This is a genomic window from Siminovitchia sp. FSL H7-0308, from assembly GCF_037980985.1.
Classification (GTDB): Bacteria; Bacillota; Bacilli; order Bacillales; family Bacillaceae_C; genus Siminovitchia; species Siminovitchia thermophila.
Map to the genome: position 1 here is coordinate 4,498,375 of NZ_CP150282.1, position 57,671 is coordinate 4,556,045.

Here is a 57,671-nt window from a genome sequence, read left to right on the forward strand (position 1 = left end):
GTAAAACAGCTTTATCCGAGCATGGAACGGCTAAGATATACGAATTCGGGGACAGAAGCTACTTTGCTCGCAATCCGTTTAGCATATGCTTATACCGGAAAAAATAAAATCGCCAAATTTGAAGGACATTACCATGGCGGTTATGACCAAGTACTCGTTAGTGTCAATCCTCCTGTACATGAGGCCGGGTCGGAAAGGCACCCACATCCGGTAGCCGAATCAAAAGGAGTCGACCCGTACCATGAAAAGCATACGATCATATTGCCATTTAATGATTTGGATGCGACTTATGACATTTTGAAAAAAAATCAACACGATCTCGCGGCAGTGATCATTGAACCTGTTCAAGGAGGGTTTATCCCAGCTACCCAAAGCTTCATGGACGGATTGAAAAAAATGACAGAAGAGATGGGCATACTTCTTATATTTGATGAAGTGAAAACCTGCTTCAGAATGGGGCTCGGGGGAGCGCAAGCCTACTACCAAATTACCCCTGACTTAACAACGCTCGGAAAAGCGGTTGGCGGTGGATATCCGATCGGGATAACCGGAGGAAGAAGAGATATTATGGAATTAAGCGCACCAACGGCGTCCGCAGATGTGTTTGACGTTAGCAAAAGCCGGCATTCCAGCGCCAAAGATGTATTATTTCACAGCGGCACTTATAACGGGCATCCGGCCATATTGGCCGCGGGATTAGCCACGATCCAAGTGTTGGAAAGGGAAATCTGGCATATTCAAGATATGGCGGCCAAATTGAAAGCGGGTATTGCAAAATTGTTTTCTGAACGAGGCGTTGGGATGCAGGTATTGGGGCTGGGTTCCATCTTTAATATTATTATTACGGAACAAGAGAGCATATCCAACTATCGCGACCTTCAAAAAGCGGACTTTGCCTTGAGAAGAGAGCTTGATTTCTTGCTTTTAGCCGAAGGGATTTATACAAAGCCTTTGAATCGCTATAGCATATCGGCCGCACATGGAGAAAAAGAAATCAGTAGGACATTGGAGGCTTTTGAAGGGGCGTTAGGGAAGCTTTGCTAGCCAGGGCCGAGAAAACGAAAAGAGAGAAGGGATGTGAACTGCCCCCTTTAAGTATTCAGGTTTTATTTTTTTACCTGTCTACTTACAGGGGAGCATATCAATGTGTTTTCCCGTTCTCTCTTTTTAAAGTCCCAGCTCAGGGAGCCATCGGCTAAGGTCGCAAATGAATAAGCAGCCTCCCCGCCACTTACTTGCCCCTGTTGCTTGAGGGCTATCGTATCGTGTCTTATGTGTTTCGCTCAGCTTTACGCTTTGGGTTGCTGCTGGGTAATGCAGTGAATATTGCCTCCGCCAAGAGAGACTTCACGTGTATTCACTGTAACGACCTTTCGATCCGGGTACATCTGTTTAAAAATATTTACCGCCTCTTCATCTTTCGGATCATCAAACGCCGGCAATACCACCCCGCCATTGCATAAATAGCAATTAATGTAAGTTGCAATAAATGTTGTATCGGCTGAGCGGTCATAAGCATCGGCGGCGAAATCAATTTCATTGCTTTCTGCTTTTGTAATGGTAATTTGCCGCGGCAGCGGAATTTTATAGATTTTCAGTTTTCGCCCTTTGGCGTCCACTTCCTCCTCAAGTTGTTTATAGGTTTTTTGAAGTACTTCATATTGCGGGTGTGCAGGATCATCGGTCCAACTGATGGCAACTTCTCCGGGCCGCACATAAAATAGTACTTCATCTACGTGTCCGTCGGTTTCGTCACCAACAAGACCTTCTTTGATCCAAATGATTTTTTCAATATTTAAATACTCTTTGAGTTTTTCCTCGACTTCTTCTTTTGACATACGTGGATTCCGGTTCGGGTTTAAAACGCATTGCTCTGTTGTAATGAGCGTACCTTCCCCGTCTACATGGATGGCGCCGCCTTCTAGTATGAAGTCTTTTGCGTCATAGCGATCAATTTGTTCAATTTCTAATACTTTCCTTTTTACAAGTTGATCTTGATCCCAGGGGAAGTACAGTCCTTCTTCCAAACCTCCCCAGGCATTGAATCCCCAATCCACGCCTCGCACTTCACCTTTGTCATTTTTGACAAAAGTGGGTCCTATATCACGCATCCAAGCATCATTAGATGATATTTCGACGACCCGTATTTGCTCGTCCAAAAGAGCGCGGGCATTTTCGAACTGTTCCGCTCTAACACACACCGTAACCGGTTCGAATTGTGAAATCGCTTTCGCCACCTCTGCAAAAGCTCGTTGTGCTGGCTTGGCTCCAGCTCTCCAAGTATCTGTTCTGACTGGCCAAAGCATCCATGTTCTTTCATGTTCCTCAAACTCGCCAGGCATTCTAAATCCATCTGTTCTGGGTGTACTGTTTATCGTACGTGCCATTACTATCCCCTCCATTTATGTTCACTGATATTATCATGCAACTTTTATGCCACTCGGGAAATTATCACTGTTTTGCTAAGCGCGATCTTGCCTATGCGGTTCCGGCAAGGTCGCTTCTCAGCTTTTTGAATAACCTCTTGCTTCATGGAGTTTTATGTCATGAGGAAAAAGGTTGCTTTTGAGGAGCAGCGTGCAAGGCCGCCTGGGGAGCCATGTTCTTGAAACATCTTACCGCAACGTACCTTCCCAATGGCGCCGTCTGCTCTACGTTATCCGGACAGTTACAATCCATATTTTTTTAACCGTCTTAAGTAGGAGGATTGCGTCAATCCCAAAGACTGAGCCGCCTTTCTCGTGGAAGGATATTTCATTTTCGCTTCTTCAATTAGTCTTTTCTCGATTTTTTCCAAATAATCTGGAAGGCTTTGATTATTTAATTTTCGGATCGAATGGTCCATGAACTCTTCATATAAAATTTTATCCGGCAGGTCGGATACCGTGATCGTGTCACCTTTTGCCGTTACAATTAAACGCTCAATCATATTTTCCAGCTCGCGGATATTTCCGGGCCAGCTATAATTTTGAAGGTATTCAAGCACCCCTTTGTCCAAGGATGATGTTTTCATATATGTATCATTAAATCGTTTTAAGTAATGATAAACCAATGGCGGGATGTCCTCTTTTCGTTCCCGAAGCGCCGGTATTTGGATGGAAATGACATTCAACCGGTAATACAAATCTTCACGGAATCGCTTTTCCTTAACCATTTTTGGCAGGTCCTGGTTGGTGGCTGCGATGATCCGGATATCGACTTTTTTTAGCTCCGTGCCGCCGACGGGGATAAACGATTTATCTTGAACCAATTGAAGTAACTTCGGCTGCAGGGACAAGGGGAGTTCTGCAATTTCATCCAAAAACAATGTCCCGCCATCCGCTTTTTCAACAAGCCCTTTTTTTCCGCTATGGCTTGCTCCGGTAAAAGCCCCTTTTTTATAGCCGAAAAGTTCTGATTCCAAAAGGTTTTCCGGAATGGCTCCACAGTTGATTTGGACAAAATTTTTATCTTTTCGCGTGCTATGTTTATGGATTTCACCGGCAATCAAGCTTTTGCCCACACCGGATTCACCCGTTAATAAAATGGTTGCGTCCACAGTGGCCACCCTATGCACCAAATCCAGCAATTCCTCGTTGCTCTTGCTGTTTCCGATGATGAGTTGGCTCGTTTTGTCCCGATGCTGATTTTTCTTCATCTCCTGAAGCTCTTCCCAATACTTTCGCATTAGGGCTTCCGCTTTTTCCAGCTTTAACGAGTTCTTCACCGTTTCGGTAATATCTTTTACTTGAACGAGAATGTACTCGGCATCGTCTTCTGTAATTTTTACAAGATAACCAGTCGCCAAAAACTGCCGGTCTTTGGAAGTTTGGACTTTTGTCACAGCTTCTTTTTGTTCCAATACGATTTTCGTTACGGAGGGAGTGAAAAAACCGTTGTTTTCCAAGTCATTGACATGTCTGCCTATGATTTTTGAACGGGGCGCGCCCATTTGTCTTGTACTTGTATCATTGCACCATAGTGCCACGCCATTTTTGTCAGCTATAAATATACCATCTTTTAAGTGATTGAATACGCGATGAAAATGTCGATCATTAAAAAAGTACTTTTTCATAAAAGCGCCTCCTGAATTCATCGAAAATTGATTCGCTTACGCATCGTTTTTATTCACTATCGGTGCAAATCTATTATATATGACTGGCTTTCTTAAAAAAAGGATTTATTTTTAAAGGGATTCCTTTTGGCACGCTTTTTGCATTGATAAATGTAAGTGAGGAGGATGCGTATGGAAAAGACATTATTGAAAGTGAACAGAGAGCGTTTGCTTGAAACAATAAAAATAAGCTCTTCCATCGGCTCATCCGCACATGGCGGTTTGCACCGTTTGGCACTGTCGGAAGCTGATAAGAACATGCGCGACATTTTTGTTGACTGGTTAAAAGCGGAAGGTCTTGCAGTAAGAATAGACGATTTTGGAAACATATATGGAAGAAGAAAAGGAAAAAAGGATAACGGTCCATCCGTTGCCATCGGATCCCACTTGGACACACAGCCTTGCGGCGGAAAATATGATGGCATCTTAGGTGTTTTAACCGCCTTGGAAGTGATTCGTGTTCTAAATGAAAACGATATCGAAACGGAATATCCTGTTGAAATTATTAATTTTACGAATGAAGAAGGAGCGCGTTTTGCGCCTCCGATGCTTGGTTCCGGCGGAATTACCGGGAATTTTACAAAAGACTTTATTTACCACATTAAAGACGATGAAGGAATTTCGTTTGAACAGGCTTTAAAAGATATTGGTTATATGGGAGATTCCGAGAATCGGTTAAAAAACATCAAAAATTTTATTGAACTGCATATTGAACAGGGCCCAATTTTACATGAACAAGAAAAAACAATTGGTGTTGTGCAGGGAATACAGGGCAATGACTGGTACACGGTGAAGGTAGCGGGAAAGACGAACCATGCGGGTCCGACTCCGATGGAAAACAGGCAGGACGCACTTGTGGCTGCTTCGAAAATGATTGTAAAGGTGAACGAGATTGCAAATGACATCAAAGGCTTAAAAACAACCGTCGGAAAAATGGATGTGACCCCTAACGTCACGAATGTTATTCCCGGCGAGGTAGTTTTTACGATTGATATTCGCCATGAGGACAACGAATTGAGGTCCCATGCTTTCGAAAGATTAAAAGAGCAACTCAGTGCCATTGCGTTAATAAGTAAAGTGGAGTTAACGATTACAACCGATTGGAATTCAGAGACGACCTTATTTGCGCCGGTTGTCAAAGATGCCGTCAAAGAGGCGGTAACTGAATTAGGTTATTCATCCATGGAACTGTTCAGCGGCCCGGGCCACGATGCGAAATATATGGCAGAAGTGGCGGATACAGGCATGATTTTTGTCCCCAGTGTTGACGGAATCAGCCATAATGAGCAGGAGCTGACATTGGATGATGATATTGAAAAAGGGGCAAATGTCCTTTTATATGTTGTTCAGAAGCTGGCAGGCACTAAGAAATAAAGAAAATTTAAAATAAGGAGAGATTTTACATGAGCCAACAAACTGAAACATTATTTAATGAGTTGTCATCACTTGACAAAAAGCACATTCTTCATCCGTCCACCAATCCAAAGTTGCAGTCAGAAACCGGTCCGAAATTGATTTTTACAAGTGGCGAGGGCATCTACTTAAAAGACATGCGAGGCAAAACATACATTGACGGGGTTTCCATGCTGTGGAACGTGAACCTGGGCCATGGTGTGAAGGAATTGGCCGAAGCATCATATGAACAAATGATAAAAGCCGCCTACACTACCACTTTCTACGGTTATTCGAATGAAGCGTCCGTGCGCTTGGCCGAAAAGATTGCCGAAGTTTCGCCCGGCGACTTAAATACGATTTTCTATACTTCCGGCGGCTCTGAGTCCAATGATACTGCATTTAAATTGTCACGATTTTACTGGGATTTAAAAGGCAAAAAAGACAAGAAAATCATTATTTCTTTGAAAAGAGGCTATCACGGTGTTACGGTTGCGACGCAAAGAGCGACTGGCATCGAGGCTTACCGTGAATTTTCCGGATCAAAGGACCCTAATATTGTAAACGCGAAGCCGCATTTGACTGAATGTGAGCTCGGAGATAAGAGTCATCCTGAATATGAAGGTTCCATCAGAAGCATCATTGAAAAAGAGGGCGCTGATAAAATTGCGGCTGTCATCGTAGAGCCGATTCAAGGTGCCGGAGGAGTCCACGTGCCGCCTGAAGGTTATTTACAAGCTGTTCGCAAGCTTTGTGACGAATTCAATATTCATATGATTGCTGACGAAGTCATCTGCGGATTCGGAAGAACAGGAAAAATGTTCGGTGTGGACCATTGGGACGTCGTTCCTGACTTCATGTCGATCGCAAAAGGGATGACAAGCGGATATGCGCAACTTGGTGGAGTGCTCATGACAGAAGAAATCAGAGACGCATTCAACACATTCGACGGAATGCTCGCGCATGGATTTACGTACAGCGGACATCCTACAGCATGTGCTGTCGGGTTGAAAAACATCGAAATTCTCGAACGGGACGGCCTGATTGAAAACGCAAGAGTCATGGGAGATGAGTTGAAAAAAGGGCTCGACTATTTGGAAGACAAATATGCATTTGTCGGAAACACGAGATCTAGAGGTCTTCTTGCCGGATTCGATTTGATGGAAGATCCAGAAGCGGGAAAACCGTTTGCCGGATCGATCAAAGCTGCCGCGACTGTTGTGGAAGAGTCCTATAAACGTGAACTGTTAATCAGACCATTTGATTTCACGCCTGGCATGAACATCGTGGCGATTGCACCGCCGCTCATCGTACAAAAAGACGAAGTGGAAAAGATCATTGCCATTGTCGATGATGCAATCGGCGCCTTCGCAAAAACGATTTAAGAAGAAAAGCGTAAGCGCTCGACCAGCGACGTACGGACTGGAGAGCCTCAGACGAGATAAAGGAAACACGGCGACGAAGGAGCCGATGTTGACTTATCGTAGGAGGAGGCTCGAAGTCAGCTAGTCGCTGAGCGCTGAAGCTGGACAAAAAGAAAAGCGTAAGCGCTCGACTAGCGATGTACTAGAATCATTGCTGGACCAACCAGCCACTTTTTCCAAGTGAGGGGATGAAAATGATGAAAACTGGTGAAACTTTGAAACTTCATCCAAAAGTTAGAGATTTTTTAAAGGAAGAAAAGAAGAAACTATTTATCGATGGCGGCTGGCATGAATCGGCGGATGGCCAAACGTTTGAAACAATTAACCCTGCAACAGGGGAAGTGTTGGCTCACGTCCATGAAGCCCGTGAAAAAGATATTGATAGAGCGGTTGAGGCTGCTGTAAAAGCATTCGAAGAAGGAAGCTGGTCGAAAATCAGCGCATCGGATCGTTCTAAATTGATGCATAAATTGGCTGATTTAATGGAAAGGGATTTTGAAATCCTCGCCCAGTTGGACACATTGGATAATGGTAAACCGATTCAGGAGATGAGAAACGCCGATTTGCCTGGAGCGATTGATCAGCTCAGGTATTTTGCGGGCTGGGCGACGAAAATGACCGGTCAAACGATTCCGGTTTCCAAATCATTTTTTAATTATACCCGCCATGAGCCAGTGGGTGTGGTCGGCCAGATTATTCCGTGGAATTTTCCGATTATGATGGCATTGTGGAAAATTGCTCCGGCGCTTGCGACGGGTTGTACGATCATCTTGAAACCGGCGGAACAGACGCCGCTATCGGCGCTTTATTTGGGCAAACTTATTGAGGAAGCGGAATTTCCAAAGGGCGTTATCAATATCGTTCCTGGATTTGGAAAGTCAGCAGGCGATGCGCTGGTTAAGCATCCAAAGGTGAACAAGATTGCTTTCACTGGCTCTACCGGTGTTGGCAAGGCGATTATGAAAGAGGCCGCGAACACAATGAAGCGTGTAACACTTGAGCTTGGCGGCAAATCGCCGAACATCATCTTGCCTGATGCCGATTTGGATAAAGCGATCCCTGGGGTATTCAGCGGAATTATGGCCAATCAGGGGGAGGTATGCTGTGCCGGTTCAAGAGCATACATTCCTGAGCATATGTACGATGAGGTCATGGCAAGGCTTGCCGATTATGCTAAAAATGTAAAGTTGGGAAATGGTTTGTCAGAAGATACAGAAATGGGTCCGCTTGTTTCTAAAAGGCAGCAAGACATCGTCACTTCTTATATTCAAAAAGGCATTGAAGAAGGGGCCAATCTTTTGGCCGGCGGAGAAACATTCGATAAAGGCTATTTCGTTGCCCCGACTGTTTTTTCTCAAGTTGAAGAGCATATGACAATTGCGCAGGAAGAAATTTTTGGGCCTGTCGTCGCTTGTATGCCATATAAAACAATTGATGAAGTGATTGAACGGGCGAATAACAGCCCTTACGGACTTGGAGCGGGATTGTGGACGGAAAACCTGAAAAATGCCCACGTTGTAGCCGATAAATTAAAGGCAGGGTCGGTTTGGGTCAACTGCTACAATCTTACAAACGCGGCCGTTCCGTTTGGAGGTTATAAGCAGTCTGGTATTGGACGTGAAATGGGCTCTTATGCGCTAGAAAATTATACAGAAGTGAAAAGTGTGTGGATTAACTTAGAATAACGGGATTTGGCCTGGCAACTTTCGCCAGGCAAGACTCCCGTGCCAAAAGCGGGGAATTGCCCACATCGTGAAAACGCATTCGCGTCGTGTCGCCCTTCTCTAGACATAAAACTTGCGAGGTATGAAACTTGTATGGAACAAACCAATCAAATTGAAAGAAAACTAAAGTTAATGCATGTTGTTGCCATAGGACTTGCGTACATGTCACCAATGGCGGTGTTTGATACATTCGGCATCGCTTCCGATATATCCTCCGGCCATGTGCCAGCCGCCTATATCGTTGTATTTGTTGCCATTTTGTTCACGGCGCTCAGTTATGGAAAGCTTGTCAGGCAATTTCCCAGCGCGGGCTCTGTCTATACGTATACGAGAAATGTGATCAATCCTTATTTGGGTGTTATTGTTGGTTGGGTCACATTTATTGCCTATATAGCGCTTCCGATGATTAATGCTTTGCTTGCTGATATTTATTTATCAGCCGGATTTCCGGAAGTTCCAGGTTGGCTTTGGGTTGTTGGCCTGATCGCTATCATCACCTTCTTAAATATTTTCGGTGTAAAAATTGCTGCTTCGGTCAATATGCTTCTTGTTATTTTCCAGGCGTTGGTTGGGGTGATCTTTGCGTACCTTACGATTCGTTCAATCGTGAAAGGGCCGGAGAGTTTTATCCCGATCGGTGACATTTTCCCTTCCGGGGGTGAGGTGCCAGAATTATTTGGGGCGGCAGCATTATTGGCTCTCTCGTTTATCGGGTTTGATGCAATCACAACCTTGTCGGAAGATACAATAAATCCGAAAAAGACCATTCCGAAAGCGATTCTTCTCGTAGCTGGAATTGGCGGCGTTTTCTTTTTCACTGTCACTTATTTTATGCAGTCTCTGTTTCCTGACGTTTCCATTTTTAAGGATATTGAAGGAGCTTCCCCAGAAATTGCCGTGATCATTGGTGGAAATTTATTTTTGTCCTTTTTCTTGTCGGGAGCATTGTTCTCTGTCTTTGCTTCGGGTTTAGCCGCACAGCTTAGTGCATCAAGACTTCTTTATGCGATGGGAAGGGACGGGGTGCTTCCGAAGCGCTTTTTTGGATACTTGCATCCGAAATTTAATTCTCCTGTGGCTAACATTCTGCTTATCGGAGTTTTGTCTACTTCGGCCATTTTCCTTAGCTTAGAAGCGGCTACTTCTCTGATCAATGTCGGGGCGTTTACGGCGTTTTCATTCGTGAACCTTTGTGTGATCATTTCTTTTTTCAAACACAAAGGTCCTCGTTCATTTGGTTTTACTGTAAGTAGTCTTCTTTTTCCACTCATCGGCTTGGCATTTGTTGTTTACCTATGGATCAGTCTTGATATCTTTTCCATTATAGCAGGCCTTATATGGGCGCTGTTGGGAACCATTTACTTAGCGTTTACGACGAATTTCTTTAAAAAGGAGCCTCCTCAGATTGCTTTTGATGAATTGGAAGCCTAGTTCTCTCTCATGACTTGTCTATGATAGCTGGGTGATAATGGGGAAAGCTGAACAGTAGCGGGAAGCAAAAAATGAACAGGTATTCGTGAAGGAACTTTCAATATAAAGGTAGAGTAAAGTTGTATATGAACGGCCCGATGCATAAAACGGTTTTTTGAATGTGGCGCTTTTTATAAATCAAGCCTGAGTCCAAAATAGGGGTTCAGGCTTATTTTCGGTTGCGTCTGCCAAAAATCATGCAAAAAAGAAAAGGTTATGCAATGGTGAATACAACAGCTTCATTTTGCTGATGTAAACGTTGCTAATTAGCGTTCACAAGCTTGGCATAAAAATTGCAATCAAATATGATAGCGCTTTATCCATCAGGAGGTTACTAAATGAAGACATATAATGAAGAAAAATCAACAGTAAAAACACCCACTTTATTTGTTGCGCTTATTCCCATTGCATTCATGATAATAGCCCTGTTTGTCGGGATATTTATTTACGAGGCCGATCCGCATATTCCCCTTTTGCTTAGTGCGGGTGTCGCTTCCATCGTCGCTTTGGGGCTCGGTTATAAGTGGAAGGATATTGAAAATGGCATGCTTGATGCTGTCAGAATGGCTCTTCAAGCTATTGTGATCTTAATGGTTATCGGAGCCATTATCGGGTCATGGATTGCTGGCGGTATTGTTCCCACGATGATTTATTACGGTCTTGATATTTTGGCTCCGGGTTATTTTCTTGTTGCCGCTTGCGCCATTTCCTGTATTGTATCCATTGCATCAGGCAATGCTTGGACTGCCGCCGGGACGATTGGAATCGCCATTATGGGAATCGGCCACGGTCTCGGAATGAATCCGGCAATGGTCGCGGGAGCAGTCATCTCAGGTGTATATTTTGGCGATAAAATTTCCCCGTTATCCGAAACAACGAATTTGGCTCCGGGGATTGTCGGAGCGGAGCTATTTGAACATATTAGGCATATGCTTTATACGACTGTACCGGCTCTTGTCATTTCACTCATTATTTATGCGGTTATGGGCTTGAAATTTGCCGGAAAGGGTTCCAAGATTTCCGAGGTTGGTCTTCTTCAATCCCAACTCGCGGACATATTCACGATTTCCCCGTGGTTATTGCTCGGACCGGTATTCATTATTTTTATGATGATCATGAAAATCCCTGCTTTGCCTGGATTGACGATAGGCGCGCTGATCGGAACATTTTGTGCCATAGTTGTCCAAAAGGTGCCTGTAGGCGATGCCATCGGCATTTTGTATTACGGCTATTCTATTGAAACGAATATCAAAGTAGTAGACACTCTTCTCAATAACGGCGGTATTGAATCTGTTTTGTATACGGTTTCACTTATCATTATTGCGATGTGTTTCGGAGGTGTCCTTGAAAAAACAAAGATATTCGAAACAATTGTTCATAGTTTACTAAAATTGGCGAAGAAAACGGGAAGTTTAATTGCGACAACTGTCGCAACATGTATTTCCGCCAATATTGTCGGATGTGATCAATACTTGTCAATCATCGTGCCGGGGCGCATGTATGCAGCAGAATATGAGAAAAGGGGATTGAAATCCAAAAATTTATCGAGGACACTTGAAGATGCGGGAACAATGACTTCTCCGCTCGTTCCTTGGAATACGTGTGGCGCTTTTATGGCAACGACATTAGGAGTCGCGACATTGAGTTATTTGCCATTTGCGTTTTTATGTTTGCTTAGTCCGCTTATTGCCATCCTATATGGAATGATCGGATTCAAAATTGAATATAAAGATGAGGTTGCAGCAAAGAAAGCTCTTAAAAGTAAAGCAAATGCCGCAGGCTAAAAACGATCATGCCGGAAAGAAGCGACTTTTTCGGCATGTTGGCACAAGAAGAAATGAAAGCGATTACGAAAAGTCGGCTAGATAAACGTATAATAGAAAAAGCGATAGGAGAGACGGAAATGGAAGAGATGATTGTAAGTCCCTGCGAAGGCATGTTAAAAAAGATTCAGATTCACCAAGAAGATGACTTGCAGCGGTGTTCAACCATTTTTCAAATCAAAAAAACAGATGGCAGTATATATGAACTAATCAAGTCCTATCGGGGAAAGTTATTGTCGGTTGAGGTGAAGGAAGGAGATGAAATCCTGAAAGGAATGGTGCTCGCGTATGTGGAAGAGCTTGCCATTGATATGTAAATGGCCCGTTGGTTAAATTTTCAAATAACATTAAAAGGGGGCAGGTTTTGGATGAGAAAAAAGCTTGGCATGTTAATGATTGTGGCTATACTTGCGTTGTTTATTGCCACTGGATGCGGGGGAGGAAGTACGGGGGGAAAAGAAGAGAATGTCGTCAATGTTTTAAATTGGTCCGAATATTTGCCTGAAAACCTCATTCAGCAATTTGAAGAAGAAACAGGGATTAAAGTGAACTACAGCACGATTTCTTCCAATGAAGAGCTGTTAGCGAAATTAAATGTCGGAAATGCCACCTATGATTTGGCAGTGCCATCCACGTATTTTATTGAAGTATTAATCAATGAAGGAAAACTGGAGAAGATAAATAAGGAAAATATTCCAAATTTAAAAAACATTGATGAAAAGTTTTTGGGGTGGGATTTTGACCCAAATGACGATTACTCGGTTCCGTATATGTGGGGAACGGAAGTGATTGCCTATAACGAAGATTTGGTAGATATTGAGATTGATGAATATAAAGACTTGTTTGATCCGTCGTTAAAAGACAGCCTTGTCGTATTGGATGACCCGCGTACGATGCTTGGCGCCATGCTTGAAATGCTTGGATATTCCACAAATAGCACCAGTGAAGAGGAAATCATGAAAGCCGGGGAGGAATTAAGAAAATTAATGCCAAATATAAAGGCATTTGACAGTGACAGCCCGAAAAACTTGCTCGTCAGTGGCGAAGTAAAAGCGGGTATCGTGTATGGAGCAGAAGCGGCTTTGGCCATGAGGGAAAACCCGAGCATTAAAGCCGTTATTCCCAAAGATTTCTTAAGCTTATGGCAAGACAACTTTGTTATTCCCAAAGATGCCCCCAATAAAGAAAATGCGGAAAAATTCATTGACTTCATACTTCGTCCGGAAATAAGCAAAGAAATCACGATGGACTACCCGTACCATAACCCGAACAAAGCTGCCTTGGAATTATTGCCGGAAGATGTCCGAAAAGAGTTGGAGTTATCCGATGAAGACTATGAAAGGGGCCTCCACGCAGTAGATGTGGGGCAAGCCATTCAATACTATGACAGGGCATGGTCGGAAGTAAAACAATAAAATGAAATGATCGATTCATACTGTTGAAGGAGTGGAACCATGAGTGATCTATCATTATGGCATGCGACAGCAAACAAACATCCAAAAAGACCTTCACTGGAAGGAGAGAAAACATGTGATGTTGTCATTATCGGCGGCGGCTTTACCGGGCTTTCCGTCGCATATCATTTACAGCAAAGAAATGTAAAAACGATCGTATTGGAAGCTCAGTCTGTTGGCTGGGGCGCAAGTGGAAGAAATGGCGGGGAAGTACTAATCGGTTATGTGGAGCCGATGAGCGCGCTTGCCAAAAAGTATGGCAGAGAGACTGCCAAACAGATGTTTCAAATGTCGATGGATTGCGTGGATGTAATTGCAAATATTATAGAAAAAGAAAATATCCAATGTGATTTTTTCAGAAACGGCAATATGTTGACAGCTTACAAGCCGTCCCATTTGGATTCGCTAAAAAAAGAACAGGAATTTTTGTATGATGAATATCATTTTGAAACAAAAGTGATCGAAAAGGAAGACATGCATACGGAAATGGAGTCAACCTATTACCATGGCGCACACATCGACGATAAAAGCGCGATTTTCCACCCGTTAAATTACTGTCTTGGATTGGCGGACGCTGTGGAAAAATATGGCGGAACCATTTATGAAAACTCCGAGGCTATGAAAATAGAACATCCGTCAAAAGACGAGGTGGTCGTCAAAACGCGCAATGGCTCTGTCAAAGCGAAGCACATTGGTATTTTTGTCAATGCCTATACGACAGACCTGCATAAGCTGATCAAAAGGGCCATTGTACCCGTAGAAAGTATCGTACTGGCAACAGAAAGGCTGCCGGAAGAGCTGTGCAAGCGGCTGATTGTCAATAATCGGGCGGCCTGTGATACGAAAAATTTGCTGTATTATTATCGCTTATCGGCTGATCACCGGATGGTCTTTGGCGGTTCCGGCCGCACAACGAGCAAACGTGATGCGAAACGCCTGTTTATTCATTTGCAAAAAGGAATGACAGAGGTATTTCCCGCATTAAAAGACGCGAAAGTGGAGTATACATGGAGCGGAAAAGTAGGATTTACGATTGAAAAAATACCTTACATCGGGCAACTCGATGACGGTACTCATTTTGCTTTCGGGTATGCCGGACACGGAGCGGCCATGTCCACCTTACTCGGGAAAATAGTTGCTGCAAATATTGTAAATGAAGGAGATAAAAACAACCCTTTGGACCGTTCAAACTTAAAGCCGATTCCTTTTCACAGCCATAATGCAAAAGGTCTCGGCATTATGAAATATTACTTTAAAATAAAGGATTACATTTCATAATTGTGTGAGAAAGGAAGACTGTCATGATCAAACAATTGGATTTAGAAGGAACACCAAGAGAAATAGGGGAAAAACATGGGCGTGAAGGGAAAGAACAAATCCAAATCAGCTTGGGCACTTATGAAAAATTGTTTTACGGATACCATCGTATCGGTTGGAAAGAAGCGAGAGAGCGGGCGCTTGTCCATCTAAAAGCGATTGAAGATTACGATCCCGGCTTCCTCGAAGAAATGGAGGGGGTGGCGGCGGGCGCCGGAGTGGATTTTGAAGATATACTGGCGTTGAATGCTCGCAGTGAAATCGCGCTTACCGGCAGAAAGGATCAGATTTTTTCTGATGGCTGCACGTCCATTGCCGTGACTCCGCCCGCTTCAGATGAGACGATTATTGGACAAAACTGGGATTGGAAAGGGAGTCAAAAGGCGAGCCTGTTGCTGCTTCGCATAAAACAAAAAGGAAAACCTGATATAACAATGGTAACCGAAGGCGGCATCATTGGAAAAATAGGATGGAATTCAGCGGGGCTTGCTGTTTGCCTCAATGCATTGATCACTGATAAAAAATCGGATGAAGTACCGATTCACCTTGGGTTGCGAGCTGTACTCAACTCTTTCTCTTATCACGAAGCGATTGCCAAGGTGAAGGACGGTCAAATGGCTTCTGCAGCCAACTTTTTGCTTGCCATTCAAGAAAACGGACGTGGTTCGATGGCGGCCAATATCGAGGTGTCAACGTTTGGAATAGACATGATGGGGGCCCCTGACGGAGCCATTGTTCATTCAAACCATATTTGCTCGCCCTCCTTGTTGCGTAACTTGAAGGATTTGAATGAATTTAAATACACCGACTCTGTTATCCGGAAAAACCGTGCTGAGCAACTGATTCGCACCGCCCTTGCGAAAGGAAGGGCAATTGATGAGGAGAGCTTTAAAGAATGGCTTTCCGATCAATTTAATTATCCGAATTCTATTAATCATTTTCCTAACGAAAATGCGCCCGAGCATAGGCGTACCGAAACCGTATTTTCAATCATCATGAATTTATCGAAACGGAGAACATGGCTGTGCATCGGCAATCCGACACCGGAAAAGTACGAGGAACTATAAATGACTCTTGATGATCCAATAGTGGATACGTGCCATTCGTTAGAATGCAATTTTTGCAGGCCTGAATCCATCAACACCAAATTTGATCAGAAGGGAAAAGAGATATCAATTAGTAAAATCCGGTACCCAATCTATTTGGAACTTGGTACTGCTGAGACTGGGACAGAACCCTATAAAAATGAATAAACCGCATGGAATCAAGTTTAAAAACCTTGATTTCACGGGTTTTATTCTCACGACTTTTACGAATTTTAATCAGCTTTCAACTTATGTCCCAGCCCCATCTTGTAAATAAAATCATGAAAAATAAGAAAGGAAGCGGGAAGCACCATGAGTGAGACGGACACTTCTATAAAACATAAACAAATCGTCATAAGAAATATTCGTCAAAAAGACATTCCGGAGGTCGTAAAAGTAGCCAACCTCAGCTTTGGCATTCCCGATGTCGCTTTTGAACCGGAACACTATGAAAGTCACATCCGAATATTCCCGGAAGGGCAGTTTTGTGTCGAATATGGTGGGAAGATTGTGGGCGCGTGTTCAAGCGTTATTGTCAATTTTGCCGAGTATGGCGAGGAACATACTTTTGATGATATTTCAGATGATGGATATATCCGTAATCACAACCCGAAAGGCGGCCATTTATACGGGTTGGATGTTGTCGTTCATCCCGATTACCGGAAGCTGAAAATTGGACGCCGCTTGTATGAAGCGCGTCGTCAGTTGTGCCGCCGTCTCAATTTGAAAGGCATCATAATTGGCGGCAGAATGCCCAATTATCATCAATATGCTCATGAATTGACGCCGGAACAATATGTGCATGAAGTCATTAAGAAAAAAATCTACGATCCTGTCATTACATTCCAAACAATGAATGGATTTACGTTTAAAAAAGTCTTGCCCAACTATTTAACAGGTGATGAAGCATCTCTTAAAAATGCCACATTAATGGAATGGATCAATGAAGACTACGTTCCATCCTCTGACAAAGACTACCGACATTCTTTACCTGTCCGCATCACGACCGTTCAACACGACATGAAGAAAATCAGTTCTTTTTCTGATTTTGCCACACAATGTGAACATTACGTCCGCAACAGTTCTAAATTCCGCTCGGATTTTATTGTATTTCCGGAAGCGGTTACCATGCAATTGGCCTCTTTTTTGGAGGAAAGATTTCCAAGCGGCCAAGCGCAAAAAGCGGCTTCTTACACAAATGAATTCATAAGTCTATTTTCCGATTTAGCCTTAACATATAGCATCAACATTATTGCCGGCTCTCACTATGTCCAAGAAAACAACGAACTGTATAGTGTTGCTTTCCTTTTTAATAGAGACGGAACGATGGATAAGCAGTATAAACTGCATATTCCCTCAGAAGAAGAAAAGTGGTTTGGGATACAGCCGGGGACCGAATTGAAAGTATTGGATACCGAATGCGGTAAAATAGCCATCTTGATCGGTTACGATATTCTGTTTCCCGAGTTAGCCCGTCTGGCAGTAGATAAAGGTGCCCAGATTATTTTTACCCCGTTTACTGCCGAAAACGAGCAGGACTTTTTAAGAATACACTATTGCGCCCGTGCCAGAGCTGTTGAAAATCAGGTGTTTGTGGTGACATCAGGTTCTGTTGGACATTTAAGCCATGTCACGCTGACAGATTCCCGTTACGGAAATTCGGAAATCTTTTCTCCCATTGATTTTTCCTTTCCGGGGGATGGAGTCATCGCAAAAGGCCGCTCGAATGTGGAAGCACTTGTAACCGGTGAAGTGGACCTTGAAGCGCTGCGAAGAATTCGGCTAGCCGGTTCAGTAACGCCTTTGAAAGACAAGAGACAATATGGGTTCTCGAAAGTGAATGCGCTCACGCCTCATGATGAGTCAGAACGGCCAGGCGAGTGACTGGCCGCAGCTTCATCTATAAAACCTGAAAGTAGGTGACGTTATTGACTTTTATAGGAACGATCATTTTGATTTTGTTTATCGTTTTAATAGCTTATTTGGTTATAACAATAAAGAAAGAAATATAAGCCAGAGTTTAAGATGCAATATGGTAGATATTAAAGTTATTTTAGAGAGGGGTTGTCTAAAAAATCCAATTTAAAGTAAATGCATTAAAATGTAAAACCCAAGAATGTTGATTTTACGGCAATCTTGGCTTTGGTTTTTTTGTTTTCAAGCGGCAATATTACTTTTCGGACAGCCCCTCTCTTTAAATGGTAACTGGATGCCGTTATAAGGGCATCGCTCAGGAAGGATAAGCGGTTTACAAAAGGTAACATCTCAAGGATATATCAATTCACATAGCGTAAAATGATATTTACATACAATTTTATAAAAGTATTTTCGTTTTTTGGAATAACTGAAAGATTTCAGGTGCACTGAAACAGATTCAAGGATAGCATAACGACGGTATTTTGAGAACATTGTCTTCTGAAAAGCTTTTTTGCGAAATAAGAAACTGAATCGTACTGCTCACTTTTTCATAGAAATGTCGGGTACTCGAAAGGAGTTTGTTTAGGAATAAAGCGGGTCCCATTATTCACGGGGATCGGCTTTTACAGGAAAACATGTAACAGATGTCCTGCCTCATACCCATACAGTACATTCCCCCTGCACATCCAACGGATATGATTCTGTTGAGAACGAAATGGGAGAAGAGACAGAAAATGAAGGGTTGAAAAAAAGTCCATAGATGTGGTAGAGTTTAAAATGGAAATTTTCATAACCGCAAGTTTGTATAACCTCAATAATCTGGTTTGAGGGTCTCTACCAGGAACCATAACCTCCTGACTACAAAAAGCAATCTTATTTTGTGGGCAGGGGTTTTTTATGTTTTAAAAGGGTTCACTTAAGATTGATTCAACAAACGTTTAAAAGAGTTTTATAAATGTGGTGTGCAAAGTGTAGGGAGGGGCCTTAATGAATTTGAAAGTTTTTATACTTGCTGCGGCTACGATTGGAGTAGGTCTGGTCGAATTAATTGTCGGCGGCATTTTACCTGTTATGGCAGACGATCTGCAAGTCAATCTTGGTACCGCGGGACAGCTTATTAGTGTGTTTGCGCTTATTTATGCCGTTTCCGGTCCTGTTTTATTATCATTGACGGCAAAAATTGAGCGGAAACGATTGTACCTTATCGCATTGTTTATATTTTTCCTCGGAAATGTCATGACTTATTTCAGTCCTAATTTTTTGCTCGTTATGGTTGCGAGAGTTATAACAGCTATGAGTACCGCCTTAGTTGTTGTCCTTTCGTTAACGATTACGGCGAAGATTGTCGAGCCGGCGCATAGAGCAAGAGCATTAGGTTTTATTTATATGGGAATTAGCTCATCGCTTGTTTTAGGTGTGCCTATAGGTATTATCATTACCGATCACTTTGGATGGCGGACTATATTTTTAGGCATCGCTTTTCTTTCCCTTATGTCCATTGTTTTCATCTCTTTATTTTTAGAGCGAATTCCTACTGAAAGAGTACAGCCGCTATCCGTACAAATAAAGTCGCTAGGAAACATAAAAATTGCGAGCGCCCACTTGGCAACGATGTTTATGCTGGCTGGGCATTATACACTTTATGCTTATTTCACCCCATTTTTGGAAACTGCATTCCATTTGAATCAAAATTGGATAAGTATTTGTTATTTGCTATTTGGTCTTTCGGCCATATGCGGCGGCGCATTGGGTGGAGCATTGGCTGATCGAATCGGATCTCAGAAAAGTATTTTACTAGTCATTAGTTCTTTTGCCATTGTGTTATTCTTACTGCCATACTCCACTTTTTCTTTTCCTTTATTCTTGGTGGCGATGATGCTTTGGGGCGCATTAAGTTGGAGTCTTGCTCCTCCACAACAGAACTACATCATTCAAATTGATCCTGATGCTTCCGATATTCATCAAAGCATTAACAACTCCGCTTTGCAAATTGGAATATCATTGGGGTCGGCAATTGGCGGAGTCGTGTTGGAGCGTACAAGTTCGCTAATAAGTACAGCGCATGTTGGGGCTGGTGTCGTTGTGATCGCTTTAATATGCGGCATTTTTTCTCTTGCTAGGTCTTCCGGTATCGATCATGCAGAAATGTAACATATCATCTTGATGAATGATGCTATCATAACGACAATGTCTTTCTGAACGAAAAACAAGTACTGTTAGGTAAAAGATTCACCGTTTTCCATGGTTTGGTAATAGAAAATACTTCACCATGGATGTGTCATCATATATCGTAGCCATGTCCCCGAGCATATTGTTGGTGAGTATCTTTCTTTACATGGACGCTGGTGTTATCTGTCAGGTGCTTAACCATACGATTGGGCATGTACGCTGACCTGGCAAACAGATATAACGAACCGGAACTGTTTCTCTGGAAAATATGCTCTTCGTTGTGATTTGTATCTTCAACAGGAAAAAACGAATGCCGTCAACGAGCATGCGTCTGCCCGCTGATCCGGCATCTTATTTATTTAAACGAAGCTGGGCGAATACTGCAATGGTTAAGGTAATGAGCAGCATAAGCGTAGAGAGTGCATTGATTTCCGGAGAGACGCCAAACTTAACCATGGAGAAAATTTTCAGCGGCAAAGTTGTGCTGCTTGGTCCTGCCACGAAGAAGCTAATAATGACATCATCGATCGATAGTGTAAAGGAAAGCAGGGCGCCGGCCAAAATGCCCGGACCGATTATAGGCAGTGTCACTTTCGTGAAGGTTTGCCATTCATTCGCTCCCAAGTCTCTCGCCGCTTCCTCCAATGAGCGGTCAAACCCTTCCAATCTTGCCCGTACAATGACGACGACAAAAGGAATGCAAAATGTGATATGGGCAATCACAAGCGTCATGATCCCAAGGGGGATATTGGCAAGCGCGAAAAACGCGAGTAGTGAAATACCCATGACGATTTCCGGAATAACGATCGGCAAATAAAGCATTCCGTCCAAGGCGGTTTTGCCTTTGAAGTGATAACGATACATTCCAACCGCTGCCACTGTACCTACCATTGTGGCAACAATAGTAGATACGGCCGCTACGGTTAAGCTGTTTTTGGCAGCCGCCAGCACATCGCTATTTTGCATCAGTTTGCCATACCACTCAAAAGTAAAGCCTGTCCAAACCGCATTCAATCTGGACTTGTTAAAAGAAAAAATAATTAAGACGAGGATTGGCACATATAAAAAGCCATAAATGAACGTTGCATATAAAATAGATGGCAAGCTTTTAAATCGGAAACCCACCTATATCACCTCAATCCCTTTTTTGTTGCCGCCGACTCTTAAGTAGATCAGGATGAAGATTAATGTCAGCACCATCAAAATCATGGAAGCCGCCGATCCGAACGGCCAATCTCTAGCTGTCAGGAATTGGTTTTTAATCAAATTTCCAATTAATAACGATTTGGATCCGCCCATCAGGTCAGGAATAAAGAACAAACCAAGTGTCGGGATGAATGTAAGCAGGCAGCCGGCAACGATCCCGGGCATTGTCAGCTGCAAGGTAATTTTTGTAAAAGCCCGCCAAGGCTTGGCGCCTAAATCACTCGCGGCTTCCAAGTACGATTTATCTAGCTGTTCAATGGAAGCATATAGCGGCAAAACCATAAATGGGAACAATGTGTAGGTTAAACCAACCATTACCGCACCATGGTTATAGAGCATCGCAAGCGGTTCGGAAATGATTCCGATTTTCAACAATATCATATTGATGACACCTTCCGTCCGCAAAAGGACGATCCATGCGTACGTTCTGACTAGAGAATTCGTCCAAAATGGCACGATCACAAGCATTAACAGAAGATTCCGGTATTTTTTGGGCGATCTTGCGATAATGTAAGCAAAAGGATACCCGAAAACAAGACAGATAAGTGTTGTAAATCCGGCAATTAAGATAGAGTCCCACAAAATTTTCAAATAGAGCGGATCGAAAAAACGCGTGTAATTTTCAAGTGTAAATGTGTATTCTATACCGCCGTATAGGCCTCTGGTTGCAAAGCTGATGAACAAAATAAATAGAAGCGGAAATATAAAAAACAATACGAGCCAAAACGTGACTGGGGAGAGGGTCCATGCCATCCCCAATAATGTTCCGGGCCTCCGTTTTTTCTTCTGCCGGACGGGAGGACTCTCTGCATGGGCAATATTGCTTTTCATCATGTAATGACCACCGCCTTATCAGGTTCCCAGCTTACGAAGACATCTTGACCAACGGCAAATGAATGGGCTACTTCCGGCATTGTATTTACCGTAACTTGGTTTTCGCCCGGAAGAGAAACGACTGTTTTTATGATCGACCCGACATAAATATGCTCGACGACCTTCCCGGGAATGGCGAAACTCTCCCTGTTTGGTTCTATATGAAGCTTGATTCTTTCAGGACGAATCGCCATCGCCACTTGGTGATTTAACGAAAGTGGCGCTGTCTGGACAACGGGGATTTTATGTCCGGAAAACGCCAGGTAGGCATGCGAATTGTTTATTTCCATAACCGTTCCTTCAAAGAGATTCGTTTCTCCAATAAAGTCGGCGACAAAACGGGAAGCGGGCCGTTCATATATTTCATCTGGCGTTCCAAGCTGCTCAATAATGCCATTGTTCATAACCGCGATCCGGTCTGACATTGTCAAGGCTTCTTCTTGATCGTGGGTGACATATATAAATGTGATACCGAGTTGCTGTTGCAGATGTTTTAATTCGACTTGCATTTGTTTGCGCAATTTAAGGTCAAGTGCGCCGAGCGGCTCATCGAGCAGAAGCACTTTCGGACTGTTGACCAAAGCGCGGGCGATCGCCACGCGCTGTTTTTGTCCCCCGCTGAGCTGGTCGGGTTTTCGCTCCGCGAAAGTTTCAAGTTGGACAAGTTGAAGCGCTTCCATTACACGCCGCTTTATCTCCTCTCTCCCTACTTTCTTCATCTTGAGTCCAAAGGAAACGTTGTCATATACGTTCATATGGGGGAAAAGGGCATAGCTTTGAAATACTGTATTGACATCCCTTTTGTGTGGGGGAATCCCGCTGACTTTTTTTCCATCTATTAATACATCACCGTCAGTCGGCTGTTCAAACCCGGCAATCATGCGCAACGTTGTCGTCTTTCCACATCCTGAAGGGCCTAATAACGTCAGGAATTCCCCTTTTTTAATATCCATGCTGATGTTTTTGACAACTGTGTTACGCTCAAAACTTTTGACGACGTTGTCCAATGTAACCATCACATCATTCAAAACAATGATCACTCCTTCATCTGAGTTGCTGTTTTTTGTTTGAAAATTTCGTTTCTACAAAACTAATAAATAATAACGCAAATTATGTGCCAATTTATAAATGTATTGATAATATAGCCATAATAGTGAAAATTCCTAAAAGTACTATGTCTTTTCGCATAAACTATTCATTAGAGAATAGAGCGGAATCATTTTTTGCTTGGAAAAAAGTATGCACAAATTATATTATTCATGCGGATTTGAATAAATATTTTCAAAAATACATAGCTATATGAATTTTTTTGTTATAATATTTAGAAACGACACTAAAAGACAAGGGAAGGGATTGATCATGTGTTCCTCTTATCCAAAGATATTATTCAACCGATTGTAAAATTATCTGTTGACGAACCTGGTCCAAACTGGCAAGATCTATTGTCTAATAATAATCGGTTTATTTTTTTAGAGGAAAATCGCAAGATTAGCAGTTATATTCATTTACGAGATTTACCTGTCAGTTACAGGGAAAATGTCGGATTGCAGTTGGAACAGTTGAATCCATACGCCAAGCCTGTCACAGAGCTGAGCACATTGTCGGAAAGTCTTCCTTTCTCTGCCATATTTCAAGTCTTGGGAAAGGATATTTCATTAGTTAAGAATGAAAGCGGTTCAATTGCCGGCTATGTTCTACGCGAGGATTTGCTCATTGAATTGTTTAAACAAGAAGATATGAATTTTTTGAAAGTGTTGATCGCGTCGATACCGATGGGGATTTTTATTGTGGATAATCGTGGAGTCGTCGTTAATTATAATGAATCAGCCTTGAAGATGACCCGTTTTGCGCCGGAGCAAGTGCTCAATCAATCGGCAAGTGATATTTTCGATCCTCATCATCTAAACCATGTCTTTTTAACAGGTGAAACAGTCTTGAATCAAATTCAAGTATCAAACGAATCCGGCTTGCTAGTGGACTACAGTCCGATCATCAATGACGGTAAAAACGTTGAAGGCCTCATTATCATCGTCCAGGATTTGCCAATGGTTGAGCAGATGGCGATGGAACTGGAGTCAGTGAAAAATTTGAACAAGGATTTGAACGCCATTTTATCAAGTATTTATGATGAAATATTGGTTGTCAATGCGCGTGGAGAACTTCTCAGATTTAGCGAGAATGCGATTCCGGAGTTTTGGGGAGTGGATTTAAGTGAATTGCTTGGGAAAAACATCATGGAACTGGAAAAACAGGGGCTATTTATGCCTTCTGTCACGAGGCTCGTTTTGGAAAAGAAAAAGAAGGTTTCCGTAGTGCAGGAAACGCCGGGCGGAAAAAAGGTTCTTGCAGTTGGAAACCCCATTCTCGGGGAGGATGGGGAAATCGAACGTGTCATCGTGGCTTCCCGGGATATTACGGAAGCGACGCGCCTCCGGGATGAGCTGCGTGAAATGAAAAAAATATCAGCCCGTTATAAAGAAGAGCTCGATCAAATCAGAACGCGGGAAAAGCTGCAAAGACAACTGATCTACTGCAGCCAGAAGATGGAGGATATTGTCGCCCAAGTTCATAAAGTTGCCAAGTTCTCTTCAACAGTGCTGATTCAGGGGGAATCGGGCGTCGGAAAAGAAGTGATTGCGCACGCCATTCACCAACTGGGAGTCCGGAAAGACAAGCCGTTTTTAAAAGTGAATTGTGGGGCCATCCCGGAAACGCTGTTGGAAAGCGAATTGTTTGGGTATGTGAAAGGAGCATTTACCGGGGCGGACCCTGGAGGTAAGGAAGGCTATTTTAAACAGGCGGATCAGGGGGTTTTGTTTTTGGACGAAATCGCTGAGTTGCCCCTCAGGCTCCAGGTAAAGCTGTTGCGTGTCCTCCAAGAGCGCGAAGTAACACCTGTCGGCAGCACTCAGTCGATTTCCGTCGATGTGCAAATCATTGCGGCTACGAATACAAACTTGCGGGAAATGGTGGCGGACGGCACGTTCCGTGAAGATCTGTTTTACCGGTTAAATGTAATCCCGATCCATGTGCCGCCTTTAAGAGAAAGGCATGAAGATATCCCGCTGATTGCACATCACTTTTTGAAGCAGTTGAATGAGCGCCATCACAGCAATTATCATTTAACGCCCGATGCGTTGAATCTGTTGGAGGCATACACATGGCCCGGTAACATCCGTGAGCTGCAAAATATCGTTGAGCGCCTTGTCGTGACAGCGGATGATGAGTTGATTGATGCCAACGTCGTGGGCCAGGTGCTGAAACTGAATGAACCGATGAAAAAAGTAAAGCCGATCATTACGAACATCATGCCGCTTCAAGAAGCATTTGAAGCCGTTGAGGAACAGCTTATTTCCCAGGCGATGAATCTGTATAAAACAACAACGAGGGCGGCCGCGGCACTCGGTATAAGTCAATCTTCCGTCAGTCGCAAATATCAAAAAATCTTACACCGCAAGCGTGAAAAAGAAGGGATCGGTTCCCGTTGAAACAATTGAAATGTTTTATTAAGTAGCCGGAGACGGTTCATAGCGGCCACCCATTATGCATAATTGCATACAAATTTCCGTTTGTGCATAAAATCGTTTTCACTCCGTCAAGGAGGTTGAATATAAAAACGCTGAAGAATCAAGGAACGGCACCTTTTAACTTGCTAACGCGAGCCCGCTTTTTAATGTGGCATGGAAATTGCACATTAGAACTACGAGAAAAATGATGGAGGTGCCAAAAATGGCTAGTCAAGTAGTAAAAGATTCCAAGATTCAAGAGTTGATTGAATTAGATAAAAAACATTATATTCACCCGACGACAGATCCCAAATTGCTTGCTGAAGAGGGACCACCCATAATTTTTGCAGGAGGGGAAGGCATTTATGCCGACCATGTAAATGGAGATAGATATATAGATGGAATGTCCATGTTGTGGAATGTGAACTTGGGGCATGGGGTGGCCGAGCTTGCTGATGCGGCCAGAGAACAAATGATGAAAATCGCTTATGCTTCCTCTTTTAAAGGTTTTTCAAATGAGCCGGCTATTGAACTGGCCAAAAAAATTGCTGATATGACGCCTGGCGACTTGGAAGCTGTTTTTTACACGTCCGGTGGTTCGGAGTCGAATGATACCGCATTCAAACTGGCCAGATTTTATTGGGAAATCAAAGGAAAGCCTAGCAAGAAAAAAATTATTGCCGTTTCAAACGCATACCACGGTGTGACGATTGGAGCCCAAACAGCAACAGCATTGCAGGCATTCCATGAGTTTTCCGGCTCCAATATTCCGGGATTGTTTGTACACGCGACTGCCCACTTGCTCAACGCGGAACAAGGGGATAAGAATGATCCGCAATATGAAGAATCCATTCGTGCGGCGATCGAAAGAGAAGGGGCGGACAATATTGCCGCCATTATTATCGAACCTGTACAAGGCGCGGGCGGTGTGAATATTCCTCCGGAAGGATATTTGCAAGCTGTGCGCAAGTTGGCGGATGAACATGACATTTTATTTATCGCTGACGAAGTGATTTGTGGATTTGGACGCACGGGAACGATGTTTGGCGTTGAAAACTGGAACGTTGTCCCTGACCTGATGAGTATTGCGAAAGGGATTACAAGCGGATATTCCCAGCTTGGCGCAGTTGTCATGAACAAGGAATTCCGCGACACGCTCGTAAGCTTTGAAGGAGTTCTTGCGCATGGATTTACTTATAGTGGACATCCAACAGCTTGCGCGGTCGCATTGAAAAATATTGAGATGTTGGAGCGCGATAACGTATTGGATAACGTGAAAGCGATGGAAAAAGTGATGCGGGACGGGCTCGCATATTTGAAAGAAAAACATGATATCGTCACAAATACGAGAGTGATCGGGCTATTGGCCGCGTTTGATCTTAGGGAAGATAGGGAAAATGACAAAACGTTTGCTCCGGAAGTAAAAGCGGCTCCAACCATTGTGGATGAGTGTTTTGACAGAAAGCTTATTTTAAGGCCGCTTGGCAAGGATCGTATCGCGATAGCACCGCCACTTATTATCAATAAGGAAGAAGTGGAGAAAATCATCGCGATCATTGATGAATCCATTACGGCCTTTAAAAACAAGCTCAAATAAAAAGAACCAAAGGAGGTTTACGGATGTATTACATCAATGGAGAATGGTATGAGTCCGATCAAAAAGAGCAAGTAAAAAATCCGGCAACGCTTGAAGTGATCGACACTATTTCGCTTTGTGGAAAAGAAGAAACGAAGCAAGCCATTGAAGCCGCCAAAGAAGCCTTTAAAACATGGGGGAAAACGACAGGGAACGAAAGAAGCGCCTATCTTTTCGAAGTGGTTCGTCTCATGAAAGAGAAGATGGAGGAACTTGCCCAAATCATCACACTTGAAAACGGCAAGCCGCTGCCGGATGCAAAAAGGGAAGTGTTGGGCGCCATCAGCTATTTGGACTGGTACGCGGAAGAAGCGAAGAGAATATACGGAGACGTGCTTCCTTCATCCCATAAAGATAAGCAATTAATGGTTATTAGACAGCCAGTCGGTGTTTGCGGAGCCATCACTCCATGGAATTTCCCGCTTTCGATGATCACTAGAAAAATTGCGCCTGCGCTTGCCGCGGGCTGTACAGTCGTATTAAAACCGGCTTTGGAAACACCGCTTTCCGCGATCAAAGTATTTGAATGTTTCCATGAAGCAAAAGTGCCAAAAGGTGTCGTTAGCCTCGTAATCGGACCTGCTGAAGAAATTGGCAAAGAGTTGACTTCAAGTCCCGATGTTCGAAAATTGACATTTACGGGGTCTACGGCGATCGGGAAAAAACTGATGCGGGATTCAGCCGATACGATGAAGAAAGTGTCCATGGAATTGGGCGGACATGCACCCTATATCGTATTTGAAGATGCTGATCTGGATCTTGCCGTTGAAGGTGTACTGCTTTCCAAGTTTAAAAACTCCGGCCAAACTTGTATCAGCACAAACCGTGTGTACGTACAGGAGTCGATTGCCGATGAATTTGCACAAAAGCTTGCAGAGCAGGCTTCCAAGTTGAAAATTGGCGACGGTTTGGAAAAAGGTACGGATGTTGGTCCGTTAATCAATGAAAAGTCTTTGGAAAAAATGAAGAGCCAAGTGGAGGATGCTGTCAAACATGATGCGAAAGTCGTCCACGGCGGAAATGTTTATAAGTACGAGAAGGGCAACGGCTATTTCTTTGAACCGACAGTCCTTTTGCATGCAACGGACGATATGCAAATTGCGACTGAGGAAACATTTGGCCCAATTGCCCCGGTCTTTACCTTCAAAGATGAAGATGAGGTCGTTGAAAGAGCCAATCATAAAACATATGGCTTAGCCGCTTATTGCTATACGAAAAATCTTGGCCGCGGCATGCGGATGATGAAAGAGTTGGAGTTTGGCATTATCGGCATTAATGATCCTGCTCCAATCGTCATCCAGGCGCCATTTGGCGGAATAAAAGAGAGCGGAATGGGCAAAGAAGGCGGAAAATACGGCTTGGAAGAATACCTGGAGGAAAAATTCGTATCCATTTACGAAAACTAATAGCGGCGGATGGCGCGTAACACAATTGCGCGCCATCCTACTACAAAAAGGAGGGACTATCGTTTTGAAGGAAAACTTGGCAAACATTCTAGAACAAATAGGGGCCAGGCCTATGGAACTGCGGGATATTTACAAAGTCAACGAGATGGCCGCTATCGGGTTCGGAGATCCGTCCATACCATTTAAGCCCGAGCACTTGGCAAGCCAAATTGAAACTTTTCCTGAAGGCCAGGTAGTCATTGAGCATGAAGATGGGACCATTATCGGATCATGCTCTAGTGTGATCGTCAATTTTGAAGATTATGGGGTCAATCACTCATTTGATGATATATCAGACAAAGGATATATTAGAAACCATAACCCGCAGGGAAAAAATTTGTATGGAACAGAAGTTGTTGTACATCCCGAATACAGGGGTCTTAAGGTTGGAATGCGCTTGTATGAAGCAAGAAGACAAATTGTAAAAGCCTTTCAGCTGGAGAGCATTCTGTTTGGAGGGCGTATACCAAACTATCATAAACACGCCCAAGAGCTTACACCTGAACAGTATGCACAAAAAGTGATTAATGGAGAATTGCATGACCCGGTTATGACGTTTCAACTTCGAAATGGATTTAAATTTATTTCCATCATGCCGAACTACTTGCCGCAAGATGCAGAGTCATTGAAATATGCTGCGTTAATGGAGTGGAAAAACCCGGATTACAAACAAGTGTAACCGTTCACAATAAAGAGATGGAAGGTCCATATTTTCCGATTGCTTTCGGACAATAACCTTCCTTTGAATAATAAAAAAATGTTTGCCAGGGGGCTTTTTACATGCAAAAAAACCCGTCTTTGAAAAGATCTCTCGGTTTATGGGCAATTGTTGCACTCGGATTGGGGTATATGACGCCAACAGTTGTATTCGATACTTTTGGAATCGTTTCTAAACAAACGGGGGGCATGGTCCCCTTGGCATACCTTGTCGGTTTGGTTGTTATGCTGTTTACAGCCATCAGCTACGGAAAGATGGTAAGAGTCTTTCCAAGCGCCGGTTCGGCTTACACGTATACGAGGGAAACGATGGGTCCCCATTTAGGATTTTTAGTGGGATGGGCATCATTGCTTGATTATTTGTTGCTTCCCCTTGTAAACGCTGTCATCATTCGCTTATATATGGAAGCGTTGTTCCCTGAGGCGTCGGCATGGATTTGGGTCCTCATCTATGTGGCTTTTGTAACAGCGATTAATGTTTACAGTATGCGCTCCACATCAGGCGTCAATACTATTTTGGTTGTGTTTACGATGGCCTTAATGATTGCATTTGTTGTTTTGGGAACCATTCAGCTTTCCAAAGGAATGGGAACTGGCACGCTGTTAACGATTCAGCCGCTCTTTCAAGCAAATATGGACACTGCCGCCATTTTAGCCGGGGCAACCGTAGTTTGTTTTTCGTTTATTGGATTTGACGCCATTACGATGTATACGGAAGAAGCAAAGGACATTAACACAGTGCCAAGAGCTATTGCTTTAACCGTGCTGATTGGCGGGGCGATCTTTTTCATTGGAGCGTATTATGCACAGACATTGTTTCCGGATGTGTCCGTCTTTCATGTTGTCGATGATACACTTCCCGAGATTGCTCTTCACGTCGGGGGAGTGATTTTTCAACTAATCTTTTTGGCCGGCGCGTTTGCGGCCACAACCGCTTCCGGATTGGCCTCTCATTCGAGTGTATCCAGGCTATTGTACGTAATGGGAAGAAACGGTGTTCTTCCAAGGAAACTGTTTGGATATGTTCATCCGAAATTTAGAACCCCGGCCATTAACGTTATTTTCGTCGGGTTGGTCAGCTTGTTAGCGATGGGGCCGAGCCTTGAACTCGTTGCCAGCCTGATTAATTTCGGCGCGTTAATCGCTTTTACGTTTGTAAACTTGTCCGTTATAGCCTACTTTGTCTTTAAAAGGAAACAATATAAAACACCAAAACAAGTATTCTCTTATATCATCATGCCGACGATAGGAGCCGCCTTTACGGGAGTTCTCTGGGCGTTCCTTCAGGCGGACGCGTTTATAGGGGGAATCGTTTGGGTCGTGATCGGCATCATATATATGTTGTTCATGTCCAAGGTTTTTAAAAGAAACATCAAAGATTTGGACCTGGATGAAGCCGAACAATTACCGAGTTAACAAAACAGCCTTGCGGGGCTGTTTTTACATGGTTGAAAAGGAGTGGATAGTTAAATTGGAAAAGGAGGATAAATGGATATGCGCGCTTATGGTCAAGCCCCATTTCTCAAATCAGACAGGAGACATCTTAAAAATGGAATCCATCATGAGACGAAGCATTTTACTGCAGATTCTTGTTTCATTATGTAGTCCTTTTTATAATGAAGAAAGAAGAATGGTGAATGGCATGGTTTCATACGAGAATTTCTTTCTATTTATCTTAATCAGTATTTTATGTCCAGTGATCGGGTTGCTCATATTAATCATCTATAATGCGTTTGAGAAGCAAATATATTTGTTGGAAGTGGAAAATTCAAAAGTTTTATTGGAAAAAGAATTGGAAACAACAAAATATATTAGACTGAATCAGCAAATCCAGCCCCACTTTTTATTTAATGCTTTAAATTCTATGTTTGGGTTAATCCGTTTAAAAAAATATGACCGTTTATCAGAAACATTTGAACATATGATTTTATATTTACGTTCCAAATATCATCAAGAACAAACTTTATATTCTTTAAGAGAAGAAATGGAGTATACAAAGCACTTTTTGGCGATACAACAGCTCCGTTTTGGGGAACGACTTCATGTTAAATGGGATGTTGAAGAGGGAACGGAAGAGTTACTCGTTCTCCCTTATCTATTGCAGACTCTTGTTGAAAATGCCTTTAAACATGGAATAGAAAAGGTGGAAGGGCCCGGAATTGTTCATATTATGATTCAGTCGACCGCGCGTCGGCTTTCTATCATTGTGAAGGATAATGGGCCTGGTTTTGCTTTTAACCCTTTAGAAGAAGAGAGCACAATAGGAATAGGTTTAATCAATGTCTCTAAACGGTTAAACCTATTGTTTGGGGAAGAGGCCCGTATGGAATTTTTGTTAGATGAACAGCAGGACGAGCATGGTGGAAAAGTAGTTGTGTCGTTGCCGAAAATTTGTGATAAATCAGAGTTGGGAGGTGAAACAATCAATGAACATTTTGGTTCTGGATGATGAACCGATCGAGTTGGAGCAATTAGAATTTTTAGTTCACTTGCATTATCCCAAATGGAGCATTTTTAAAGCGTTGTATGGTTCAGAGGCAATCAAATTGGCTGAACAGATGGTTGAAGTGGAAGACTCTTTTCAGCTAGCACTTATGGATGTTCAGCTTCCCGGAATGAATGGCCTGGAAGTGGCAACAACACTAAAATCGCTAATGCCCAATATGGAAATTATTATCATATCCGCTTTTCAAAATTTTGATTATGCCAAGCGGTCTATCCACTTAAAGGTACTAGATTACATTGTCAAGCCAGTGATAGAGAAAGAATTGGTTGCGGCTTTGCGGAATTTTCTAAAGACGCGTCCGGAATATGACAATTATTCAGACATTGTACGCGCGGTTATTCAGATGGTAAAAAGACATTATAAGGAGCCATTACGGCTAGCTTCTATTGCGAAAGAACTTCATATTAATGTTAGTTACTTAAGCCGGCTTTTTAGAGAAGAAGTGGGTATTAACTTCTCCGATTATTTGTTGCATTTTCGTATTGAAAATGCAAAGAAGATGCTTATCCAAAATAAAAACTGGACGATTCTCCGAGTAGCAGAGGAATGTGGCTTTAATAGCCAGCATTATTTTAGCAGCGCTTTCAAAAAAATGGTCAGTTGTACACCAAAGGAGTATCGCAACAAGAAAGTAGTTTAAGACGATGATCAAACCATTAAAACCTTTAAACATTATCTATTTAATCTCAAGTTGGTTATCAATCAGTATGATATTTATCATTGGGGAAGTCGTTATTCGATTTGGTGTTTTTTCCAGTATCGTTATTGTGTGCGCCTTTATGTTAGCATTTTGCGCCTCTTTTCTTTTACAAAAGCTGACCAAATCACCTGCTTTCGCAATCAAAAAGCAGTCTATAGCAGGAAGAATTATAAGGTCTGTAAGGATTTTAGAAGTTTATGTGTTGCATCTTTTTGTAAGTGGGTTGATTTTTCATTCTCTGTTTCAAATAAATATTTATATTTCTGTTTTTAGTACGGCAGCTACTTTTCTTATACTTGCTTCGTTTCTTCCAAACAAGAAAAATTGGAAACAAATGATAAAAGAAGCTAAATTTACTATTATCAGTGGATTAGCAATTATCCTTCCTACTTATATTTATTTGCAAAAAGGGCTCGAATCTTTATACCATAATCTTTTGTACTATCAGCCCCAGGTTTTGAATCATGATGCAGAAAGTTTACGTTTATTATGGCTCATTGCTTTTTTTATTTTCTTTGCAAAGTTATTATGGCAAGGAGATGTGATTGTCAAATATACAAATCCAAGTTTTAAAAAGGGAATTAGCAAATTGCTGATTGCCGTTTTTATCTTTTCTACTTTTCTACTGGCTTTTGCAACGATGAATGTTGTCGCCATTACACAAAACTTGGAATATAGCCATGCAAATGAATTATTTATATTATTAATCAAAAAGCTTTCCCCTTCGCTCATGTTTAAGATGTTTTGTTTTGTCGTTTATGTTGGCACACTTATATTATTCATTGATACACTTCCGCAAAAAGTGGGAGAAAGAAAAAGTAAGACGCCTTTTGTTCTTCTTTTAATAGCCGCGTTAATGACAGTTACTGTTTTTCACCATTATAGTCTTCTTTTGATTTATACATTTTTTGGCTTACTCATTGGTATATTAGTCATGGTAGCGACAGCTACCGAGGTGATTCGCAACATAATGTCAAGAAAGTGAAAAAAGTCCCAACAATAATGCAATATTATTGTCGGGACTTTTTTTATAATGAATAAACAGAGATCGCGAACAAAGCAGTGATGAAAGGGTTATCATTCTGAGAAAGGAGAATCAGATTGAAAATATATATTTTGCAGAGATTGCTTTCCCTTATACCGGTCATGTTAGTAGTGGCTATTGTCGTCTTTTTCTTGATACACCTGACCCCTGGAGATCCTGCATCCATTATATTGGGCCCGGATGCTCTGCCCGAAGACATACAAGAGTTACGGAATGAGCTTGGCTTAGACTTGCCTCTCTATGAGCAATTTTTCAGTTGGTTTAGCGGGGTATTAATAGGGGATTTGGGAGATTCGCTTTATTTGGATATGCCAGTTTTGAAGGCGTTTACAAGTCATTTGGCCCCTACTTTATCCTTGGCTATTTTGGCTCAGCTTATCTCAATCGTCATTGCCATTCCACTTGGAGTGATCGCTGCAACAAAAAAAGGCACAGCAGTAGATCAATTTTTCATGGTATTTGCTTTACTTGGAATCTCTATACCGAGTTTTTTGCTGGGACTTTTACTCATTCTCTTATTCGCGGTTGAGCTTCGTTGGCTTCCAGCTGCCGGCTATCAACCGCTCAGTGCAGGATTATGGAACCACTTGAAGTTTTTATTATTACCGGCCATCACCCTTGGAGCCATTCAATCCGCGTTAATTGCCCGCATGACCAGGTCATCCATGCTCGATATACTCAGCATGAATTATATTAAAACCGCCCATGCAAAAGGCCTGAAAGAAAAAGTCATTATTTATAAACATGCTTTTCGGAATGCCTTCATTCCAATCTTAACGGTTATTGGCCAGGCATTTGGCACTTTAGTAGCCGGCGCGGTAGTGACCGAGGTGGTTTTTAATATACCTGGGCTCGGCCAGTTGATTGTTAATGCCATTCAACGAAGAGATTATGTTCTCATTCAAGGGAGTGTCCTATTGATTGCCGGAACTTACGTCCTGATTCATCTTGTGGTGGACCTATTATATGGAATAGTAGATCCGAGGATTAAACTAAATAGAAAATAGGGGGTGAAGGAATGCTTGCAAAAGTGATGGAATCGGATGTCGCCGTGCAAAAAAAAGATATTGCCAAAGAAAGAAGATCTTTATTTATCAGACGGCTTTGGGCGAATAAAATGGTTGTGATTGGCGGAGGGATCATGTTATTGATCACTTTGTCAGCACTTGCTGCTCCGCTCATTACCCAATTTACTCCTTATGACTTGGAGGCGGTAAACCGTTTAAAGCCCCCAAATGCGACTCATTGGTTTGGTACTGATAACTTCGGACGGGATATATTTAGCCGCGTAGTTTACGGAGCAAGAGTATCCTTGGCTGTAGGGCTTTCCGTAGCGGTTATTACAGGTTTATTGGGTCTGTTTATCGGAATGTATGCGTCGTATTATCGCGTTCTCGACCACATTTTAATGAGAATTGCCGATGGTCTGATGGCCTTCCCTTCCATTCTTTTGGCTATTGCGATTATGGCAGTAATGGGGCCTAAGCCCATAAATGTTGTGATCGCCATCGTCATTGTGGAAACACCGGGCGTGGCCAGAATTGTCCGCTCAGCTGCCCTCGTTGTAAAAGAACAGACTTATGTTGAAGCGGCAAGAGCACAAGGAGCAGGCTCCTGGAAGATCATTTGGTCGCATATCGCACCGAACGTTCTTACTCCTCTTATCGTTCAAATTACATATGTTTTCTCGGTTTCCATGATCATAGAGGCATCTTTGAGCTTTTTAGGAGCGGGAATTCCGGCACCTGAACCAAGTTGGGGCAATATTTTATATGATGGCAAAAGCGTGATCCAGACAGCTTGGTGGATGACTGTATTTCCCGGGATGTTTCTCTTATTGGCAGTGTTAGGGTCGAATCTGCTTGGGGATGGCTTACGTGACTTGATTGATCCCCAGTCTCATCAAACAAAAAAATCATAAATAATAGGAGGTTGAAGATGTCTATTCAGCCACTTTTGGAAGTGAAACATTTAAGAACAACTTTTACGACGGAACAAGGGCCTGTTGCGGCGGTTGATGATGTCACCTTTAGAGTAAACAAAGGCGAAACCGTGGGGGTTGTAGGAGAATCGGGTTGTGGTAAAAGCGTAACTTCTGAATCAATTATGAGGTTATTAAATGAAAAGACGACTAGGTATGAAGGGGAGGTTTTATTTGAAGGAAGGAATTTGTTGAAGCTTAGCAAATCGGAAATGCGGAAAATCCGTGGAAATAAAATATCCATGATCTTTCAAGACCCGATGACTTCTTTAAATCCGGTACAAACCATTGGAGATCAAATAGCTGAGGTAATTGTAATCCACCAAAAAGTGAGCAAGGGCGCAGCACTAAAAAAAGCGGAAGAAATGTTGAAGCTTACCGGCATACCGGCGCCAGAAAAAAGAATACATGAATATCCGCATGAGATGTCTGGAGGAATGAGACAGCGGGTACTCATCGCCATGGCTCTGGCATGCAGGCCCAAAGTACTGATCGCGGATGAGCCGACCACTGCTCTTGACGTAACGATTCAAGCCCAAATCCTAGAGTTGATTGATGATTTGAAATCAGAGCTGGAAATGGGCGTGATGATGATCACACACGACCTGGGTGTTGTAGCTGAAGTGTGTCAACGGGTTGTCGTCATGTATCTCGGCCAGGTAATTGAAGAAGGTGTGGTGGAAACATTGTTTTTCAATCCGCTTCATCCTTATACCAAGGGCCTGTTGAAATCAATTCCCCAGATCGACGGAGACCGGACGGAAAAACTGCATGTCATTAAAGGAGTTGTCCCGCCTTTAACCGCTATTCCAACTGGTTGCCGTTTCGCGCCAAGATGTGCGTTTGCCGATGAACAGTGTAAGAGTAGCACACCTGACCTACAAGAAATAGGTAATGGCCAAAAGGTGAGATGTTGGAAGGCAGACGAGTTTTTAAACAAGGAGGGTGTGGGACAAAATGCAGCAACAGTATGAAAGGCAAGAACCTCTCTTGCAGGTTAAAGATCTCCAGAAACATTTTCGAATCACAAATCCACTAGGCAAAGTGACCGGTCACGTAAAGGCGGTTAATCATGTCACGTTCGATTTATTTGAAAAAGAAACATTGGGGCTTGTTGGAGAATCCGGATGCGGCAAAAGTACTACCGGCCGAACCATTTTACGATTAACAGAACCTACTTCCGGTGCGGCTTTATACCAAGGGCAGGATATTTTTTCATTAAAAGAAAAAGAATTTATGCCTATCAGAAAAGAAATGCAAATGGTCTTCCAAGATCCCCATTCTTCGCTTAACCCCAAAAAAAGAATCGGCTATAGCATTGAAGAGCCAATGAAGATTCAAGGGATTGGAACAAAGGCTGAAAGAACAGACAAAGCGATGGATTTGTTACATAAAGTTGGATTGCGCAAAGATCAATATGATCGGTATCCTCATGAATTTTCGGGAGGGCAAAGACAACGAATTGGTCTCGCGCGGGCACTGGCTGTCACGCCAAAAATCATTATATGCGATGAACCAGTCTCGGCTTTGGATGTTTCTATACAATCACAAGTCATGAATCTTCTGCAAGAGCTGCAAGGAGAATTTGGACAAGCCTATTTATTTATAGCCCATGATCTCAGCGTTGTTCGCCATATTTCTGATCGAATCGGGGTCATGTATCTGGGCAAAATCGTAGAGTTGGCACCAACCGATGAACTTTTTCAAAATCCGCTTCACCCTTATACTCAAGCTTTACTGTCTGCCATTCCGATTCCCAATCCGCGCAGAAAAAGAGAGAGAATCGTCATGAAAGGAGATGTGCCCTCCCCGGCAAATCTGCCTTCAGGATGCGTTTTTCATACGCGGTGCCCATACGTCATGAATCGATGCAAGTCAGAAGTTCCAACAATCATACAAGGGGCCAATGGCCATCAGGTTGCCTGCCATCTCCATATGTAGCTGATGGGGTCAGATAAAAAAAGGAGAGAGACAACGTATGATTAAGAATGTATATCTTCAAGGATCTGCCAAGGACATTGGATTTGGTCACGGGAGTCAAGGGAAGCAAGAAGTAATCAATAGTTTGGAAACATATGAAAAACTATTTTATGGGTTCAAAAAAATGAGATGGTCCGAAGCAAGGGAATACGCATTACTTCATTTAAAGGCGATTGAACAATATGATTTGCAGATGGTGGAAGAAATGGAAAGAATTGCGGAGGGTGCGGGAGTCGATTTTGAAGACATTTTAACATTAAATGCCCGAAGTGAAATAGCCCTGACCAATCAAGGAGAATTGCTGGCGGATGGTTGCACGACGATGGCGATCACCAGCCCCATTAGCAAAGACACTATCATTGGCCAAACTTGGGATTGGACTCCATCGCAAAAAAGAAGTTTGCTATTACTCCATATACAAGCCAAATCTAAACCCCGAATGACAATGGTGACTGAAGGGGGCCTCATCGGTAAGATTGGTTACAATTCGGCTGGAGTCGCCCTGTGTTTTAATGCTTTGCTGACAAATAAAAGGACAAACGAAATACCATTACATCTTGGTGCCCGTGCCGTCTTAAACTCCTATTCGCAAGCTGAGGCGATAGCCAAAATTGCAAATGGGCAAATAGCCGCCGCTGCCAGCTTTTTAATTGGATATGATGACGGCAGTGGGAACGGGATGGCAGTTAATCCGGAAATCTCCCCTTTTGGCATTGATTATGTAGGCGGGGATGAAGGTTGGCTGACCCATACAAACCATATTTGTTCCGCTAGTCTTAACAATAAATTGAAGGATTTGAATGACTTCAGGTTTGAGGATTCAATCCTTAGGAAGAAGAGGGCGGACCAGCTTATAAAGACAAGCCTTGCCGTCGGCGAACCGATCAATGAAAACGTATTTGAGAGGTGGCTTTCAGATACATTTAATAAACCAAGTTCTATTCATCATTTTCAAAATAAAAATGTTCCTGAACATCGACGGGCAGAAACGATCTTCTCGATTATCATCAATGTAACAAATAGGAGGGCGCTATTACGGATTGGCCAAGAAGGAGAATTCAAGGAGATTGACAGCTTCCGAGAATGAGCCTGGAGAATAGTCGGAAAAGAAAGATAATAAAAAGTGGAGGAAATATCATGAAAAAAATGCTGATATCTTTTGTGGCAGTTATGATGTTAGTTGGATGTGCTTCATCATCTGATGATGCGGGAAAAAGCGGAAAGAATGAAAAAGGCGGAACATTGAATGTTGCGTATATGGCACAACCTCCTACCTTGGATCCGCATGTAACTGTTTCTGTAGCCACAACTGATGTGGGACGTAATATTTTTGAAACCCTTTTGGCCTTTAACGAAAGGAATGAAGCCGCGCCATTACTCGCGGAGTCATTTGAATCAAGTGAAGATCTTAAAAGCATCACTTTTACATTAAGAAAAGGTGTCAAGTTCCATAATGGAAAAGAAATGACCGCAGATGATGTAGTGGCATCCATGGAACGCTGGAAGGTACTGAATGGCAAGGCAAGCACCTATTTTTCCAAATCCGAATTTGTGAAAGAAGACGATTATACTGTCACGTTAAAAATGGATAAACCATTTACAATCGCCAAATATATTTTAGCCACTAATATAAACTTCCCGGCTATTATGCCAAAAGAAGTGATTGAAAATGCGCCAAAGTCCGGAGTTAAGGAATATATTGGAACAGGACCATTCAAGCTGGAAGAATGGAAGCAAGATCAATATATAAAGCTAGTGAAAAACGACGATTATCAATCACCACGCAAAGAACCAGATGGATTGGTCGGCAAAAAGGAGGCGATGGTTGACGAATTATACTTCCATATGGTCCCTGATGCATCGACCAGAACGGCGGGCATTCAAACAGGAGAGTACGATATAGCTCTGCAAATTCCATATGATAATGTTCCGGCAATAGAAGGTGACCCGAACATAGAAGCAATGACCCATCCGGAAGGATTCAGCACAGTTGTATTCAATAAGCGTAATGGATTGTTTTCTAATGAAAAAGCGCGGCAAGCATTAAACCTTGCAGTAGATAAACAAGAAGTGATGATGGCTGCATTCACCGATGAAAAGTTTTATACATTGGAGCACGGATTGTTGACGAAAGAGTATGTAAGCTGGTACAGAGAACAGGGAAAAGAGCAGTATGAAGCGCATGATCCGGAGACTGCCAAAAAACTGTTCAAAGAGGCTGGCTATAACGGGGAAAAGCTAAAAATATTAACAACGAGAGATTATGAAGATCAATATCAAATCGCGGTCGTTATTCAGGAAAATCTTAAAAAAATAGGCGTCAAGTCTGAATTACAAGTATATGATTGGGCAACATTGATGGAAGTTAGGGAAGATGATACATTTTATGATTTAATGCCAATGGGTTACAACCCGGTAACAGACCCAACGCAAATTAACTTTTTAGACTCCAGAATTCATTATACAGGCTGGTCGAATAGTCCGGAAATGGATCAATTGTTGGATCAATTGATGGTTGCTCCATCAGATGAAGATGCTAAAGAAATTTTCGGTAAACTGCAACATGAATCTTGGAACTATTTGCCTGCAATCAAATTTGGAGATTATGATAGTGTTGCCGCTATACGCACCAATGTGGAACATTTTGAGATGTTTCATGGACCGATTTTATGGAATGTTACAAAGTCAAAGAAATAAATCGACAGAAAACAATCTTTTTGTAACGTTATGATCGGCTTGATTGCAAAAACGATGCGGCAAAAAACGAAAATCCGCCTTTCCATCATGAATAGTTCCGGCCCTTTATGTGGATATCTGAGTAGAAGCAAAAAGATGTCCACATTATATGAGAGAAAGGTCTTGGCAGAGTCGGTATCGGCAGCTATTCTAGTGGATAAACGAGTAAAATGTAAAGGGGTCAAAGCCGGCGTCAGCGCTATAAAATAAGTTGTTATATAAGAGTAAGGAAAATTGTTCCGATGAAAGGGCCTGGGATCCAAAGCGGGTTGTCTTTCATTTGTCATGTAACCGGCAAAATGTTCGTTTCGGTGGAAAAGTACAACAGAAAGTTGCAGGTGCCGAAGGCTTTGAAATGAGCAAAATTTCTATTATATTTTATTGTCAAATTTTAGAAAATGGCCTTTATCATTTTTAGGTGGTTGGGTGTACTCCAAACTTACTGTAAGTTCTTTTAAAGAGGGGAGACCTGTGATATGATTTTTCATAATAGTCACTCTTTTATTGTGCTTTGTTTCTGCCAAAGGAGGTGACCTTGTTTGATCGAATTTGACTATGTCCTTCATTAATGAGATTTAGTAGAGGTAAACAGAAATAACACTATGAAGCTTATATTGTCTACGATGTATAAGATTCGATGGCAGCTGTATGAAAAGGCGTTGGTTCCCCCGATTTGATGTTTATAGATTAGTCATGGCGGCCCAACGTAGGCTCCATTAAGGTACTTGTAGGATAAAGAGCGCAGTAGGTGCTAAAAAGGTAGAAAAACGAATACTCTTGATGGGCTTCACATATAAGGTAACCCGATTACGAATATATCTCCGGCCGTTTCAACATAAGTATAAAAGCATAAAGGCATCATCATAGCGGCGCTAGGATCTTTGTCCAACAGTCATCCGTCTATAATCTTCCTTTATCTCGGCGTTGGATGACTAGACTCAGTTGCTTCCAACATGATCTTCCATCTCAGGCTTAAAGCATCCGATAGGTGAGCGGGCGCTATGTGAAGTGGAGTTCAGAAATTCAGCGTATTGTCTCGCAAGTTATCCATTTGCCGGGCTGGCCATTCTCTTATCTCTTAGCAACTCATCTAGTTTGGCTATATAAGAAATGTGCGGGTCAAATAAAGTAAAAGGAAGGTTATGATGAAAATATTCAAAGATTTCATAAATACATATTCGATCGTTGGTTATGATCCTGAAACAGAAGAGCTTGGGGTAGCCGTTGTTTCCAAGTTCCTCGCAGTCGGTTCTATTGTGCCGTGGGCCAAAGCAGGAGCTGGTGCTGTGGCGACACAATCGTGGGCAAATCCCTTATATGGAAAAAGAGGGCTGGAGTTAATGGAGAGTGGGAAAAGTGCGGAAGAAACCATCAGCATCCTCACTGAATGTGACGAGCAAAAAGCCTTACGTCAGGTTGGAATGGTCGATGCGAAAGGGAACAGCGCCACATTTTCTGGGGATGAATGCTACAAATGGGCCGGCGGGATGTCGGGGAAACATTTTGCTTGCCAAGGAAACATTTTAGCGGGGCGAGAAGTTGTTGAAGCAATGGCCGCAGCATTTCAATCATGTAAAGGTGATTTGGCCACCCGTCTTTTAAAAGCACTCATGAGCGGGGAGCAGGCAGGGGGAGACAGACGTGGAAAGCAATCGGCGTCTTTATTGGTAGTTAAAGAAAACGGAGGGTACGGCGGGATGACAGACCGTTATTTGGATCTTCGTGTCGATGATCATGAAGAACCTGTAGAAGAGCTTCTTCGCTTATTCAATCTCCATCAGCTTTATTTCAAGAAATCAAAAGGCGAAGAGATATTGTTCGTTGAAGGCAGCGTAAAAGAAGATCTGGCATGTTCTCTGTACAAATCATCCTTATTGACTGCCAAAGATCCGACCGATGATCAGCTCCTTGACGCTCTCCAAGACTTTCATCTGATTGAAAACTTTGATGGAAGTATGCAGGTGAGGGGACAAGGGGAGCGTAAGGCAGCAGAGTATATTGAAGTGTTGCAATCTAAAGGATAAGAAAACCGCATAAAGACTTGGAGCTTCATTTCATCATTCAAGGTGGAAAGAAAGGGAGCGAATCATTTTAAAAAGGACCTGTTTCGCGAACGCAAAAACGCCAAAAAGGCTTCTCTTATAAGGGGTTGTAACAGGCGCAACACCGATAATGCCAAATCGTTTTTTGGTGTGTTTTTTTGCTAATGAGCGCTCTCTTTCTTTTTGTATCATGTGGGAACATGTCATTTATTCATAGGTGAGTTCGGACTTTCCAGCTCCAAAAGCTTGGATTTCATTGCAAGACCACCGCGATAGCCGGTCAATGCGCCATTTTTTCCAACAATGCGATGACATGGCACTGCGATCATAATGGGGTTCGCGCCAATAGCTGCGCCGACAGCACGAGCCGCCGTTGGTTTGTTCAGGTAGTTTGCGATGTCGGAATAGGTCTTTGTCTGTCCGTAAGGAATCTCACAAAGAGTATTCCAAACTGACAGCTGGAATGGCGTCCCTTTGTAATCAACTGGAAATGTGAATTCTTTCCGTTTTCCTTCTAAATATTCGATGATTTGCATTTTATAAGGAGCGAGATTTTTCTCATGTTCAACGAGTTGGCTGTCCGGAAAATGTTTTTCAACCCATGCAGACAATTCTTCCAATGGTTTGTTAGGTGATCCAACATATACAAGCCCCTTGGATGTGGCTGCTATATAAAAACGCCAATTTTTATGTTCTAGCAAAGACCAGTAAATAGCGGATGTATGGTTTGATTTCATATTATTGATTCTCCTTTTTACGCTTGAATCGCTGCAGTTTACGATATTGTGCAGGTGTATGGCCAAACTGCTTTTTAAATAGTGTTATAAAATAGGGTGTGTTTGGGATTCCCACACATATGGAGATATCCGTAATCGTTTTATTGGTTTGAGTTACATACTCTTTTGCCGCGTTTAATCTCACTTGTTGTATATATTCGGCAGGTGTGATGCCTTTAATCTTTTTAAATGTTCGGTGTAAATGGTACGGACTTCCGTGGGCGATACTTGCCAGCGCTTCTAAATGTAATGGCTTTGTAAAATGGTTATGAATGTATTCCGTGACAAGAGCAATCCACTCATGATCAGGCAATTCCTCGTTAGTGGGCTTGCAACGTTTACACGGGCGAAAATTTGCTTGGAGAGCTTGCTCTGCCGTTAGAAAAATACGGACATTCTCTTTTTTTGGCACACGAGATTTACATGATGGTTTGCAGAATATCCTCGTCGACTTGACGGCGTAGAAAAATTGATGATTGTAAGAAGGATCATTGTTTATAATCGCTTGCCATCTTTCATTTGTCATGAATGTGGCGTTATCCGGCATTCCGCAACCCTTTTGAAAGCTATTCTGTTGTTTGCCTTCCATTAAGCTCTCACCTTCTTAAGCAAATGCCCCCTAAACATTGAAATGGACGATTTTGCAGATATTCAATGGCAACCTCACTTCGAATCATGAAAAATAATTCCCAGTCCATAGCGTTTTCCGGAAGTAACAGTACTGACTCCATGGCGGATTTTCGTTTTATAATACCCTTTTTTACCGAAGAAAGGCCGATGGCTGGTGGGAAAAATGAGCGCCTCACCTTGTTCCAACGTAATGACATGACCCCGGCTTTGAGCACGTGGAATTTGCTCCACCAGTAAAAATTCTCCCCCGGCATAGTCATGATCCCTTTTGTTGAGTCCAAAGACTACTTGGAAGGGGAAGAATATATCTCCATATAAATCTTGGTGCAAACAATTAAATCCTCCTTTTTCATACTTTAGCATCAAGGGGGTTGGCCTCGTTTGTCCATATGATTCACATATTCTTAGAAAATCTTGTAGATGATCCGGAAATTGTGCAGGCTGGTTTAAGTAACCCGCCCATCTATTTGCTGTTTTAGCCAGTTCCACATACAACGACTCTCTTAATTGTTGTAGTGGGTCGGGCAGTGGATATAAAAAATATTTATACTCTCCATTACCAAAGCGGTATCTCTCCATACTGACAGTTGATCTGAATAACTCCTCTTGTTTATAAAACTCGATGAAAGAGGCGCATTCTTCTATCGTTAACAGGGATGGAAGTTTTGCAAATCCAATTTTATCCAATTCTTTTTGAATCGACGCCCAATCTACATTTTGAATACGTGTCCTTATATTTAAAGACATTCAACCTCTCCCTTGTTCATGATTTTGTACAATCTAGTATAACGGCAGATGAAATAAAAAATAAGTTCTTTAGAACGTAATAGCAAGATATTGAAATTTTATCGGAGGATGATGTGATAATATGTACATCAATTCAGTATAAGGACATAAAAATGCTTGCCAGGATGAGGAGATGGATAACATGACATTCCGTACACTTGAAGATGACATCACCATAATGTTACCTGAAGATTTTGATCTGGAAGCGAATCTTGGGTATTTAACACGGGAAAAGAATGAATGCATGTATGAAATAGAGGATGGTTTTATAACGAAAGCCATTGCTATTGAAAAAGCTAGATTCTTAATACAAATAAGCGTTATCGCTAACAAACAGATGGTTATTCGTTTTTTGGATGCCGCCCAACCTGTTGAGGAGTGGCATAGGGAGAAGATTGTCAAATATATTTGCGAATGGTTTGATCTTGATCGAGATATAACGCCATTTTATAAAATAGCAGAAGCCGATCCGCTTCTTAAAACGCCTGTTGAAAAGTTTCGCGGCTTGCGGGTTATTGGGATTCCCGACTTATTTGAAGCCTTATGTTGGGGTGTATTGGGACAGCAAATTAATATCGCATTCGCATACACATTAAAAAAACAGCTTGTAGAAGCATTTGGGGAATGTATGGAATGGAAAGGAAAAAAATACTGGATTTTCCCGTCGTACAAGCAAATTTCACAACGAACCACCAGTGATTTTTCAAATATTAAAATGACGCTACGGAAAAGTGAATATGTGATTGGCATTGCTAAGCTAATGGAAAGTGGAGAGATATCGAAGGACGAGTTAATGAAAATGAGCTTTCAAGATGCCGAAAAGAAATTAACCCAGATTCGTGGCGTTGGTCCTTGGACGGCCCATTATGTTTTAATGCGTTGTCTTAGATTCGGGTCTGCTTTTCCAATCGATGATGTAGGTCTTATGAATGCAATAAAAGTACTGCGTAAAAAGGATCGAAAGCCCACGAAAAATGAAATAATGTCCTTATCGGCTTCATGGAAAAACTGGGAATCGTACGCTACTTTTTATTTATGGCGTACACTTTATTAACGGGGAACAGTGGACACAAAGAAATGGCGGCGTCTTGACCTTTTGTATTCACTCGAGATTTTGAAGTGGGAGTCATACGGCACCTTACATGCGGGATCAATTGTCCCAGTGTATCATACGCAAGCTTTTAGCGTAGTCAACATATGTGACTCCTGCGGGAATAGCTCGAGCTGAAGATCCCGCAGGAAAGCGAACTTTGCTTTCCGAGGAAGCTGAAGAGACCTGCGGAAAGCGAAATATGTTGACGTAGCGATGATAGGAATTTTTTTAACAAAAATAAGGGCTGGACATAACTCTGTAAAAATGAAATAAACCGCATGGAATCAAGTTTAAAACCTTGATTTCAGGCGGTTTTGTTTTCACGATCTTTCCAATTCTATCTCAGCCCCATTGTGTAATGATAAAGGAAGAATGAAACATCTTTATTGCGATCAGCTGTGTGAAATGAAAATGTTGTACAAAATTATCAAATATAAGCGTATGATCTATGGACCAAATGAATGGAACGTCACAAGTAACACGAACAGTCGGAATCCTCATGGTGCTCGTAGCGGGAGCCGGGACAAATAGGGAAAAGAACGCTCAAACTAACATCTCTGCGAGAATTTCATATGAGCGTACCCGGTCCTTTGGGTCAAAAACTTGTGAGTTAACGATGATTTCATCAGCTTCTGTTTCTTGTATAAATTCACGCAGCTTCTCACGAACGTGTTCAGGGCGGCCCACAATTGTGGAGCGCGCATCAAGGGTTCGTTCAACAGAGGCTTTTTCAAGCGGCGACCAAATTTCATCCATATTGTCAACAGGCGGTTTTAATTGAGACGGCATGTTGCGTATCAGATCCAAGAACTGCTGTTGCTGGGAAGTGGCAAGCCAAGCGGCTTTCTCATCTGTATCAGCGGCTATGACGTTAACGCCAACCATCACATAAGGGCGGTCTAACGTTTTCGATGGCCGAAAGTTATTTTTATAAAGCTGTATAGCCGGTATCGTGTATTGGGGAGCGAAATGGCTGGCAAAAGAAAAAGGGAATCCTTTATAAGCGGCGAGCCGGGCGCTAAAATCACTCGAGCCAAGGAGCCAGACTGGAATGTTGAGTCCTTCACCGGGAATGGCGCGGACCTGTGCTGTTCCATGAAAATACTCCTCCAACTCATCCACTTGCTGCGGGAACTCTTCAGCTCCCCTATTGAGTGTCCGTCTGAGTGCGTAAGCAGTCGCTTGATCGCTTCCCGGCGCACGACCGAGTCCTAAATCAATCCTTCCGGGATACAGCGATTCAAGGGTTCCAAATTGTTCAGCGATGACAAGAGTCGCATGGTTCGGGAGCATAATGCCGCCCGCACCCACTCGAATGGATTTCGTGGAGCCGGCAATATGGCCGATGAGGACCGATGTAGCGGAACTGGCAATACCGGGCATATTATGATGTTCGGCAAGCCAGTAGCGGTTAAATCCAAAGCTTTCGACAGTTCGTGCCAATTCAACACTGTTTTTAAAAGATTCTGTTGCCGTGCTTCCTTCGGTAATGGGAGCCAAATCAAGAACCGACAGCGGGATGCCGTCAAACAGTTTTATGTTAGGTGATTGTAACAATGGAATCACTCCTTGGTTTCTCTTATAAAAGATGATAAAGTGTTTGCAATAGCACGTCCAATGATCCGTTTTTCATATCGAGTCGAACGGAAGTTTTTGTCATTTGCCAATGATCATTTTCTCTTTTTGGAGGGATATTGTATGGAACGTTTATCGCAGGAAGAAGTAGCGGTGAAATTGCAAGAAAATAAAAATTGGAAACTTGTTGATGAAAAATGGATTACGAGAAAGTACCGTTTTCGCGACTACTTAAAAGGAATCGACTTTGTGAACAAAGTGGCACAAGCCTCGGAAAAAGCGCAACATCATCCATTTATATCAATCGACTACAAGCTTGTGACACTTAAAATTTCTTCTTGGCGAGCCCGTGGCTTAACGACACTGGACTTTGAAATGGCAGATCAATATGATCAATTTTATGAGGAGTGTACGAAAGAAAACTAGAATACTTTCCAATATGAAAAGTTAATGCTATCATTACTACAAGAATCATTCATATGCAAAAGCACTGGGGGAATCCTTGAAAAGGACTGAGAGAAGAGTGCGCACTCTGATACCCTTATCACCTGAACAGGTTGGAACCTGCGGAGGGAAGTGACATGCCGATTTATATGATAAATTTGGCCGCTTCCTTTATGGTAAGTGGTTTTTTTGTGTTTAAAGGGGGCATGTAGTTGAAGTTGATCGCTGTAACAAATGATAGGTGGCCGATCAAAAAGGTAGGACAAATAATGGTGGAAACAGAGCCGTTTGTCGATCATTTTATCATCAGGGAAAAATCAAAAACGGCTGATGAGTGTATGCAACTGATCCAGTTGGTATTGCGTGAGGGAGTCTCTTCTGAAAAACTGATCGTAAACGACCGGGTAGATGTAGCTGTTGCGGCAAATATCCGAAGGGTGCATCTTCCGGGGCACGGGTTGGATGTGCAAACGGTAAAAAGGTGTTTTCCCCGACTATTAGCAGGATGTTCTGTTCATTCCGCGGAGGAAGCCGATCAGGCAATCGCGGGCGGAGCTGATTGGCTATTATATGGACATGTATTTGAAACAGCCAGCAAAGGGCATCTGCCGCCGCGCGGACTTGAGGAGTTTTCAGAGATAAGTGTGAAATACGATGGCGCAGAGATTTATGCGATTGGGGGAATCAAACCGGAACATATCCCCGAACTGAATGCAGCAGGTGCCTCGGGGATAGCCGTGATGTCAGCGATTTTTGACAGCAAGGATCCATTATCTGCCGCAGCGGCTTATGATGACGCCAGGCAGGCAATCACTTGAGAGGGGGGAGCGAGATGGAAGTGAAATTAAACGGTCAGCTGTATGAGTTGCCTGAACATGTTACGACCATTCAAGAGCTGCTCGATCATCTTAAGTTGTCCAATCGAATTGTCATTGTCGAGGTAAATAAAGAGATTGTTCAAAAGTCCGATTATGGAAAGCACATTCGTGAACGAGATGAGATTGAAATGATTCATTTTGTAGGAGGAGGATAAGCATGTTAAAAATAGGAGAGAAAACATTTGACTCAAGATTATTGTTGGGTACAGGAAAATACCCTTCATTTGAAATACAAAAAGAAGCTGTTCGCGTGTCGGAAGCAGAGATTCTTACGTTCGCGGTAAGAAGAATGAACGTATTTGAACCGTCGCAGCCCAATTTCTTGGAAATGCTTGATTTGAAAAAGTATACCCTTCTTCCAAATACAGCCGGCGCTAAAACAGCGGAAGAAGCTGTCAGGACGGCACAACTTGCCCGTGCATCTGGATTATGCGATATGGTGAAAGTGGAGATTATCGGATGTGACCGATCATTGCTTCCTGACCCTGTTGAAACGTTGAAAGCTTCTGAAATGTTGTTGGAGGAAGGTTTTACTGTACTTACGTATACATCAGATGATGTTGTACTTGCCAAAAGATTGGAAGATCTGGGAGTCCACGCTGTCATGCCGGGCGCTTCCCCGATTGGCTCGGGACGGGGAATCTTAAATCCTTTAAATCTCAAATTTATTATTGAGCAATCATCTGTTCCGGTCATTATTGACGCAGGAATCGGTTCTCCGAAGGATGCGGCTTACGCAATGGAATTGGGAGCGGACGCCGTATTGTTAAACACTGCCGTTTCAGGAGCAAAGGATCCAGTGAAGATGGCCCTTGCTATGAAACTAGCCATTGAAGCAGGAAGGCTCGGATTTGAAGCCGGCCGGATCGAAGAGAGGGATTATGCGGTGCCGAGCAGTCCTATTGAAGGATTGCTTCCATCGTGAACAGCCGTTACTCGAGACAGGTACTGTTTGAACCGATCGGTGAAGCCGGTCAAAAGAAAATTTCTCAATCCCATATTTTAGTGATCGGAGCGGGGGCACTTGGATCTGCAAGTGCCGAAATGCTCGTTCGTGCAGGAGTAGGGAAGCTGACGATTGTAGATCGGGATATACTTGATTGGAGTAATTTGCAGAGACAGCAGCTTTATACCGAACAAGATGTGCTCGATCAGTTGCCAAAAGCGGTTGCGGCCAAAAAGCGGCTTGGCGAGATTAATAGTGAAGTCGACATTGAAACGATGGTTGCGGATGTAACAGCAGAAAATGCTGAAGAGCTTGTCAAAGGAAAGACGTTAATTGTGGATGCGACGGACAATATCGAAACGAGATTGTTAATGAATGACGCATCCAGAAAAGTAAATATACCGTTCTTTATGGGGGCTGTCGTCGCCAGCTACGGCTTGACCTATTCGATTGGGTGGAACGACCGTCCATGTCTCCATTGTCTGCTCAATACGCTTCCGCCGCAAACACTCACTTGTGATACAGCAGGGGTAATCAGCCCGATTATTCAAGTAGTAACAGCACATCAAGTAACCAATGTATTCAAATATATCGTGGGAGAAGAAGTAGATCACAGGCTCAAATCGTTTGATCTTTGGACGGGCGATCAAGCGGCAATTGATGTAAGACCGTTGCGTCGTCCAGATTGTCCAAGTTGTTCAGAACAAGCGACCTTTCCGTTTTTATCCAAAGAAAATCAAACAAAAACAGCGGTATTATGCGGACGGGATACAGTTCAACTCACACTGTCGCGTGAAAGGATGGTCGAGCCGCGCCTGCTTTCTGAAACCATTCGTCCGATTGTAACAGATCTTGTGTCTAACCCGCACCTTGTAGCCTGCCAATTTGACGGTCACCGGATTGTTTTGTTCCGTGATGGCCGTCTGCTTATTCATGGAACGAAAGATATTGTGAAAGCTAAATCGCTTGCGGCCAAACTGTTGGGGTAGACATTGGTCTGCGAAAGCGGATCTATTCTGTAAAGGATCAGTAAATTGAATAAAGAGAACGCGTCCAAAAGTCGATTGGACGCCTCTTTTTTAACCATTTTCATAAAGTTGGCAGAGGTGGGGAGGGCAAGCTCTCCCGCAAAATCAGTGTTATTATGTGAAATACTGCCTTTTATTTACACGGCAAAGGACGCAGGTAATTTAGGGTGTTTTTAATGTGGCCTACGAGACTCCGCCGTTGGCATAAAGACTTATCTTTGTAAAAGTGTTTCCTGAATAATAGGAATCTCAAGCGGCAGATTTCCTCATTTATTTGATCAATTTGCTGTTCTATTCATTCAAGTTATACAAGCTGTTGCTGTTGTTCTTTTAAATTATACATCCGTGCACAACGCACACCGTCTTTGAAAGAAAAGAATTGTAATCCCTCGTACGAGCTACTGTTCTTTTTTGAGTTTGCGCTTTTAGGCAATTTGAGCTGGTTCCGAAAGAGAAAGAATCTGACATTAGGAAAGCTCAGTTGGAAAATGAAATGGACTGCAAAACATATCATTTCATGGGTCCAACTCTTCATTAGCTTGGTTATTTAGGGAGCGATTTTGATAATACTGCCTTTTTCCTGACAAGTATTTTCACGTTCGGCTCGAAAACGAGACTCTGTCCAGTCATGGCGCGCGCTTTTCTCCATGTTACTTCGTTTGTTTTCAGTTGCAAAATACATCTGCAGCTTTTATACTTATTATTAATAATTATTGGAAAATTAAATCATTAGAACAGCATTTCTTATCCAGCGGTGGGGGGAGTTGAGTGAATGTCATCATTGCTCTTTCATGTTCAAAAACGAACATCAGGAAATTGCTTATGAAGCTGAAGACCCGCGGGAGTGGTGGGAGGCTAAGCTGACCTGCAAAAAAGCGTTCGCCTGTAAATAAGAATGATATCTGTCATTGGACATTTCGCTTGCTTTACAGTGATTGAATAATATTCACCAGCCTGTTGGGTGAATCCCAAAGAGAGGTTTTAGTATATTCATAAGCATTCCAGCTTATCTTTTTCCTCATAATCAAATACTTACCGCTGCTCCATTTTGAATGGCTAGTGCTGTTACATCGAGTTAATGGTTATGATGAAATTGGCTAGTGGTATTTTTTCAAAAAAAGGATTCATTGTATACGTTTTCTCTGCTATTTGTATTTGCCGTTCTTGCAGGTATCTTGGAAATGAAAGATGTCAAATAGGGGAAGGTGGTATTTTTGCAATTGAAGCGTTTGCCAGTCCTGATTTTGGTGACAAGCATTTTGTATATTCTTATTATTCCGACTGATCCCTTGCTGTTAAAATTGTTTTTTAAATTAATTCCAATGATACTCATTATCATGTACGCTTTCTTTACATTACCAAAGCAAAAAACAAAAGCACATTGGCTGCTTTTGATTGGCTTCGTTTTTTGTTCCATTGGTGATGGAACGATACATTGGTTTATTGTTGGTCTGACAGCCTTTTTAATTGGACATTTATTCTATATAGCTAGTTTTGCTTTTCAATGGAAGTTTTCCAAGTGGCGGATGGCATGTGTTCTTCCTCTCATTCTTTATTCCTGGGTGTTTGGAAGAGCATTAATTCAAGCACTTGCAAACTCTGGAGAACAGGCTCTCATTTTTCCGGTTAGCATTTATATGATTGCGATCGCAAGCATGACTTGGTTCGCTATTATGACTGGAAATGTTTATCTTGCCTTAGGGAGTATCTTATTTGTTATTTCAGATTCCATTTTAGCCTGGAATCGCTTTGTTTCTCCCGTACACTACGAGCATTTACTTGTCATGTCCACGTACTATGCCGCTCAATTTTTCATTGCTTACAGCATCAGGAGTAACAAAAAAGCAAATGCGCTTAGCATGGTAAGTTAACCCCGTTTTTGCATAAAATAATGGAAGTTTGAACGGATCGTGGATGTAATGTTCCATATTAGTACGAAAAAAGTACACTCGACTATTGGAAACCTCTTTCTCTTTCGCATGGATACCCTGGATTGATATTGCTTTTTTGATTAAACAACTACTTAATGGTAAAAAACGGGATTTGGTAACTTGTGAGCATATGGAAGTGACTGAAAATATAATTGAAAAAGATTATTGTTTACTAGTTTGGCAGAGAATAACTGTGCTATACATCATGCATCGAAAGATGGAACTAAGGATAATAAAATATTAAATGAGTTAGATACACATTTTAAATGACCTTGGAAGTCGTTTTGCTCAAAAGTATTATGATTCGTGGCACAACAGAATTAGGTGATGATCTAGTAACAGGAATGACAGGTGATCTTTGGCCTTAGGTTCATCACCCCAGGAGCCGGAGGGCATGCCAGAGAAGGGCTATTGCCGCTCCGCTCCGAAGGCATCAGTTCTTTTACCTTGCCAAAGATATCCGTATTCATGCAGCCTGGATATCAGCTGGCCTGCCCATCCTTTCCCCGCCTTTTCCTCATAATCAAATACTTACCGCTAATCCGTAACCGACAAACAACCCTTTTGAGATTCAAAAAGTCATGAATGAAGAAAAAACGCCATGAGCAGACTAAACTTATCTGTCATTTTTGCCTGCTACAATAAAACCAAAATGTTATTGCTTCAAAAATCCTGTCGATGGGATGATACTCAGACCAGTTTATAAGGAGATTGAATTTGATTCAAATCTTATTTTAATCCGCTAAAGTTAAATCTGTTATTTGTGTCCATTTAAAGTACAGTGGTCTGATCAAAAGTTTGATTCACATGAAATAGCGGCAAAATCATATTCATTCAATTAACAATGGAAATGAATGAATTGGAATTCTCGCTTTATTGAAACATTTCCATAAACGTTTACAAAATCTTTACATTAAGTTGATTTACTTTTTACAGTATCTTAATATAACATGGTGAAAGAGCAAAAATATGTCGAAAAAAAGGGCTGAAGAAATGGATTTGCAAACAATTCTTTTCATGTTTTTTGGAGGACTCGGTATTTTCCTTTATGGCATCAAATCAATGGGTGATGGCCTTCAAAAAGCGGCGGGAGACGGACTTAGGGATTTGCTTGACCGTTTTACAACCAATCCCTTTTTGGGTGTATTAACGGGTATTGTTGTTACGGTTCTCCTGCAAACGAGTTCGGGGACAACTGTATTGACGATTGGCCTTGTGACAGCAGGATTTATGAATTTAAGGCAAGCGATTGGCGTCATCATGGGCGCCAATATTGGAACGACCACAACTGCATTTATTATTGGAATTAATATATCGGACTATGCCTTGCCAATTCTTGCATTGGGTGCCTTTTTGATATTCTTTTTTAAGAATCACAAGGTCAATAACTTTGGTCAAGTATTTTTCGGATTCGGTGCTTTGTTTTTTGGGCTGAACTTAATGGGTGACGCGATGAAGCCTATGCGTGATGCGCAGTTTTTTACAGATTTAACTGTCAGCTTCAGTGACAACCCGCTTCTTGGAGTACTGGCCGGCGTCGTGTTTACGGTTATTATCCAAAGTTCATCCGCCGCTATAGCCTTGTTGCAAACATTGTTTGACCAAGGGGCTATTAACTTGCATGCGGCTTTGCCGGTTTTATTTGGTGACAATATTGGAACAACCATTACAGCCGTGTTGGCTTCCATTGGCGCATCGGTGGCAGCCAAGCGCGCTGCGTTGACGCATGTCATTTTCAACGTCATTGGAACGACCATTGTGCTTATTTTATTTATTCCATTTACTCATTTTATCGAGTACATGCAGGCGAGCCTTGATTTGAATCCAAGAATGACGATCGCTTTTGCCCACGGGCTTTTTAACGTATCCAATACGATCCTGCAATTTCCGTTTATAGCAGTGCTTGCATGGATCGTAACCAAGCTTGTTCCCGGCGAAGATACGACAATTGAATATAAACCGGTTCATTTAGGTGAAAAGTTCATCCGCCAATCTCCTTCGGTTGCTCTTGGACAGGGGAAAAAAGAAGTCATTCGGATGGCGGAGCTGGTTGAAAAAGGAATGGAAGAAATTAAGGGCTATTATAAGACCAAGAGTAAAAAACATCGGGAATTGCTCCCGCAAATCGAAGATGCTTTAAACATCTTGGACAAAACTATTACAGATTACCTTGTTCAAATCTCTTATCACTCCTTGTCGGATCAAGACATAAAAATCCACAGTTCTCTCTTGAATACAGTCATCGACTTGGAGCGGATCGGGGATCACATTGAAAATATTACGGAACTCGTTGACAGTCAATTACAACAAAAGGTGAAATTTTCCGATTCGGCTATCAATGATTTGGACAGGATGTTTGATTTAACTATTTCTACGCTCCGTCAATCTATAGAGTCGCTTGAGGCCGATGATGAGTCGCGTGCACGGGCAGTGCTGGAGAAGGAGCAATTGATTAATAAAATGGAATGGGAATTACGCAAAAAACATATTCAACGCCTCAATGATAATTTATGTACAGGCACTGCAGGTATTGTCTATGTCGATATCGTCAGCAACCTTGAACGAATCGGAGACCACGCAGTCAACATCGCTGAAGCGGTCATCGGTGAAGCATAATAAAGTGAATTTTCAGTTAGTGGAGGGTTTAGCCTCATCAGATGTGGCATTTTTGACCCTCTAACTCCCGCTGATAAGCATATGAAACACAAAGCTGGATATACATGGAGCTCAATGCTCTGCTCATATGATACCCGAATGAACGCAGAGTAGCTCTTCGCTCATACCGAAACAAAAGGAATGCCTCGGGCTACTTCCAAAGCTAAAAGATCTACCACCGTGGAGACTGTTCCAGATGTAAAAAGCCAAAGGCAGTCCACCAAGTCTATTGGAATACGGTCTATGAAGAAATGAAGGAAAAAACAAAATCAGCCCTTGAATGTGAAAAGAACGCAGTAACCTACGATCGGCGCAAAGTCGAGGTAGAAAGCGCACTCCAGTCACAATCAAGGGCTATTAGTCGTTCAACTTATTCCCTTGCGAGGCCTTGAAAAGGTCCGCGTGGAATTCGAGATCGTGGCGCTGCCTCTTGAAAGTGGCGGGCATGCCAGTTTCTTTCAGGATGAGACCTCATAAATACAAAAACAGTCGCAGGAAAACGCATCGTTTTTTCTGCGACTGATTTTTTAAAGGGGCTTTTTAAACAAAGTCCATAGTTGTCTAGTGTAATCTATCAAATTACCCAATATTAAGAATGAGACTGAATTTTTTATTATAGGTAGGTGAATTATACGCTTTTTTTATTTATTAATACACTAATTAATGAAGGAAAAATTTAAAAGATTGGAGGGTAAATAGTAAATGCGAGCCAATCGTTGTTCTAATAATTGTTGTAGTTGTCCTATGTGTGATGAATGTGTTGTTGTCAACCATATAACATGCCCGACTGTCGTTGGAGCAACAGGGCCGACAGGACCCGCGGGACCGACAGGACCGAGGGGACCCACTGGCGACCCTGGACCTACAGGTGTGATCGGACCGACCGGAGAAATCGGACCTACTGGACCTGCAGGCCCGACCGGAGCGACAGGCCCAACCGGTCCGACTGGAGCAACCGGAGCGACGGGCCCGATTGGTCCGACCGGAGCAACCGGAGCGACAGGTCCACCTGGTCCAACCGGAGCAACCGGAGCGACAGGTCCACCTGGTCCAACCGGAGCAACCGGAGCGACAGGTCCACCTGGTCCAACCGGAGCAACCGGAGCGACAGGTCCAGCCGGTCCAACCGGAGCGACTGGAGCAACGGGTCCAATTGGTCCAACTGGAGCGACTGGAGCAACGGGTCCAGCCGGTCCGACCGGAGCCACAGGTCCAACCGGCCCGACCGGAGCAACCGGAGCGACGGGCCCGCCTGGTCCAACCGGAGCGACTGGAGCAACGGGTCCAATCGGTCCAACCGGAGCGACTGGAGCAACGGGTCCAATTGGTCCAACTGGAGCGACTGGAGCAACGGGTCCAGCCGGCCCAACCGGAGCGACTGGAGCGACGGGTCCAACGGGTCCAACCGGGGTGACGGGGGCAACGGGTCCAGCCGGCCCAACCGGAGCGACTGGAGCGACGGGTCCAACGGGTCCAACCGGGGTGACGGGGGCAACGGGTCCAGCCGGCCCAACCGGAGCGAGGGGAGCGACGGGTCCAATTGGTCCAACCGGAGTGACTGGAGCGCCTGGTCCAACCGGCCCAACCGGAGCGGTAGGAGCAACGGGTCCAGTTGGTCCGACGGGACCTACTGGAGCGACAGGTCCAACGGGTCCAACCGGAGCGACTGGAGCAACGGGTCCAGCTGGCCCGACGGGTCCAACGGGAGCAACGGGTCCAACCGGTCCGACAGGAGCGACTGGAGCAACGGGTCCAACCGGTCCGATCGGAGTCACCGGAGCAACGGGTCCAATCGGTCCAACCGGAGTGACTGGAGCAACGGGTCCAACCGGTCCGATCGGAGTCACCGGAGCAACGGGTCCAACGGGTCCAACCGGAGCGACTGGAGCAACGGGTCCAACCGGAGCGACTGGAGCAACGGGAGCAACGGGTCCAACCGGTCCGACAGGAGCGAGGGGAGCAACGGGTCCAACCGGTCCGATAGGGGCCACCGGAGCAACGGGTCCAACCGGTCCAACCGGCCCAACCGGAGCGACGGGTCCAATTGGTCCGACCGGAGCCACCGGTGTAACGGGTCCAACCGGCCCGATAGGCGCAACTGGAGCGACAGGTCCAATTGGTCCAACGGGTCCAACCGGAGCAACGGGTCCAATTGGTCCGACCGGAGCCACCGGTGTAACGGGTCCAACCGGCCCGATAGGCGCAACTGGAGCGACGGGTCCAATTGGTCCAACCGGTCCAACCGGAGCAACGGGTCCAATTGGTCCGACCGGAGCCACCGGAGCCACCGGCGCAACGGGAGCAACGGGTCCAACTGGCCCAACCGGCCCGACCGGAGTAATCGGCCCAACCGGCTCGACGGGCCCAACAGGTCCTATTGGAGCGACGGGTCCAACCGGCCCGACGGGTCCAATTGGTGTAACGGGTCCAACCGGTCCGACGGGCCCAACCGGAGTAACGGGTCCAATCGGATTGACCGGCCCAACCGGTCCGACAGGCCCAACGGGAGCAACGGGTCCAATCGGGTTGACCGGCCCAACTGGTCCGACGGGTCCAACTGGCCCGACAGGTCCAACTGGTGCCACCGGAGCGACGGCGTCCATAGCTATTACAACTTATGGAGTATTTTACAGATCCACTCAAACAGGTATTTTAGCGGCGAATTCAATTATTCCTTTAACAACTACC

At 43.2% G+C, this 57,671-nt stretch carries 45 protein-coding genes and 2 riboswitches (2 of these 47 only partly in view); of the genes, 36 read left to right on the forward strand and 9 right to left on the reverse strand.

The genetic code is table 11. From position 1 onward, the window contains the following. Window positions 1–1,044: the 3' portion of an aspartate aminotransferase family protein gene (locus MHB50_RS21110; protein WP_077109474.1), read on the forward strand. The gene continues 342 nt to the left of window position 1, outside the view; only the last 1,044 of its 1,386 coding nucleotides appear in the window; its start codon lies off the left edge, out of view; it ends in the stop codon at window positions 1,042–1,044. 245 nt (window positions 1,045–1,289) lie between these two features. Here MHB50_RS21110 and aguA read toward each other — a convergent pair whose 3' ends face one another. Together aguA and MHB50_RS21120 are read right to left on the reverse strand one after the other, a co-directional pair. Beyond that, window positions 1,290–2,387, reverse strand: a complete 1,098-nt coding sequence (gene aguA, locus MHB50_RS21115) for an agmatine deiminase (RefSeq protein ID WP_077109475.1) — start codon at window positions 2,385–2,387, stop codon at window positions 1,290–1,292. 281 nt (window positions 2,388–2,668) lie between these two features. Then, window positions 2,669–4,054: a sigma 54-interacting transcriptional regulator gene (locus MHB50_RS21120; RefSeq protein WP_205179502.1), complete on the reverse strand. Its 1,386-nt coding sequence runs from the start codon at window positions 4,052–4,054 to the stop codon at window positions 2,669–2,671. Between the two features lie 171 nt (window positions 4,055–4,225). Between MHB50_RS21120 and MHB50_RS21125 the strand changes: the two genes are divergently transcribed. From MHB50_RS21125 to MHB50_RS21175, 11 genes are all read left to right on the forward strand, one after another. After that, window positions 4,226–5,467 (forward strand): Zn-dependent hydrolase, encoded by a 1,242-nt coding sequence (locus tag MHB50_RS21125; RefSeq protein ID WP_077109477.1) that lies wholly within the window; start codon window positions 4,226–4,228, stop codon window positions 5,465–5,467. Window positions 5,468–5,496: 29 nt separating this feature from the next. Then, entirely contained in the window at window positions 5,497–6,870 is a 1,374-nt protein-coding gene (locus MHB50_RS21130; protein WP_077109478.1) for an aspartate aminotransferase family protein, read from the forward strand. A gap of 233 nt (window positions 6,871–7,103) precedes the next feature. After that, window positions 7,104–8,594, forward strand: a complete 1,491-nt coding sequence (locus tag MHB50_RS21135; RefSeq protein WP_213089051.1) for an aldehyde dehydrogenase family protein — start codon at window positions 7,104–7,106, stop codon at window positions 8,592–8,594. Between the two features lie 132 nt (window positions 8,595–8,726). Beyond that, on the forward strand, window positions 8,727–10,064 hold the full coding sequence (locus MHB50_RS21140) for an APC family permease (protein ID WP_205179503.1): 1,338 nt from the start codon (window positions 8,727–8,729) through the stop codon (window positions 10,062–10,064). 377 nt (window positions 10,065–10,441) lie between these two features. Beyond that, the gene (nhaC, locus tag MHB50_RS21145) at window positions 10,442–11,887 is read left to right on the forward strand and encodes a Na+/H+ antiporter NhaC (RefSeq protein ID WP_205179505.1); all 1,446 of its coding nucleotides are present in this window, start codon (window positions 10,442–10,444) and stop codon (window positions 11,885–11,887) included. Window positions 11,888–11,895: 8 nt separating this feature from the next. Continuing rightward, entirely contained in the window at window positions 11,896–12,243 is a 348-nt protein-coding gene (locus tag MHB50_RS21150) for a hypothetical protein (protein WP_205179506.1), read from the forward strand. A 51-nt stretch (window positions 12,244–12,294) separates the two neighbouring features. Continuing rightward, window positions 12,295–13,341, forward strand: a complete 1,047-nt coding sequence (locus MHB50_RS21155; protein ID WP_205179508.1) for a spermidine/putrescine ABC transporter substrate-binding protein — start codon at window positions 12,295–12,297, stop codon at window positions 13,339–13,341. A gap of 39 nt (window positions 13,342–13,380) precedes the next feature. Beyond that, a complete protein-coding gene (locus MHB50_RS21160) occupies window positions 13,381–14,658 on the forward strand; it encodes an FAD-binding oxidoreductase (protein WP_205179510.1) in 1,278 nt (425 codons plus the stop codon). 23 nt (window positions 14,659–14,681) lie between these two features. After that, the gene (locus tag MHB50_RS21165) at window positions 14,682–15,764 is read left to right on the forward strand and encodes a C45 family peptidase (RefSeq protein ID WP_205179512.1); all 1,083 of its coding nucleotides are present in this window, start codon (window positions 14,682–14,684) and stop codon (window positions 15,762–15,764) included. A gap of 330 nt (window positions 15,765–16,094) precedes the next feature. Further along, the gene (locus MHB50_RS21170) at window positions 16,095–17,666 is read left to right on the forward strand and encodes a bifunctional GNAT family N-acetyltransferase/carbon-nitrogen hydrolase family protein (protein WP_339160871.1); all 1,572 of its coding nucleotides are present in this window, start codon (window positions 16,095–16,097) and stop codon (window positions 17,664–17,666) included. An 814-nt stretch (window positions 17,667–18,480) separates the two neighbouring features. Next, a riboswitch (purine riboswitch) is annotated at window positions 18,481–18,580 on the forward strand. A 106-nt stretch (window positions 18,581–18,686) separates the two neighbouring features. Further along, window positions 18,687–19,850 (forward strand): MFS transporter, encoded by a 1,164-nt coding sequence (locus MHB50_RS21175; RefSeq protein ID WP_339160873.1) that lies wholly within the window; start codon window positions 18,687–18,689, stop codon window positions 19,848–19,850. A gap of 369 nt (window positions 19,851–20,219) precedes the next feature. Here the strand turns inward: MHB50_RS21175 and potC are convergent, their stop codons facing one another. From potC to MHB50_RS21190, 3 genes are all read right to left on the reverse strand, one after another. Continuing rightward, a complete protein-coding gene (gene potC, locus MHB50_RS21180) occupies window positions 20,220–20,972 on the reverse strand; it encodes a spermidine/putrescine ABC transporter permease PotC (RefSeq protein ID WP_339165539.1) in 753 nt (250 codons plus the stop codon). A gap of 21 nt (window positions 20,973–20,993) precedes the next feature. Beyond that, a complete protein-coding gene (locus MHB50_RS21185) occupies window positions 20,994–21,827 on the reverse strand; it encodes an ABC transporter permease (RefSeq protein WP_339165541.1) in 834 nt (277 codons plus the stop codon). A gap of 77 nt (window positions 21,828–21,904) precedes the next feature. Beyond that, window positions 21,905–22,963, reverse strand: a complete 1,059-nt coding sequence (locus MHB50_RS21190; protein WP_340085378.1) for an ABC transporter ATP-binding protein — start codon at window positions 22,961–22,963, stop codon at window positions 21,905–21,907. A 345-nt stretch (window positions 22,964–23,308) separates the two neighbouring features. On the opposite strand from MHB50_RS21190, the gene MHB50_RS21195 reads away from it, so the two are divergent. The 15 genes from MHB50_RS21195 to MHB50_RS21265 all read left to right on the forward strand — a co-directional run bounded on the left by MHB50_RS21195 (window position 23,309) and on the right by MHB50_RS21265 (window position 42,223). Then, window positions 23,309–25,435 carry a sigma 54-interacting transcriptional regulator gene (locus MHB50_RS21195; protein WP_340084663.1) on the forward strand — a complete coding sequence of 709 codons (2,127 nt, stop codon included), beginning with the start codon at window positions 23,309–23,311 and terminating at the stop codon, window positions 25,433–25,435. 241 nt (window positions 25,436–25,676) lie between these two features. Beyond that, the gene (locus tag MHB50_RS21200) at window positions 25,677–27,050 is read left to right on the forward strand and encodes an aspartate aminotransferase family protein (protein WP_340084664.1); all 1,374 of its coding nucleotides are present in this window, start codon (window positions 25,677–25,679) and stop codon (window positions 27,048–27,050) included. Between the two features lie 23 nt (window positions 27,051–27,073). Further along, window positions 27,074–28,495: an NAD-dependent succinate-semialdehyde dehydrogenase gene (locus MHB50_RS21205; RefSeq protein ID WP_340084665.1), complete on the forward strand. Its 1,422-nt coding sequence runs from the start codon at window positions 27,074–27,076 to the stop codon at window positions 28,493–28,495. 64 nt (window positions 28,496–28,559) lie between these two features. Further along, window positions 28,560–29,213: a GNAT family N-acetyltransferase gene (locus MHB50_RS21210; RefSeq protein ID WP_339160883.1), complete on the forward strand. Its 654-nt coding sequence runs from the start codon at window positions 28,560–28,562 to the stop codon at window positions 29,211–29,213. 101 nt (window positions 29,214–29,314) lie between these two features. After that, window positions 29,315–30,667, forward strand: coding sequence for an APC family permease (locus MHB50_RS21215; RefSeq protein WP_339160886.1), 1,353 nt, complete (start codon window positions 29,315–29,317; stop codon window positions 30,665–30,667). 133 nt (window positions 30,668–30,800) lie between these two features. Continuing rightward, window positions 30,801–31,700: a histidine kinase gene (locus tag MHB50_RS21220; RefSeq protein WP_340084666.1), complete on the forward strand. Its 900-nt coding sequence runs from the start codon at window positions 30,801–30,803 to the stop codon at window positions 31,698–31,700. After that, a complete protein-coding gene (locus MHB50_RS21225) occupies window positions 31,678–32,397 on the forward strand; it encodes a helix-turn-helix domain-containing protein (RefSeq protein WP_339160892.1) in 720 nt (239 codons plus the stop codon). The genes MHB50_RS21220 and MHB50_RS21225 overlap by 23 nt, the downstream gene beginning before the upstream one ends. 4 nt (window positions 32,398–32,401) lie before the next feature. Further along, window positions 32,402–33,442, forward strand: coding sequence for a hypothetical protein (locus MHB50_RS21230; RefSeq protein ID WP_339160894.1), 1,041 nt, complete (start codon window positions 32,402–32,404; stop codon window positions 33,440–33,442). Window positions 33,443–33,558: 116 nt separating this feature from the next. Further along, window positions 33,559–34,509, forward strand: a complete 951-nt coding sequence (locus MHB50_RS21235) for an ABC transporter permease (RefSeq protein WP_339160895.1) — start codon at window positions 33,559–33,561, stop codon at window positions 34,507–34,509. Window positions 34,510–34,520: 11 nt separating this feature from the next. Then, window positions 34,521–35,423, forward strand: a complete 903-nt coding sequence (locus MHB50_RS21240) for an ABC transporter permease (RefSeq protein WP_339160897.1) — start codon at window positions 34,521–34,523, stop codon at window positions 35,421–35,423. Window positions 35,424–35,440: 17 nt separating this feature from the next. Then, entirely contained in the window at window positions 35,441–36,457 is a 1,017-nt protein-coding gene (locus MHB50_RS21245; protein WP_339160900.1) for an ABC transporter ATP-binding protein, read from the forward strand. Further along, window positions 36,441–37,424, forward strand: coding sequence for a dipeptide ABC transporter ATP-binding protein (locus MHB50_RS21250; protein WP_339160902.1), 984 nt, complete (start codon window positions 36,441–36,443; stop codon window positions 37,422–37,424). Before MHB50_RS21245 ends, MHB50_RS21250 begins: the two co-directional genes overlap by 17 nt. A 37-nt stretch (window positions 37,425–37,461) precedes the next feature. After that, window positions 37,462–38,550, forward strand: a complete 1,089-nt coding sequence (locus MHB50_RS21255; protein WP_339160904.1) for a C45 family peptidase — start codon at window positions 37,462–37,464, stop codon at window positions 38,548–38,550. Window positions 38,551–38,600: 50 nt separating this feature from the next. Further along, complete coding sequence (locus tag MHB50_RS21260; protein ID WP_339160905.1) at window positions 38,601–40,160, forward strand: ABC transporter substrate-binding protein; 1,560 nt, start codon at window positions 38,601–38,603, stop codon at window positions 40,158–40,160. A gap of 1,181 nt (window positions 40,161–41,341) precedes the next feature. Beyond that, the gene (locus MHB50_RS21265; protein ID WP_339160908.1) at window positions 41,342–42,223 is read left to right on the forward strand and encodes a DUF1028 domain-containing protein; all 882 of its coding nucleotides are present in this window, start codon (window positions 41,342–41,344) and stop codon (window positions 42,221–42,223) included. Between the two features lie 221 nt (window positions 42,224–42,444). Here the strand turns inward: MHB50_RS21265 and MHB50_RS21270 are convergent, their stop codons facing one another. The 3 genes from MHB50_RS21270 to MHB50_RS21280 form a co-directional block, all read right to left on the reverse strand. Continuing rightward, window positions 42,445–42,978: a methylated-DNA--[protein]-cysteine S-methyltransferase gene (locus MHB50_RS21270; RefSeq protein WP_339160910.1), complete on the reverse strand. Its 534-nt coding sequence runs from the start codon at window positions 42,976–42,978 to the stop codon at window positions 42,445–42,447. A gap of 1 nt (window position 42,979) precedes the next feature. Continuing rightward, window positions 42,980–43,564, reverse strand: a complete 585-nt coding sequence (locus MHB50_RS21275) for a bifunctional transcriptional activator/DNA repair enzyme AdaA (protein ID WP_339165545.1) — start codon at window positions 43,562–43,564, stop codon at window positions 42,980–42,982. A gap of 116 nt (window positions 43,565–43,680) precedes the next feature. Further along, window positions 43,681–44,394 (reverse strand): 2OG-Fe(II) oxygenase, encoded by a 714-nt coding sequence (locus MHB50_RS21280; protein ID WP_339160913.1) that lies wholly within the window; start codon window positions 44,392–44,394, stop codon window positions 43,681–43,683. A gap of 181 nt (window positions 44,395–44,575) precedes the next feature. Between MHB50_RS21280 and MHB50_RS21285 the strand changes: the two genes are divergently transcribed. Beyond that, window positions 44,576–45,487 carry a DNA-3-methyladenine glycosylase gene (locus tag MHB50_RS21285; protein ID WP_340084667.1) on the forward strand — a complete coding sequence of 304 codons (912 nt, stop codon included), beginning with the start codon at window positions 44,576–44,578 and terminating at the stop codon, window positions 45,485–45,487. 582 nt (window positions 45,488–46,069) lie between these two features. On the opposite strand, the gene MHB50_RS21290 is transcribed toward MHB50_RS21285, so the two are convergent. Then, window positions 46,070–47,083, reverse strand: a complete 1,014-nt coding sequence (locus tag MHB50_RS21290; RefSeq protein ID WP_340084668.1) for an LLM class flavin-dependent oxidoreductase — start codon at window positions 47,081–47,083, stop codon at window positions 46,070–46,072. Window positions 47,084–47,224: 141 nt separating this feature from the next. On the opposite strand from MHB50_RS21290, the gene MHB50_RS21295 reads away from it, so the two are divergent. The 8 genes from MHB50_RS21295 to MHB50_RS21330 form a co-directional block, all read left to right on the forward strand. Then, window positions 47,225–47,527, forward strand: a complete 303-nt coding sequence (locus MHB50_RS21295) for a 4a-hydroxytetrahydrobiopterin dehydratase (RefSeq protein ID WP_339160918.1) — start codon at window positions 47,225–47,227, stop codon at window positions 47,525–47,527. Between the two features lie 56 nt (window positions 47,528–47,583). Then, window positions 47,584–47,693, forward strand: a riboswitch (TPP riboswitch). A gap of 64 nt (window positions 47,694–47,757) precedes the next feature. After that, the gene (locus MHB50_RS21300; RefSeq protein WP_339160921.1) at window positions 47,758–48,363 is read left to right on the forward strand and encodes a thiamine phosphate synthase; all 606 of its coding nucleotides are present in this window, start codon (window positions 47,758–47,760) and stop codon (window positions 48,361–48,363) included. Window positions 48,364–48,377: 14 nt separating this feature from the next. Continuing rightward, complete coding sequence (thiS, locus tag MHB50_RS21305) at window positions 48,378–48,578, forward strand: sulfur carrier protein ThiS (protein ID WP_339160924.1); 201 nt, start codon at window positions 48,378–48,380, stop codon at window positions 48,576–48,578. 2 nt (window positions 48,579–48,580) lie between these two features. Beyond that, window positions 48,581–49,348: a thiazole synthase gene (locus MHB50_RS21310; protein WP_339160926.1), complete on the forward strand. Its 768-nt coding sequence runs from the start codon at window positions 48,581–48,583 to the stop codon at window positions 49,346–49,348. Beyond that, window positions 49,345–50,358, forward strand: coding sequence for a ThiF family adenylyltransferase (locus tag MHB50_RS21315; RefSeq protein ID WP_339160929.1), 1,014 nt, complete (start codon window positions 49,345–49,347; stop codon window positions 50,356–50,358). Before MHB50_RS21310 ends, MHB50_RS21315 begins: the two co-directional genes overlap by 4 nt. Window positions 50,359–51,611: 1,253 nt before the next feature. Further along, on the forward strand, window positions 51,612–52,268 hold the full coding sequence (locus tag MHB50_RS21320) for a lysoplasmalogenase (RefSeq protein ID WP_340084669.1): 657 nt from the start codon (window positions 51,612–51,614) through the stop codon (window positions 52,266–52,268). Window positions 52,269–53,321: 1,053 nt separating this feature from the next. Further along, window positions 53,322–54,944: a Na/Pi cotransporter family protein gene (locus MHB50_RS21325; protein ID WP_339165547.1), complete on the forward strand. Its 1,623-nt coding sequence runs from the start codon at window positions 53,322–53,324 to the stop codon at window positions 54,942–54,944. Window positions 54,945–55,685: 741 nt separating this feature from the next. Next, window positions 55,686–57,671: the 5' portion of a collagen-like protein gene (locus MHB50_RS21330; RefSeq protein ID WP_340084670.1), read on the forward strand. The gene runs 345 nt beyond the window's last position; 1,986 of the gene's 2,331 nt are visible here — the first part of the coding sequence; it begins with the start codon at window positions 55,686–55,688; its stop codon lies off the right edge, out of view.

Bases quoted from the DNA above. Each gene is read 5' to 3' on its own strand.
- MHB50_RS21135 (WP_213089051.1), top strand. From the start codon at position 7,104: ATGATGAAAACTGGTGAAACTTTGAAACTTCATCCAAAAGTTAGAGAT.
- MHB50_RS21270 (WP_339160910.1), bottom strand. From the start codon at position 42,978: ATGAAATCAAACCATACATCCGCTATTTACTGGTCTTTGCTAGAACAT.
- MHB50_RS21150 (WP_205179506.1), top strand. From the start codon at position 11,896: ATGCCGGAAAGAAGCGACTTTTTCGGCATGTTGGCACAAGAAGAAATG.
- MHB50_RS21200 (WP_340084664.1), top strand. From the start codon at position 25,677: ATGGCTAGTCAAGTAGTAAAAGATTCCAAGATTCAAGAGTTGATTGAA.
- MHB50_RS21230 (WP_339160894.1), top strand. From the start codon at position 32,402: ATGATCAAACCATTAAAACCTTTAAACATTATCTATTTAATCTCAAGT.
- MHB50_RS21275 (WP_339165545.1), bottom strand. From the start codon at position 43,564: ATGCCGGATAACGCCACATTCATGACAAATGAAAGATGGCAAGCGATT.
- MHB50_RS21260 (WP_339160905.1), top strand. From the start codon at position 38,601: ATGAAAAAAATGCTGATATCTTTTGTGGCAGTTATGATGTTAGTTGGA.
- MHB50_RS21250 (WP_339160902.1), top strand. From the start codon at position 36,441: ATGCAGCAACAGTATGAAAGGCAAGAACCTCTCTTGCAGGTTAAAGAT.
- MHB50_RS21325 (WP_339165547.1), top strand. From the start codon at position 53,322: ATGGATTTGCAAACAATTCTTTTCATGTTTTTTGGAGGACTCGGTATT.
- aguA (WP_077109475.1), bottom strand. From the start codon at position 2,387: ATGGCACGTACGATAAACAGTACACCCAGAACAGATGGATTTAGAATG.
- MHB50_RS21175 (WP_339160873.1), top strand. From the start codon at position 18,687: ATGAATTTGAAAGTTTTTATACTTGCTGCGGCTACGATTGGAGTAGGT.
- MHB50_RS21265 (WP_339160908.1), top strand. From the start codon at position 41,342: ATGATGAAAATATTCAAAGATTTCATAAATACATATTCGATCGTTGGT.
- MHB50_RS21225 (WP_339160892.1), top strand. From the start codon at position 31,678: ATGAACATTTTGGTTCTGGATGATGAACCGATCGAGTTGGAGCAATTA.
- MHB50_RS21130 (WP_077109478.1), top strand. From the start codon at position 5,497: ATGAGCCAACAAACTGAAACATTATTTAATGAGTTGTCATCACTTGAC.
- MHB50_RS21280 (WP_339160913.1), bottom strand. From the start codon at position 44,394: ATGTCTTTAAATATAAGGACACGTATTCAAAATGTAGATTGGGCGTCG.
- MHB50_RS21125 (WP_077109477.1), top strand. From the start codon at position 4,226: ATGGAAAAGACATTATTGAAAGTGAACAGAGAGCGTTTGCTTGAAACA.
- MHB50_RS21215 (WP_339160886.1), top strand. From the start codon at position 29,315: ATGCAAAAAAACCCGTCTTTGAAAAGATCTCTCGGTTTATGGGCAATT.
- MHB50_RS21295 (WP_339160918.1), top strand. From the start codon at position 47,225: ATGGAACGTTTATCGCAGGAAGAAGTAGCGGTGAAATTGCAAGAAAAT.
- MHB50_RS21220 (WP_340084666.1), top strand. From the start codon at position 30,801: ATGGAATCCATCATGAGACGAAGCATTTTACTGCAGATTCTTGTTTCA.
- MHB50_RS21310 (WP_339160926.1), top strand. From the start codon at position 48,581: ATGTTAAAAATAGGAGAGAAAACATTTGACTCAAGATTATTGTTGGGT.
- MHB50_RS21285 (WP_340084667.1), top strand. From the start codon at position 44,576: ATGACATTCCGTACACTTGAAGATGACATCACCATAATGTTACCTGAA.
- MHB50_RS21165 (WP_205179512.1), top strand. From the start codon at position 14,682: ATGATCAAACAATTGGATTTAGAAGGAACACCAAGAGAAATAGGGGAA.
- MHB50_RS21155 (WP_205179508.1), top strand. From the start codon at position 12,295: ATGAGAAAAAAGCTTGGCATGTTAATGATTGTGGCTATACTTGCGTTG.
- MHB50_RS21190 (WP_340085378.1), bottom strand. From the start codon at position 22,963: ATGGTTACATTGGACAACGTCGTCAAAAGTTTTGAGCGTAACACAGTT.
- MHB50_RS21245 (WP_339160900.1), top strand. From the start codon at position 35,441: ATGTCTATTCAGCCACTTTTGGAAGTGAAACATTTAAGAACAACTTTT.
- MHB50_RS21120 (WP_205179502.1), bottom strand. From the start codon at position 4,054: ATGAAAAAGTACTTTTTTAATGATCGACATTTTCATCGCGTATTCAAT.
- MHB50_RS21140 (WP_205179503.1), top strand. From the start codon at position 8,727: ATGGAACAAACCAATCAAATTGAAAGAAAACTAAAGTTAATGCATGTT.
- MHB50_RS21240 (WP_339160897.1), top strand. From the start codon at position 34,521: ATGCTTGCAAAAGTGATGGAATCGGATGTCGCCGTGCAAAAAAAAGAT.
- MHB50_RS21205 (WP_340084665.1), top strand. From the start codon at position 27,074: ATGTATTACATCAATGGAGAATGGTATGAGTCCGATCAAAAAGAGCAA.
- MHB50_RS21255 (WP_339160904.1), top strand. From the start codon at position 37,462: ATGATTAAGAATGTATATCTTCAAGGATCTGCCAAGGACATTGGATTT.
- MHB50_RS21185 (WP_339165541.1), bottom strand. From the start codon at position 21,827: ATGGCATGGACCCTCTCCCCAGTCACGTTTTGGCTCGTATTGTTTTTT.
- MHB50_RS21160 (WP_205179510.1), top strand. From the start codon at position 13,381: ATGAGTGATCTATCATTATGGCATGCGACAGCAAACAAACATCCAAAA.
- thiS (WP_339160924.1), top strand. From the start codon at position 48,378: ATGGAAGTGAAATTAAACGGTCAGCTGTATGAGTTGCCTGAACATGTT.
- MHB50_RS21170 (WP_339160871.1), top strand. From the start codon at position 16,095: ATGAGTGAGACGGACACTTCTATAAAACATAAACAAATCGTCATAAGA.
- nhaC (WP_205179505.1), top strand. From the start codon at position 10,442: ATGAAGACATATAATGAAGAAAAATCAACAGTAAAAACACCCACTTTA.